The 57,671-nt window shown below is 65.2% G+C and carries 51 protein-coding genes and 1 tRNA gene (2 of these 52 only partly in view); 21 read left to right on the top strand and 31 right to left on the bottom strand.

What is annotated here, in order from left to right; all coding sequences use genetic code 11:
- Together ASE39_RS02245 and ASE39_RS02250 are read right to left on the bottom strand one after the other, a co-directional pair.
- Positions 1-984, bottom strand: partial view of a TRAP transporter substrate-binding protein gene (locus ASE39_RS02245; RefSeq protein WP_081474641.1) — the 5' portion only. Its footprint begins 126 nt before the window's first position; the window shows 984 of its 1,110 coding nt (coding positions 1-984); its start codon is at positions 982-984; its stop codon lies beyond the left edge, outside the window.
- Positions 985-1,258: 274 nt separating this feature from the next.
- Entirely contained in the window at positions 1,259-2,089 is an 831-nt protein-coding gene (locus ASE39_RS02250; protein WP_057226573.1) for an SDR family oxidoreductase, read from the bottom strand.
- 67 nt (positions 2,090-2,156) lie between these two features.
- Here ASE39_RS02250 and ASE39_RS02255 point away from each other — a divergent pair, with 67 nt between their 5' ends.
- Positions 2,157-2,771: an SH3 domain-containing protein gene (locus ASE39_RS02255; protein ID WP_057270045.1), complete on the top strand. Its 615-nt coding sequence runs from the start codon at positions 2,157-2,159 to the stop codon at positions 2,769-2,771.
- 10 nt (positions 2,772-2,781) lie between these two features.
- Positions 2,782-3,768, top strand: a complete 987-nt coding sequence (locus tag ASE39_RS02260) for a M48 family metallopeptidase (RefSeq protein WP_225584773.1) — start codon at positions 2,782-2,784, stop codon at positions 3,766-3,768.
- Positions 3,769-3,811: 43 nt separating this feature from the next.
- On the opposite strand, the gene ASE39_RS02265 is transcribed toward ASE39_RS02260, so the two are convergent.
- From ASE39_RS02265 to ASE39_RS02305, 9 genes are all read right to left on the bottom strand, one after another.
- Complete coding sequence (locus ASE39_RS02265) at positions 3,812-4,741, bottom strand: DMT family transporter (protein ID WP_035197823.1); 930 nt, start codon at positions 4,739-4,741, stop codon at positions 3,812-3,814.
- Positions 4,742-4,913: 172 nt separating this feature from the next.
- Positions 4,914-6,536 (bottom strand): gamma-glutamyltransferase family protein, encoded by a 1,623-nt coding sequence (locus ASE39_RS02270; RefSeq protein WP_010463417.1) that lies wholly within the window; start codon positions 6,534-6,536, stop codon positions 4,914-4,916.
- A 160-nt stretch (positions 6,537-6,696) separates the two neighbouring features.
- Complete coding sequence (locus tag ASE39_RS02275) at positions 6,697-7,995, bottom strand: DUF3422 domain-containing protein (RefSeq protein WP_057270046.1); 1,299 nt, start codon at positions 7,993-7,995, stop codon at positions 6,697-6,699.
- Between the two features lie 120 nt (positions 7,996-8,115).
- A complete protein-coding gene (locus ASE39_RS02280; RefSeq protein WP_010463412.1) occupies positions 8,116-9,627 on the bottom strand; it encodes a tripartite tricarboxylate transporter permease in 1,512 nt (503 codons plus the stop codon).
- A gap of 15 nt (positions 9,628-9,642) precedes the next feature.
- A complete protein-coding gene (locus ASE39_RS02285) occupies positions 9,643-10,131 on the bottom strand; it encodes a tripartite tricarboxylate transporter TctB family protein (RefSeq protein WP_010463410.1) in 489 nt (162 codons plus the stop codon).
- Between the two features lie 138 nt (positions 10,132-10,269).
- Complete coding sequence (locus tag ASE39_RS02290; protein WP_010463408.1) at positions 10,270-12,063, bottom strand: GspE/PulE family protein; 1,794 nt, start codon at positions 12,061-12,063, stop codon at positions 10,270-10,272.
- A gap of 46 nt (positions 12,064-12,109) precedes the next feature.
- A complete protein-coding gene (locus tag ASE39_RS02295; RefSeq protein WP_057226566.1) occupies positions 12,110-12,874 on the bottom strand; it encodes a hypothetical protein in 765 nt (254 codons plus the stop codon).
- A gap of 9 nt (positions 12,875-12,883) precedes the next feature.
- Positions 12,884-13,465, bottom strand: a complete 582-nt coding sequence (locus ASE39_RS02300; protein WP_010463404.1) for a DNA-deoxyinosine glycosylase — start codon at positions 13,463-13,465, stop codon at positions 12,884-12,886.
- A 158-nt stretch (positions 13,466-13,623) separates the two neighbouring features.
- A complete protein-coding gene (locus tag ASE39_RS02305) occupies positions 13,624-14,451 on the bottom strand; it encodes a TatD family hydrolase (RefSeq protein WP_057270047.1) in 828 nt (275 codons plus the stop codon).
- 122 nt (positions 14,452-14,573) lie between these two features.
- Here ASE39_RS02305 and ASE39_RS02310 point away from each other — a divergent pair, with 122 nt between their 5' ends.
- The 5 genes from ASE39_RS02310 to ASE39_RS02330 all read left to right on the top strand — a co-directional run bounded on the left by ASE39_RS02310 (position 14,574) and on the right by ASE39_RS02330 (position 19,098).
- Positions 14,574-15,515, top strand: a complete 942-nt coding sequence (locus tag ASE39_RS02310) for a trypsin-like peptidase domain-containing protein (protein WP_057270048.1) — start codon at positions 14,574-14,576, stop codon at positions 15,513-15,515.
- 184 nt (positions 15,516-15,699) lie between these two features.
- Positions 15,700-16,695, top strand: a complete 996-nt coding sequence (locus ASE39_RS02315) for a MoxR family ATPase (protein ID WP_010463399.1) — start codon at positions 15,700-15,702, stop codon at positions 16,693-16,695.
- 9 nt (positions 16,696-16,704) lie between these two features.
- Positions 16,705-17,727, top strand: coding sequence for a DUF58 domain-containing protein (locus ASE39_RS02320; protein ID WP_199864228.1), 1,023 nt, complete (start codon positions 16,705-16,707; stop codon positions 17,725-17,727).
- Between the two features lie 32 nt (positions 17,728-17,759).
- Complete coding sequence (locus ASE39_RS02325; protein WP_057226559.1) at positions 17,760-18,803, top strand: VWA domain-containing protein; 1,044 nt, start codon at positions 17,760-17,762, stop codon at positions 18,801-18,803.
- Positions 18,804-18,849: 46 nt separating this feature from the next.
- Positions 18,850-19,098, top strand: coding sequence for a hypothetical protein (locus ASE39_RS02330; RefSeq protein WP_057270049.1), 249 nt, complete (start codon positions 18,850-18,852; stop codon positions 19,096-19,098).
- A gap of 55 nt (positions 19,099-19,153) precedes the next feature.
- Here the strand turns inward: ASE39_RS02330 and lolD are convergent, their stop codons facing one another.
- The gene (gene lolD, locus ASE39_RS02335; RefSeq protein WP_057270050.1) at positions 19,154-19,843 is read right to left on the bottom strand and encodes a lipoprotein-releasing ABC transporter ATP-binding protein LolD; all 690 of its coding nucleotides are present in this window, start codon (positions 19,841-19,843) and stop codon (positions 19,154-19,156) included.
- Positions 19,836-21,089, bottom strand: coding sequence for a lipoprotein-releasing ABC transporter permease subunit (locus ASE39_RS02340; protein ID WP_057226554.1), 1,254 nt, complete (start codon positions 21,087-21,089; stop codon positions 19,836-19,838). The genes lolD and ASE39_RS02340 overlap by 8 nt, the downstream gene beginning before the upstream one ends.
- Positions 21,090-21,169: 80 nt before the next feature.
- Between ASE39_RS02340 and ASE39_RS02345 the strand changes: the two genes are divergently transcribed.
- Both ASE39_RS02345 and recJ read left to right on the top strand, forming a co-directional pair.
- A complete protein-coding gene (locus tag ASE39_RS02345) occupies positions 21,170-22,126 on the top strand; it encodes a hypothetical protein (RefSeq protein ID WP_057270051.1) in 957 nt (318 codons plus the stop codon).
- On the top strand, positions 22,123-23,847 hold the full coding sequence (gene recJ, locus ASE39_RS02350) for a single-stranded-DNA-specific exonuclease RecJ (RefSeq protein ID WP_057270052.1): 1,725 nt from the start codon (positions 22,123-22,125) through the stop codon (positions 23,845-23,847). Before ASE39_RS02345 ends, recJ begins: the two co-directional genes overlap by 4 nt.
- Positions 23,848-24,029: 182 nt before the next feature.
- Here the strand turns inward: recJ and ASE39_RS02355 are convergent, their stop codons facing one another.
- Both ASE39_RS02355 and ASE39_RS02360 read right to left on the bottom strand, forming a co-directional pair.
- Positions 24,030-24,254, bottom strand: coding sequence for a 4-oxalocrotonate tautomerase family protein (locus ASE39_RS02355; protein WP_057226547.1), 225 nt, complete (start codon positions 24,252-24,254; stop codon positions 24,030-24,032).
- Positions 24,255-24,418: 164 nt separating this feature from the next.
- Positions 24,419-26,248, bottom strand: coding sequence for a methyl-accepting chemotaxis protein (locus tag ASE39_RS02360; RefSeq protein WP_057270053.1), 1,830 nt, complete (start codon positions 26,246-26,248; stop codon positions 24,419-24,421).
- Between the two features lie 286 nt (positions 26,249-26,534).
- On the opposite strand from ASE39_RS02360, the gene ASE39_RS02365 reads away from it, so the two are divergent.
- Entirely contained in the window at positions 26,535-27,404 is an 870-nt protein-coding gene (locus ASE39_RS02365; RefSeq protein ID WP_010463379.1) for a 3',5'-nucleoside bisphosphate phosphatase, read from the top strand.
- Positions 27,405-27,417: 13 nt separating this feature from the next.
- The gene (locus ASE39_RS02370) at positions 27,418-28,053 is read left to right on the top strand and encodes an L-threonylcarbamoyladenylate synthase (RefSeq protein WP_057270054.1); all 636 of its coding nucleotides are present in this window, start codon (positions 27,418-27,420) and stop codon (positions 28,051-28,053) included.
- 181 nt (positions 28,054-28,234) lie between these two features.
- Here ASE39_RS02370 and ASE39_RS02375 read toward each other — a convergent pair whose 3' ends face one another.
- Positions 28,235-29,437, bottom strand: coding sequence for a methyl-accepting chemotaxis protein (locus ASE39_RS02375; protein WP_010463374.1), 1,203 nt, complete (start codon positions 29,435-29,437; stop codon positions 28,235-28,237).
- A 520-nt stretch (positions 29,438-29,957) separates the two neighbouring features.
- Between ASE39_RS02375 and ASE39_RS02380 the strand changes: the two genes are divergently transcribed.
- The 7 genes from ASE39_RS02380 to ASE39_RS02410 all read left to right on the top strand — a co-directional run bounded on the left by ASE39_RS02380 (position 29,958) and on the right by ASE39_RS02410 (position 38,635).
- The gene (locus tag ASE39_RS02380) at positions 29,958-30,626 is read left to right on the top strand and encodes a site-2 protease family protein (protein WP_010463370.1); all 669 of its coding nucleotides are present in this window, start codon (positions 29,958-29,960) and stop codon (positions 30,624-30,626) included.
- A gap of 46 nt (positions 30,627-30,672) precedes the next feature.
- On the top strand, positions 30,673-31,980 hold the full coding sequence (locus ASE39_RS02385; RefSeq protein WP_057270055.1) for a tryptophan--tRNA ligase: 1,308 nt from the start codon (positions 30,673-30,675) through the stop codon (positions 31,978-31,980).
- A 244-nt stretch (positions 31,981-32,224) separates the two neighbouring features.
- Entirely contained in the window at positions 32,225-32,491 is a 267-nt protein-coding gene (locus ASE39_RS02390; protein WP_010463366.1) for a hypothetical protein, read from the top strand.
- A gap of 47 nt (positions 32,492-32,538) precedes the next feature.
- Positions 32,539-33,564, top strand: coding sequence for a formylglycine-generating enzyme family protein (locus tag ASE39_RS02395; protein ID WP_057270056.1), 1,026 nt, complete (start codon positions 32,539-32,541; stop codon positions 33,562-33,564).
- Positions 33,565-33,659: 95 nt separating this feature from the next.
- The gene (locus tag ASE39_RS02400; protein ID WP_010463363.1) at positions 33,660-34,358 is read left to right on the top strand and encodes a response regulator transcription factor; all 699 of its coding nucleotides are present in this window, start codon (positions 33,660-33,662) and stop codon (positions 34,356-34,358) included.
- A gap of 80 nt (positions 34,359-34,438) precedes the next feature.
- Positions 34,439-36,241 (top strand): FecR domain-containing protein, encoded by a 1,803-nt coding sequence (locus ASE39_RS02405; RefSeq protein ID WP_082615298.1) that lies wholly within the window; start codon positions 34,439-34,441, stop codon positions 36,239-36,241.
- A 42-nt stretch (positions 36,242-36,283) separates the two neighbouring features.
- The gene (locus tag ASE39_RS02410) at positions 36,284-38,635 is read left to right on the top strand and encodes a CHASE2 domain-containing protein (RefSeq protein ID WP_057270057.1); all 2,352 of its coding nucleotides are present in this window, start codon (positions 36,284-36,286) and stop codon (positions 38,633-38,635) included.
- A gap of 186 nt (positions 38,636-38,821) precedes the next feature.
- On the opposite strand, the gene ASE39_RS02415 is transcribed toward ASE39_RS02410, so the two are convergent.
- From ASE39_RS02415 to ASE39_RS02425, 3 genes are all read right to left on the bottom strand, one after another.
- Positions 38,822-39,145 carry a hypothetical protein gene (locus ASE39_RS02415; protein ID WP_010463358.1) on the bottom strand — a complete coding sequence of 108 codons (324 nt, stop codon included), beginning with the start codon at positions 39,143-39,145 and terminating at the stop codon, positions 38,822-38,824.
- 89 nt (positions 39,146-39,234) lie between these two features.
- Positions 39,235-39,882 carry a GH25 family lysozyme gene (locus tag ASE39_RS02420; RefSeq protein WP_010463356.1) on the bottom strand — a complete coding sequence of 216 codons (648 nt, stop codon included), beginning with the start codon at positions 39,880-39,882 and terminating at the stop codon, positions 39,235-39,237.
- 4 nt (positions 39,883-39,886) lie between these two features.
- Positions 39,887-40,555: a hypothetical protein gene (locus tag ASE39_RS02425; protein WP_057227220.1), complete on the bottom strand. Its 669-nt coding sequence runs from the start codon at positions 40,553-40,555 to the stop codon at positions 39,887-39,889.
- 548 nt (positions 40,556-41,103) lie between these two features.
- Here ASE39_RS02425 and ASE39_RS02430 point away from each other — a divergent pair.
- Positions 41,104-42,099, top strand: a complete 996-nt coding sequence (locus ASE39_RS02430; RefSeq protein ID WP_057226536.1) for an FHA domain-containing protein — start codon at positions 41,104-41,106, stop codon at positions 42,097-42,099.
- Positions 42,100-42,116: 17 nt separating this feature from the next.
- Positions 42,117-43,628 carry a protein kinase gene (locus ASE39_RS02435; RefSeq protein ID WP_057226534.1) on the top strand — a complete coding sequence of 504 codons (1,512 nt, stop codon included), beginning with the start codon at positions 42,117-42,119 and terminating at the stop codon, positions 43,626-43,628.
- A gap of 21 nt (positions 43,629-43,649) precedes the next feature.
- Here the strand turns inward: ASE39_RS02435 and ASE39_RS02440 are convergent, their stop codons facing one another.
- The 7 genes from ASE39_RS02440 to ASE39_RS02470 all read right to left on the bottom strand — a co-directional run bounded on the left by ASE39_RS02440 (position 43,650) and on the right by ASE39_RS02470 (position 53,269).
- On the bottom strand, positions 43,650-45,947 hold the full coding sequence (locus ASE39_RS02440) for a glycosyltransferase family A protein (RefSeq protein WP_057270058.1): 2,298 nt from the start codon (positions 45,945-45,947) through the stop codon (positions 43,650-43,652).
- Entirely contained in the window at positions 45,948-46,805 is an 858-nt protein-coding gene (locus ASE39_RS02445) for an FkbM family methyltransferase (RefSeq protein ID WP_242421345.1), read from the bottom strand.
- Entirely contained in the window at positions 46,792-48,213 is a 1,422-nt protein-coding gene (locus ASE39_RS02450) for a hypothetical protein (protein ID WP_057270060.1), read from the bottom strand. The genes ASE39_RS02445 and ASE39_RS02450 overlap by 14 nt, the downstream gene beginning before the upstream one ends.
- A gap of 41 nt (positions 48,214-48,254) precedes the next feature.
- Positions 48,255-48,896 (bottom strand): tail fiber protein, encoded by a 642-nt coding sequence (locus ASE39_RS02455; RefSeq protein WP_057270061.1) that lies wholly within the window; start codon positions 48,894-48,896, stop codon positions 48,255-48,257.
- Positions 48,893-51,832, bottom strand: coding sequence for a hypothetical protein (locus ASE39_RS02460; RefSeq protein WP_242421358.1), 2,940 nt, complete (start codon positions 51,830-51,832; stop codon positions 48,893-48,895). Before ASE39_RS02460 ends, ASE39_RS02455 begins: the two co-directional genes overlap by 4 nt.
- Before the next feature lie 88 nt (positions 51,833-51,920).
- Entirely contained in the window at positions 51,921-52,538 is a 618-nt protein-coding gene (locus tag ASE39_RS02465) for a hypothetical protein (protein ID WP_010463337.1), read from the bottom strand.
- 110 nt (positions 52,539-52,648) lie between these two features.
- The gene (locus ASE39_RS02470; RefSeq protein ID WP_010463336.1) at positions 52,649-53,269 is read right to left on the bottom strand and encodes a hypothetical protein; all 621 of its coding nucleotides are present in this window, start codon (positions 53,267-53,269) and stop codon (positions 52,649-52,651) included.
- A 235-nt stretch (positions 53,270-53,504) separates the two neighbouring features.
- Here ASE39_RS02470 and ASE39_RS02475 point away from each other — a divergent pair.
- Positions 53,505-53,594: transfer RNA gene (locus ASE39_RS02475), tRNA-Ser, on the top strand.
- Positions 53,595-53,998: 404 nt separating this feature from the next.
- Here the strand turns inward: ASE39_RS02475 and ASE39_RS02480 are convergent.
- The 5 genes from ASE39_RS02480 to ASE39_RS02505 form a co-directional block, all read right to left on the bottom strand.
- Positions 53,999-55,117 carry a plasmid recombination protein gene (locus ASE39_RS02480; RefSeq protein ID WP_057270063.1) on the bottom strand — a complete coding sequence of 373 codons (1,119 nt, stop codon included), beginning with the start codon at positions 55,115-55,117 and terminating at the stop codon, positions 53,999-54,001.
- On the bottom strand, positions 55,114-55,401 hold the full coding sequence (locus ASE39_RS02485) for a hypothetical protein (protein ID WP_242421346.1): 288 nt from the start codon (positions 55,399-55,401) through the stop codon (positions 55,114-55,116). The genes ASE39_RS02480 and ASE39_RS02485 overlap by 4 nt, the downstream gene beginning before the upstream one ends.
- A 23-nt stretch (positions 55,402-55,424) precedes the next feature.
- Positions 55,425-55,892 carry a hypothetical protein gene (locus ASE39_RS02490; protein ID WP_057270065.1) on the bottom strand — a complete coding sequence of 156 codons (468 nt, stop codon included), beginning with the start codon at positions 55,890-55,892 and terminating at the stop codon, positions 55,425-55,427.
- Positions 55,893-56,319: 427 nt separating this feature from the next.
- On the bottom strand, positions 56,320-57,135 hold the full coding sequence (locus ASE39_RS26190) for a hypothetical protein (RefSeq protein WP_140426660.1): 816 nt from the start codon (positions 57,133-57,135) through the stop codon (positions 56,320-56,322).
- A 132-nt stretch (positions 57,136-57,267) separates the two neighbouring features.
- Positions 57,268-57,671, bottom strand: the 3' portion of a protein-coding gene (locus ASE39_RS02505) for a hypothetical protein (protein WP_057270068.1). 295 nt of this gene lie beyond the right edge of the window; the window shows 404 of its 699 coding nt (coding positions 296-699); its start codon lies beyond the right edge, outside the window — the gene reads right to left on this strand; it ends in the stop codon at positions 57,268-57,270.

A 57,671-nucleotide genomic window follows, 5' to 3' on the forward strand; every position in this document is an offset into this window, starting at 1 on the left:
GCTGCGCTCGTCCTGGGCCGACACCGGTACCACCACCATGCTGCCCTTGCGGCCACCCACACAGGCCGGGGCGCCACGGTTGCAAGCCATGCCATCGGAGGTCTCGCGCTCGGACTCCTCCCAGATGGCGGCCTCCAGCCGGGGCAACTCGCGCCGCAGCAGCGCCCGCAGATCGGGCGGCAGCGCTTCCCAGGCGGCCTGGTTGGCGCCAAACACCGCCAGCCCCCATGTCACGGGAAGTGCATGCACATGCGAAGTCATCGTCGGCAGGCCCAGCGTGTTGCCCGACATGGTGCCGGTGATGGCGCATTCGGTATTGCCCGCCGTGAGGCTGGGCACTATCTGTGCGAAGCCCGTCAGCACCGGGATGCCGCCAAGCGCCCCGACAAAATCGGCCTGGGTGGAGGACGACACCCGGGTGCGGCGCCCGGCCAGATCAGCCAGCCCGCGCAAGGGCTTCTTGCAAAACACCACCTGCGCCGGATACACATACACGGCCAGGGCCTCCACACCATGCTGGTCGCGCAGGCTCTTCTCCAGATAAGGGCGAAACGCCGCCAGCGTGGACTTGAGCGTGGCGATGTCGGGGTTGAGCCCTGCCAGATCGGGCGCCGTGTACTCGGGGTATTGGGCCGTGAATGAACTCATGAGCGTCGTGCCAAAAGGCACCACGCCCAGCTGCAGCAGGCGCAGCATTTCAGTGCCGGGCACACCGGCGCGGTCAAAGGGGACAATTTCAGCGTCGAACCGGCCGCCGCTCATGCGCGACAGCTCCTTGCTCCAGAACGGCTCTTCCTGGCGGATGTACTGGTTGATGCTGGCCAGGCCACCCACGATGCGCAGCTTGTAAGGCACCGGGGCCACCGCAGGAGTTGCTGCTGTTTGCCCCACCGCCTGTGGCAGGCAGCCCAGGAAGGCCAACGCAGCGCAAAGCGGCGCAACACGGTGGCGAAGGCGGGAAATCACAGCGGGTGTCTGCGGCATGGCAAATTCTGGCGCTCCAACCCGGGAGCCGCAGATGGCCCCCACAGCGCACCATCGGCACCCGGAATATGGCCAGACACCCAGCGGCACTCGTGGAGTTCACAAGGATCTGGAAGGCCGCCCGGGGGATGGATGCACAGTGTCATGTTCCGGTACTTTCGGGTTGGAGTGCTGGGGCACCATTCTTTACCAAGTTTTCCCCCTCGGCGGCGAAAGCTGTCGGCAAAACGCCACGCGGCGTGGCAACGCGCGTGGCTGGCAAGCCCAGCCCTGGTCAGAAGGTGCCAGGATACGCGCCGCCGTCCGCCAGCACGTTCTGCCCGGTCATGTAGCCCGCCTGCTGGCTGCACAAAAAGGCGCAGATGGCACCGAACTCCTGTGCCGTGCCGTACCGCCCGGCCGGGATCTGCGCCTGCTGGGCAGTGCGCACATCGTCCACGCTCTTGCCCGCCTTGCCTGCGGCGGCAGTCACGGTGGCGGCCAGCCGGTCGGTGTCGAACTTGCCGGGCAGCAGGTTGTTGATGGTGACGCCCCGCGCGGCGATCTTGCTGCGCGATACCCCCGCCACAAAGCCCGTGAGCCCGCTGCGCGCGCCATTGGACAGGCCCAGGATATCGATGGGTGCCTTCACTGCGCTGGAGGTAATGTTGACGATGCGGCCAAAGCCCCGAGCAGCCATGCCGTCCACCGTGGCCTTGATCAGTTCAATGGGGGTGAGCATGTTGGCATCCACGGCCTTGATCCATGCGTCGCGATCCCAGTCGCGGAAGTCGCCCGTGGGCGGGCCGCCGGCATTCGTCACCACAATGTCGAAGTCGCGGCCCGGACCACCGGCCACGGTGAACACGGCAGCGCGCCCCTCGGCCGTGGTGATGTCGGCGGCAACCGCCAGTACCTTTGGCTTTGAGCCATTCAGGCCACCAGCGCTTGATGGTATTGAATTTTCAGCTATCAATTTAATAGCTGCCTGATCGAGCGCCTCTGCATTGCGGGCGTTGATCACCACGTTGACGCCCTCGCGCACCAAGGCCAGCGCACAGCCGTAGCCCAATCCCTTGCTCGCGCCGCACACGAGCGCCCATTTGCCTGCGATACCCAAATCCATAACAATCTCCGGTTCTGGTGCTGCGACCCGCAGCATTCACAAATCATCATAAGTGGAGAGCTGCAACATGAACTGGCTGCACCGCGGAGCCCTGGCCACCTGGCTGGCATTGGCCGCATTAGCACCCCTGGCGGGTGGCGCACACGCGCAGGAGGCTGCCGTGGTCAAGCGCGCCACCCAGTTGCGCGACGCTCCCGCCGACAGCGGCGCCAGCGTGGCCCCACTGGAGGCCAATACGGTGGTCACACGCAGCAACGAGCGCAAGGGTCCCTGGACCAAGGTGAGCACACAGCAAGGCGCCACCGGCTGGGTCCACATGTTTGACCTGGGCCCACAATCGGGCTCGGCCACGCCCACCAACAATGCCACCACCAGCGGCCTGCGGGGCCTGGGCGGACTGTTTGGCGGCAACAGTGGCTCCACCACCACCGCCACTTCCACGGTGGGTATTCGTGGCCTGGGTGCCGAAGACATCGCCAACGCACAGCCCAACCCCGCCGCCGTCGGCCGGGCAGAGGGCCTGCGGGTCAATGCTGACCAGGCACGCCAGTTCGCCAGCTCGGCGTCGCTGAACGCCCGCGATGTGCCCGCACTGGCCCAGCCGTCCCTGCCGACCTCCAGCGGCAGCAAGTCGGGCAGCGGCTCCGGCAATCCGTCCGACCCCAACTACAGCCCCAATTGAGGAGATGCACATGACCCGAACTCCCCCATGGAAGCGCTGTGCCCGAACAGCCGCCCTGTGCGCGGCACTGGCAGCAGCCCCGCTGGCCGCCTACAGCCAGAACGTGATGAACCTGCTGAACTCGCTGGGCGGCGGCATCGGCTCTGCCGTCACAGGCGGCAAACCCGCTTCGGCAGGACAGGGTGACGATCTGATCAGCCTGCTGACCCAGTCGATGGAGAACATCGACGAAACCAAGGAAATCGAGATCGGCCGCCAGTTGGCCGCCCTGCTGCTGGGGGCCAAGCCCGCCCACCCGGACATGGCGCTGCAGCGCTACGTGAACCGCCTGGGCCGCTGGGTCAGCCTGCAGTCATCGCGCCCCGGCCTGCCCTGGACCTTCGTGGTGCTCGATGACAGCGGCTACAACGCCTTCGCAGCGCCGGGCGGCTATGTGTTCGTGACCAAGGGGCTCATCGACCGCTGCGCCGACGAGTCCGAGCTGGCGGGCATTCTGGCGCATGAGATCACGCACGTGACCTCCAAACACCACCTGCAGGCCATCCGGCAAAGCGCCATGGCGGGGGTCGGCACGCAGCTGCTGGCCTCGCAGATCCGCACCAGCAACGTGGCCGGCCAGCTCGTCAAGGACCAGCTTCTGTCGCTGTTCCGCACGGTCTACACCAAGGGGCTGAGCCAGTCCGACGAATTCGAGGCGGACCGCACCGGTGTGTCGCTGGCGGCCAAGGCGGGTTTTGACCCCTACGGCCTGGTCTCGGTGCTGCAGCAACTGCGCACCGTGACACCGGACAACCCGATGTTCACGCTGACGATGTCCACACACCCCGCCGCACAGGCCCGCCTGGACTACCTGGAGCAATCCATGGGCCGCCAGCTCGACGGGCTGGGCGGATCGCGCGCATCGATTGCGCAGCGCCTGGGTGGTGGCAACGCACCTGCCAATGCTCCTGCACCGGCCCCCTCTGCCCGGCCTGCGGCGGCGAAGAAGGCGGGATAAGGCACCCCAAGGGAGAGCGGCGCACCCGCTCTGCGCAGCAAGGTCAAGGCGCTTGGCGGCGGGCCAGCTGGGTGAACACAAAGATCCCCGTGATCACCAGGGCCGTGCCCGCAGCCACCCACACCGTGAACGGCTCGCCCAGAATCCAGACCCCCATGAGGATGGTGGACAGCGGCCCCACCATGCCGGTCTGCGCGGTCATGCCAGCGCCCACGCGCTCGATCGCCATCATCACCATGAGCACGGGCGCGGCCGTGCACAGCGTGGCGTTGAGGATGGACAGCCAGATCACCTCAGGCGCCACCAGGGCAGCACTGAAGGGCCGCAGCACCACAAACTGCAGCAGGCAAAGCAGGCACGCCACGGTGGTGGCCAAACCCACCAGCCGCAGCGAACCCAGGCGCCGCACCAGTTCACCGCTGTAGACCAGGTAGATGGCGTAGCTCACCGCACTCAGGAACACCAGCAGGGTGCCCCATGCAGCATCGGCGCCTTGCAGGTTGGCCTCATGGCCGAACACCAGGACCACGCCGCAGTAGCTGATCAGCATGCCCACCGCTTGCCCCCAGTGAATGCCGCGCCGGTACAGCACCCAGCCGAGCATCACCACCAGCGTGGGGTTGAGGTACAGGATCAGGCGCTCCAGGCTGGCGCTGATGTAGGCCAGCCCTGCAAAATCCAGAAAACTCGCCAGGTAGTAGCCCGTAAGCCCCAGGCCCAGCACGCCCAGCCAGTCCTTGCGGGTCAGGGGCGGCTTGCCCCGGCTGGCCCACCAGGCCATCAGCGCGAAGATGGGCAACGCAAACAGCATGCGGTACATGATCAACGTGACAGCGTCCACACCATGGCGGTACGCCAGCTTGACGATGATGGCCTTGCCGCTGAAGGCGATCGAGCCCAACAGGGCCAGGGCAAGACCGGTTGCTACATTTTTAGTAGCTTCTTGCGCTTTTACTGATTGGGCTAGAGGCACTTTTAATGTATTTTCCCGTTGTTCATTGCGGCGCGCACTAACCGCATCGATGGCAACTGGCGCAGCCCAAGCCAATGCCACCGTGGAGCTGGCTTCGCCAGGCCACCGGTGGCGTCCCCCTCCCGCGCAGCGAGAGAGGGGGAAGGCGCGAAGCGGCTCAGGGGGTGTTCCATCAATACCCCGCCACCTGGCCGTCGCGGCGCGGATCGCTGGCGGCCACATAGCCCTGCACCTTGGGGTCGCCCATGCGCCAGATGAACTGGCCGGCGCCGAAGTCCTGGTAGGAGTCCTGGATCACCTCCATGCGGTGCCCCAGGCCCAGCAGACCCTGCACCGTGGCCGCAGGCATGGCAGCTTCGACATTGATCGACAGCCCTTCATTGAAGCGCCAGCGCGGTGCGTCGCACGCCGCCTGCGGGTTCTGGCCGTAGTCCAGCATGCGCACCAGGGTCTGCATGTGGCCCTGCGGCTGCATGTTTGCGCCCATCACGCCGTAGCTCATCACGGGCTGGCCGTTCTGCGTGAGGAAAGCCGGGATGATGGTGTGAAACGGCCGTTTGCCGGGTGCCACCAGGTTCGCGGGGTTGGCGCCCTTGGGGTCGGTGCTGAATGCCTGGCCCCGGTTCTGCAGGCTGATGCCAAAGGTGGGCTCCACACACCCCGAGCCGAAGCCCATGTAGTTGCTCTGGATGAAGCTGACCATCATGCCGTTTTCGTCGGCCGCCGTCAGATAGATCGTGCCGCCCTTGACCGGATTGCCTGCCCCAAAATCCTGCGCCTGGTTCATGTCGATGAGTTTGGCACGGGACGCCAGGTACGCGTCATCGAGCATTTGCGCGGGTGTCACCTCCATGGACGATGGCTCGGCCACATAGCGGTACACATCGGCAAACGCGAGTTTCATGGCCTCGATCTGCAGATGCTGGGACGCTGCGCCATCCACCGCCAGCGCGGCCAGATCGAACTGGTCCAGGATGCCCAGCGCAATCAACGCCGCGATGCCCTGGCCGTTGGGCGGGATCTCGTGCAGGGTATAGCCCCGGTAGTTGCGGGCAATGGGGGTGACCCACTCAGGGCGGTGCGCTGCCAGATCCGCCAGCGTCAGGCTGCCGCCCTGGGCCTTGGAGAAGGCCACCAGCGCCTGGGCAATTTCGCCCGTGTAGAACGCCTGCCCTTGTGTAGCACCGATGGCGCGCAGTGCACGGGCTGCGGCTGCGAACTGGAACAGCTCGCCCACCTGCGGCGCACGCCCACGCGGCATGAAGCTCTGCGCAAACCCCGGCTGCGACTGCAGTTCCGGCACTGCAGCCGCCCATTTCTGCTGCACCACCACCGGCACCAGATAGCCACGCTCGGCAATCTCGGCGGCGGGCTCCATCAGATCGGCAAAAGGCAGCTTGCCAAAGCGCTCGGACAGGGCGACCCAGGCACTGACAGCCCCCGGCACCGTGACGGCATCCATGCCGCGCTTGGGGGGTGTGACCTGACCCTCACCGTAACGGCTGTGAAAGTATTCCGGCGTCCACGCAGCTGGCGCACGGCCGGAGGCATTGAGCCCCTGCAAGGCCTGCCCGTCCCACAGGATGCAGAACGCATCGCTGCCCAGCCCGTTGCTCACGGGCTCGCAGATCGTCATGGCCGCAGCGGCGGCTACGGCGGCATCGACGGCATTGCCGCCCTGCTGCAGCATGCGCAAGCCCGCCTGGGCCGCCAGCGGATGGGAGGTGGAAACGACATTGCGCGCAAACACCGGCAGGCGGGTGCTGGCATAGGAGGGGGTGTAGCTGAAGTGCATCGGGCCATTATGGGCCGCGCCCCATGTGCGTGCAGGAGGCACACGGCATGGGCATGCACGCCCGTCGGGCTTGGACCCAGCCCCTGCCAACCCGCCCTGGCGCGATGCCCTGCGAGGTGGTGGAAAGGGTCTTTAGCGGCCCTTTTTGTGGCCTTCTCTTCTAGCCGTGCTTCCGGAAGACCCGGTGGTGCAATCGCCTCAGCGACCACCACACGGCCACCGCCACCACCGGAATCGCGATGGCCGCAGTGGTCTCGGGCGATAGGGGCCAACCGAGTTTCTGCGCGCCTTTTGCCAGGTAGCTCACCAGGCCCACGATGTAGTACGTGATGGCCGCGACCGACAGCCCTTCCACCGTGGACTGCATCTGCAGCTGCAAATCCTGCCGGTGGTTCATGGTGGTCAGCAGTGCCTGACTGCTTTGCTGCTGCTCAATCTCGACCCGGGTGCGCAGCAGGTTGCTCATGCGCGAGACACGTTGCGAGAGCGCATCCTGGCGCCGCGCCGCCCATTCGCAGGTGCTGCGCGCGGGCGTGAGGCGCCGATCCATGAACTCCCGGATTGTCTGCATGCCGGCCAGCCGCGACTCGGCAATGTCCTGGATGCGGCGGTCCAGCAGCTCGAAGTAGGCACTGCTGGCCGAGAAGCGCGAATGGGTGGCCGCATACTGGCTCTCCACCTGCCCGGCCAGGCGGGTCAGGCGGTCCAGCAGTGCAGGCTCGGCATCGCGGTTGGCGGTGCGGATGGCGTCAGCCAGCTCTGCCAGTTCGCGTTCGGCAAAGGCCAGCACACTGGCCGCCTCGCGCGCGGCGGGCAAACCCAGCAGGGCTGCCATGCGGTAGGTCTCGATTTCGAGCAGACGCTGCACCAGGCGACCCAGGCGGCGCTGCGTCATGCCGCCCGCCAGCAGCACCATGCGCGAGAACCCATCGGCGTGGATCGCAAAGTCGGTGTAGACCTCGCCATGCCCATCGGCCACCGTGGAGGCCACCAGTGTGTCCTCATGCAGCACATGCTTGACCAGCGAACCCGAGCCAAAGGTGTGCGTGGGCAGCACCCAGAGGTTCAGGCTGCACAGGCAATGTCCGGGCAACGCCGCCAGCCACTCGCGGGGCACGGCGTCTGCGGCGCTGGCAGGCTCCCGCTCGCCAAAGGCGTCCGCCGCCATGGGCACCATGAAGGTCCAGGACACAAACTCGGTATGCAGCTCCCAGCGCATGCGGTAGGCCCCCAGGTCCATGCGCAGGTGGGTGGTGTTCGCATCGGGCAACGCCAGGTGGTGGTCGCGCAAAAGGTCCGCCACATGGGCCCGGCTCGCTTCGCGCCCCGCGGCATCGGCCAGCATCACGATGTGTGCAATGGCCAGGGGGGCCGTCATGGCCTCGGGCGGACGGGCGTGGATTTCGTTGTGCAACATCGCCCGGTGGGGATGCTGCGGCAAATGGAATGGAATGGACATGCGGGCCTCTTGCCCGCCATTGTGTACTGGCACCCAAGGTGTTCCGCCGATCAGGATCTCCAAAAAACAACGGCACCCGAAGGTGCCGATGTTCTGGAGTCGGATGGAAAAGAGGCGCCGTCAGTCTTCGACGAACGCTTCCTCGCGCTTGCTCTTCACCGAAGGCAACAGCACGATGACGAGCAGCAGTGCAGCGGCAGCCAGCAGGCCCGCCGACAGCGGACGCGTCACAAACACGCTCCAGTCACCACGCGACAGCAGCAGCGCGCGGCGCAGGTTCTCTTCCATCATCGGGCCCAGGATGAAACCGAGCAGCAAAGGTGCAGGTTCCGTACCCAGCTTGTAGAAGATGTAGCCGATCAGGCCGAACGCACCCACCATCCAGATGTCGAACGTATTGTTGTTGGTGGAATACACACCCACCGCACAAAAGAGCACGATGGAAGGGTACAGCCAGCGGTAAGGCACGGTGAGCAGCTTGATCCAGATGCCGATCAACGGCAGATTCAGGATGATCAGCATGGCGTTGCCGATCCACATCGAGGCGATCAGGCCCCAGAACAGCTCCGGGTTGCTCGTCATCACCTGGGGGCCAGGCTGGATGTTGTGGATGGTCATCGCACCCACCATCAGCGCCATCACGGCGTTGGGAGGAATGCCCAACGTCAGCAGCGGGATGAAGGACGTCTGCGAACCGGCATTGTTGGCCGACTCGGGAGCCGCCACACCACGGATGTTGCCTTGGCCGAAGGGCACTTCGCCGGGCTTGAGCTTGGTCTTCTTCTCGACCGTGTAGGCCGCAAACGCTGCCAGCAGCGCGCCGCCACCGGGCAGGATGCCCAGCGCCGCACCCAGTGCCGTGCCACGCAGCACCGCCGGGATCATGCGCTTGAAGTCTTCCTTGGTCGGGAACAGGCCCTCCACCTTGGCAGTGAACACTTCGCGCTCATCATCGGGACGCGAGAGGTTGGCTATGATTTCACCGTAACCGAACACGCCCATGGCGATGGTCACAAAGCCAATACCGTCGGTCAGTTCAGGGATGTCGAAGCTGAAGCGGGCTACACCCGAATTCACGTCGGTCCCCACCAGGCCCATCAGCAGGCCCAGCACGATCATGGCCACGGCCTTGAGCAGCGAACCCGAGGCCAGCACCACGGCACCGATCAGGCCCAACACCATCAGCGAGAAGTATTCGGCAGGGCCGAACTTGAAAGCCACTTCGGTCAGCGGAGGCGCGAAGGCCGCCAGGATCAGCGTACCCACACAACCGGCGAAGAACGAACCGAGGCCCGCCGCCGCCAGCGCCGGTCCCGCTCGGCCTTTTCGCGCCATCTGGTAGCCGTCGATCACGGTCACCACCGAGGAAGATTCGCCCGGCAGGTTGACCAGAATGGCGGTGGTGGAGCCGCCGTATTGCGCGCCGTAATAGATGCCGGCCAGCATGATCAGCGCAGCCACGGGAGGCAGCGCGTAGGTGGCAGGCAGCAGCATGGCGATGGTCGCCACGGGGCCAATGCCAGGAAGCACGCCAATCAGCGTCCCCAGCAGGCAGCCGACAAAACAGTAAATCAGGTTCTGGAAGGTGAACGCGACACCAAAACCCAGCGATAGGTTGTTAATAAGATCCATGGTCGGTGCTCCTGCTTAACCCGTGATGAAACTCGGCCACACAGGGAACTGCAGCTTGAGCGCCCAGACGAAGGCCACGTAGCTGCCAATGGCAAGCACCGTGGCCAGCACGAATACGGCCTTTGCATTGAACTCGTTGCCAGCCAGGCTGGAAATGAAGGTCAGTGCATAGATGCCGACGATGAGGCCCATCGCCGGAATGCCCAGGCTGGGCAGGCCGCCGAGCAGGATGCCGAACGCGAAGTTGGCAGCCAGGATGAAGAACAGCGGCTTCCAGGCCCACTTTCCAATCTTGTCGCCATCCTGGGTCTCGACCGTGGTGGCCTTGAAGGTGATCGCGCTGCCGATGATGGCCAGCAAGATACCCAGCAAGAGGGGAAAGTAGCCCGGGCCCATGCGGGCACCGTTGCCGACGTTGTACGTGGTGGCACCCCACGCAAACGCTACACCAACCCCCATGAACATGAGGCCGGCAAAGAAGTCTTTTTGACTTTTGATTTTCACGAATTGTCTCCTTGGCGGAATCTCGACTGCGCGATTGTGCGGGCAACCAGGGGCCGTGCGGATGTGGATTCCACCTACATCCGGTAACGCTTGCCCCGGTTCCCGGCTGGCGCAGATCCAAGGAGACGACCGCCGTCCCTATTCCAGGGGGGGTGTGGCGGAAATCACCTCATCCAGGGTGGTCAGCCCCTCTGCCACCCGCAGCGCGCCCGCCAGGCGCAAGGGCCGCATGCCATCCTGCACGGCCTGCCGGCGCAGCTGGTCGATCGAGGGCGCCTGGTTGATCTTCTCCTTGAGTGCCTCGGTGACGGTCAGCAGCTCATACAGGCCCATGCGCCCACGGTAGCCCCCCATGCGGCAATCCACGCAGCCTACGGGCTTGTACGGGTGGTAGCCGCCACTGAGTTTCCAGGGCTTGACCACGGCCATCAGCGTCTCGCGCTCCGCCGTGTCGTCCTTTTGTTTGCATTGCTTGCACAGTGTACGCACCAGCCGCTGGGCCAGCACCCCGAGCAGCGTGGCATTGAGCAGATAGGGCGGGACTCCCAGCTCCATCATGCGGGTGATGGCGGACGGTGCGTCGTTGGTGTGAAGCGTGGAGAACACCAGATGCCCGGTCAGTGCGGCCTGGATGGCCATCTCGGCCGTCTCCAGATCGCGGATTTCGCCCACCATGATGATGTCGGGGTCCTGGCGCATGAGGGCACGCAGGCCTTCGGCGAAATTGAAATCGAGCTGGGGCTGCACCTGGGTCTGGTTGAAGCTGGGCTCGATCATTTCGATCGGGTCTTCCACCGTGCTCACGTTGACCTCTTCGGTCGCCACCCGCTTCAAGGTGGAATACAGCGTGGTGGTCTTGCCCGAGCCGGTGGGCCCCGTCACCAAAATGATGCCGTGCGGGCGCTTGACCAAACCTTCCCAGCGCTCTGCATCGTGCTGGGCAAAGCCCAGGGCGTCGAGGTCCTTGACGGCGTTGTCCGGGTCGAAGATCCGCATGACCATCTTCTCGCCAAACGCCGTGGGCAAGGTGGAAAGGCGCATTTCCACTTCGTCCCCGCGCTGGTTGCGCGTCTTGATGCGGCCATCCTGCGGACGGCGCTTTTCCACCACGTCGATGCGACCCAGGAGCTTGATGCGCGAGACCATGGCGTTGTGCACACCCATGGGCATCTGGTAGACCGGATGCAACACCCCGTCAATGCGAAAGCGGATCACGCCCTGGTCGCGCCGGGGTTCCAGGTGGATGTCACTGGCGCGCTGGTCGAAGGCGTATTGCCAGAGCCAGTCCACCACCTTGACCACGCCCTGGTCGTTGGCGTCGAGCTGCTTGTTGCTCTTGCCCAGTTCCACCAATTGCTCGAAGCTGCTGCCCCCGGAATTGCCGCCCGCCTTCTGTGCGGCACGCACCGACTTGGCCAGGGCAAAGAACTCGGCGGTAAACCGGTGAATGTCCAGGGGACTTGCCACCACGCGGCGGACCGTGCGACGGGACTGTCGCTCCACCTCGGCCACCCAATCGTCGATGAACGGCTCGGCCGTCGCCACCACCACCTCCTTGGTGGTCACCTGCACGGGCAGCACCTTGTGGCGCTCTGCGTAGGTGGCGCTCATGGTTTCGGCCACGCGCCCCACGTCCACCTTGAGTGGATCAATGCGCAAATAAGGCAGGCCCGCCCGCTTGGCCAGGTATTCAGACAATGCCTCGATGTCCAGCGGTTTGCCATCGCTGGCACGCTCCATCGCCACGTTGGCCAGGCGCACCAGCGCGTGCTGGGAGCTCTCGGCCTGTGAACAGCGGGCGATGGTGCGTTGCGCTTCTTCGGGGGCGATGACCTCGTCATCGCTGAGCCACTGCACCATGCGCCGCCAGTCCACCGGGCCGACGTAGGGCCGGGTTGTCTTGTTGTCCGGGGAAACCAAGGATGTTTTCATCAAGAACCTTTCCAGATTGGGGCCATGCAGTGCGGTGGATAGCCTCTCAGGCCACCACGGGCTTGAACGCCCGCAGCCACTTGGTCGTGGGCAGATCCCAGCGCGCCTGGATGGCTTCGGCGCGTTCTGCCAGTTCCGCGCGCTTGGGGCGCGTGGGTGTTTTCTGGGCGAGCACCACCGTGTTGCCCTCCCGGGTGGGCTTGAAGGCCCAGAGTGCCTTGTCCCCAAAGGCCGCCGCCATGCTCTGCAGGCTGCGGTCAAAACTCGATGCACGGCCGAACAGGTTGACCGTCATGCAGCCCGTTTCGGTCAACAGGCCCCGGCAGTCGGCGTAAAAATCGGGGCTGTCCAGCACGGGGGCGGCCGCCTCGTGGTCGTACAGATCGACGGCCAGCGCGTCCACGGTGCCCTGCCACATGGGGTTTTGGATCTCTTTCGCCGCATCGGCCAGCACCACGCGCAGCTTGGGGCCGTCGGGCGGCAGTTTGAACCACTGCCGACACACTGCTAGCACCTGGGGGTTGAGTTCGATGGCTGTCGTGCAGATGCGCAGCTTCTTGTGGCAGAACTTGGTGATGGCCCCTGCCCCCAGCCCCAGCTGCATGGCGTGGCCCTTGGACACCAGCGCCGGGTCGGCAAACAGAAGCCACGCCATCATGCGCTGTACATACTCCAGCTCCAGCACAAAAGGCTCGGCTATGCGCATGGAGCCCTGGATCCAGGGTGTACCCAGGTGCAGATGGCGGACTTCGCTGTCATCCGAGACGCTGACTTCAGGCAGTTCTTGCAGTTTTTCTTTTTTGCGGGTCATTCACAACAGTCAAAGCAGGCGGTGGGCCGACATCAGCGCCGCCCAGGCGGCCAATTTGCGTTCAAAACTCCAGGAGGCGTTGGCCGGACTGGTCGAGGGCAGGCGGTGCGAAGCGATGGAGCGGGGGTGGAGAAAGCTGTTCAGCACCGCCGGGGCGTGCTTGAAGCTCTCGCCACCATTGTGGGCGACGGCGGCAAGCTGCGGACACGCCACCTGCAATCGCGCAAAGTCGTTGACCCGCGCATTGCGGATGCTGGTGTCCAGGCTGCCTTCCCGCTCGCAGCTTTCATACACATCCCACAGGCCGAGCCCCCGTGCCAGCAGCCAGTCGCAGCGTGCGGCATACCCGCCATCTCCCGCAGGCGGCAAGGGGTGCTGGGGCCACAGCGCTTGCAAGATCTTCCAGAAATGGTTCTGTGGGTGCGCGTAATACTGGCGCAGCCGCAAGGAGGCCGCCCCCGGAAAACTTCCGAGGACCAGCACCACCGTGCCCGCGGACACCACCGGCGGCAGCCCCTCCAGACGCACCGGTGGGGCTGGCGCCGGGGCATCAGGGATAGGTGGGGGCTGCGTCAGCGCGGCGTCGGGCATCCGCCGATTCTGAACCGAAACCCATCAGCAACCCCGCGAGGGCCTCAAAAAAAACGATAGCTGTAAACCCTTTACCACAAAGCGCTGGCCTCCTAAAAACCTACCAATTGATGGTTCAGAACCCGTTCACGATATCGCGGGAGATCGTGAACAGGTTCTCAAAACGAGACCAGCGCTTGCAACCGGGGCAGTGCCCCCAGCGCATTGGCGCAGGTGATGCCCGCCAAAACCTCCCGCGGCTGGCCACGCACCTCTGCCAATGCGTTGGCAATGCGCGGGAGCTCGCCGGGTGCATTGCGCCCTTGGGCCAGGCCTTCAGCGCGCTGGGCGGCGGTGGCATACAACCAATGGGGAGGAATGTCAGGGGCATCGGTCTCCACCACCAGGGCCTCTGCGGGCAGTTCCGCCGCCAGGCGGCGCAGCTGCAGCGCCCGGTCGTAGGTCATCGCACCGCCAAACCCCAGCTTGAAACCCAGGGCGATGAACGCCTGCGCCTGTTGCAGGCTGCCATTGAAGGCATGGGCGATGCCGCCTTGGACCGGCAGCTCCCGCAGGCCCTTGAGCAGCCGGTCGGATGAGCGGCGCACATGCAGGATCACCGGCAGATCGAACCGCCGTGCGAGCTGCAGTTGCACGCGATAGAACCGCTCTTGCCGGGCAGCGTCCAGGCCGGGCACAAAAAAATCCAGGCCAATCTCTCCGATAGCCACCAGGCGCGGGTCTGCCCGGTGCTGCTCCAGCTCCTGCGCCAGCAGCTCCAGATCCGCGTCGTGCGCGCGCCCTGTGTAGAGGGGGTGAATGCCCAGCGCATAGCTGTCGCCGTACCGGTGGGCCAACGCCCGCACCGTGGCCCAGTTGCTGCGCTCCACCGCCGGAATCACACAGTGGGCCACGCCCTGGGCCTGCGCCTCGGCGCGCACGGCATCACGGTCAGGGTCAAACTCCGGCGCATCCAGGTGGCAATGGGTATCGATCCAGACAGTCATAGGGCGATGATGCCCCATCAGGCCCTCAGTCCTGAAACCTTGCCAGTGCACTCTGCGGCGATCCGTGCTAACGTGAAAACCGTGCGCCGTCTCGCGGCGTCTTCCGTAGAAAAGGTGACAGGATGCCCCGGCCCGCCCTCTACAGCAGCTCCCGCCACACCCGCCGCTCCCCGCCGGAGCCGGTTGAACAGGCGCCTGCGCCCACCGCACAACCAGCGGCCGGCATGGACGCCACCCTGCCCAACCCGCCCACCACCCAAGCGGCCAGTGCAAACCTTTCGCGGCGCCATCTGCACGCCCTGTGGGCACTGATCGCGCTGCTGGCCACGCTGCTGCTCTACAGCCTGTGGCTGCACCAGCGCCCCGCTGCCCACCGGATCACCCAGGAAGACATTGACGCCGCCGTGCTGCGCACGCTGGAGACCACCACCCCGCCCTCCGCCGCCGCCCGTGCGGTGGAAGCGATTTCGCCCTCCATCGTGCGCGTGGTGGGCTACAGCCGCAGCAAGAACGGCAAGGAAGAGGTGGAACGTGGCATCGGCACGGGCGTGGTGATTGTGGATAAAGGCGTCATCCTGACCAACCTGCACGTGGTGGCGGGCGCGGACCGCATTGCCATCACCTTCCACGACGGCCTGGAAACCACCGCCAGCATCACGGGTGCCCAGCCCGAGAACGACCTGGCCGTGCTGCAGGCCCACAAGGTGCCCGACGATCTGTTCGCAGCCCCGCTGCGCTCCACCCAGGACCTGCGCCCCGGCGATCACGTGGTGGCCGTGGGCTTCCCGTTTGGCATCGGACCGTCGGCCTCAGCGGGCGTGATCTCGGGCCTCAAGCGCGAATTCACCTCGCCCGAAGGCAAGCGCCAGCTCAGCAATCTCATCCAGTTCGATGCTGCAGCCAACCCGGGCAACTCTGGTGGTCCGCTGGTCACGCTCGATGGCGAGGTGGTAGGCATCGTCACCGCCATCTTGAACCCCACTTCAGCCCGCACCTTCATCGGCATCGGCTTTGCGGTGCCCATCGAGAACGCGGCGTCGGCCGTGGGCATGCCGCCGTTTTAGTATGAAACACCCTCTGAGTCGCTTCGCGCCTTCCCCCTCAAGGGGGACGAAACCCTCACACGGAGCGGAGGCGACATCTGCACATCGCGGCGGCCCTTGCTCGGTGTCCCTCGCCTTGGCCGCGCCCGCCGCGTGAGCTTGGAACAGTTTGCACGTCGTTGATCACTGACAAGGAAGGAAACCCATGGAATCCACAACGAACACCGCGACACTGATGGAACAGGTGCTCTACGAAGTCAAACGCGTGGTGGTGGGCCAGGACCGTTTTCTGGAACGCGTCATGGTCGCCATGCTCGCCCAGGGCCACCTGCTGGTCGAAGGCGTGCCCGGCCTGGCCAAGACGCTCACGGTGAAGACGTTGGCCTGCACCATTCAGGGCAGCTTCAAGCGCATCCAGTTCACGCCCGACCTGGTGCCCGCCGATCTGGTGGGCACGCGCATGTACAACCAGAAGACCGGCGAGTTCAGCACCACGCTGGGCCCCGTCTTCACCCACCTGCTGCTGGCCGACGAAATCAACCGCGCGCCCGCCAAGGTGCAAAGCGCCCTGCTGGAGGTGATGCAGGAACGCCAGGTGACGATTGCGGGCGAGACCCACAAGGTGCCCGAGCCCTTCCTGGTGATGGCCACGCAAAACCCCATCGAGACCGAAGGCACCTACGCACTGCCCGAAGCCCAGGTGGACCGCTTCATGATGAAGGTGCTGCTGGGCTACCCCACCGAGGAAGAAGAATTCGTGATCGCCCAGCGTGCACTCGACCTGCCCGTGCAGGTGCTGCCCGTGGCCACCACGGCGCAGCTGGCGGCGCTGCAGGCCGAGTGCCGCACGGTGTATGTGGACCCTTCGATGCTGCAATATGCCGTGAAACTGGTGGCCGCCACCCGCGAGCCCACGCGGCATGGCCTCAAGGACCTGGCGGGCTACATCAGCTGCGGCGCCAGCCCGCGCGCCACCATTGCCCTGGCCGAGGGCGCCCAGGCCCTGGCCATGCTGCGCGGGCGCAACTATGTGCTGCCCGAGGACATGACCGATCTGGCGGCCGACGTGCTGCGCCACCGCATCGCCCTGTCGTACGAGGCGCTGTCCGAAGGGCTGGATGCCGATGCCCTCGTCAAGCGCATCATGGCCAAGATACCGGCGCCCGCGCGCCCTTTGCACCACGAGCAAAAAGCCGCTTGAGCCCCCGCCATGAACAGCAAGCCGCCTGAAACCTCCGCCACGGTCCACACCCTGCCCACACTGCCCGGGCAGGCGGACCGGCTGCTGCGCGAGCTGGAGTGGAAGGTGATCCGCCGCCTGGACGGCCTGCTGCAGGGCAACTACCGCACGCTGATGCGCGGCAGCGGCCTGGACCTGGCCGACCTGCGCGAATACCAGCCGCATGACGACGTGCGCCACATCGACTGGAACGTGACCGCGCGCCTGAACACGCCCCATGTGCGCGTGTTCACCGAAGACCGCGAGATGACCGCGTGGTTTCTGCTCGACCTGAGCCCGTCCATCAATTTCGGCCCGCAGGGCAACGCCAAGCGCGACATCCTGACCGGCTTTGTCGCCGTGTTGTCGCGGCTGCTGACACGCCACGGCAACCGCGTGGGCGCCATGCTCTACGGCGCAGGCAATGCACCCGCCCGCGCCGTGGATGCGGTGTTACCACCTCGCAACAGCCGCGCCCATGTGTTGCATCTGGTGCACCGGCTGTTGACGCCGCCCGCCCCTACCACCGGCACATCAAAACCCGGCGGAGGCGCCACAGAACTGCATCGTTTGTTGCAAACAGGCTTGGCCAACCTGCGCCGCCGCTCCACCGTCTTCGTGGTGTCCGACTTCATCAGTGCACCCGGCTGGGAAAAGCCCCTGGCCCAACTCGCGCAGCGGCACGACGTGGTCGCAGTGCGCCTGCTCGACCCGCTGGAGCTGGAACTTCCCGATGTGGGCCTCATCACGCTGCGCGATGCCGAAAGCGGCGAACAACTGCAGGTGGACACCCACGACGCGGGCTTTCGCCGCCGCTTTGCCCACCTGGCGGCCGAGCGCGAGGCGGCGCTGCGCGAAGGGCTGACCCGCGCGGGCGCCGACACGCTGGAGCTGTGCACCGACGACGACCTGGTCGACGCCCTGCTGCGTTTCATGGACCTGCGCCAGCGCCGGGTGCGCACGTCCCGTGCCTCTACTTCCCGTGCGGCAGACCCGGCACAGCGCGCCGCCTGAACGAACCGCGCCCCCGCCCGAAGGAACACACCATGGTTTTTCTCTGGCCCACCCTGCTCTGGCTGTTGCTGGTCGTGCCGCTGCTGGTGCTGCTGTACTGGTGGCTGCTGCACCGGCGCAAGAAAACAGCGCTGAGCTATTCGAGCCTGTCGCTGGTGCGCGAGGCCATGGGCCCAGGCCAGAACCTGCGCCGCCACCTCCCTCCCGCGCTGTTCCTGCTGGCCCTGGTGGCGCTGCTGCTGGCCGCCGCGCGCCCGCTCGCCGTCATCACGCTGCCCTCGCAGGACCAGACCATCATGCTGGCCATGGATGTCTCGGGCAGCATGCGCGCCGCCGACGTGGAGCCCGACCGCATCACCGCTGCGCAAAACGCCGCCAAAGCCTTTATCGCCGAGCTGCCGCGCCATGTGCGCGTGGGCATCGTGGCCTTTGCCGGCAGCGCCCAGCTGGCCCAGTTGCCCACCCAGAGTCGCGAAGACCTGGTGAAAGCCATCGACAGCTTCCAGTTGCAGCGCGGCACGGCCACGGGCAACGGCATCATGCTGTCGCTGGCCACGCTGTTCCCCGACGCGGGCATCGACATCTCGGCCCTGGGCGGGCGCCAGGCCATGCGCCCCAAGCCCATCGACGAAATCGGCAAGCAGGACCCGGCCAAGGCGTTCACGCCCGTGGCACCCGGCTCCTACACCTCGGCCGCCATCATCATGCTGACCGACGGCCAGCGCACCACCGGCGTGGACCCGCTGGAGGCCGCCAAGTGGGCAGCCGACCGGGGGGTGCGGGTGTACACCGTGGGCGTGGGTACGGTGGCGGGGGAGACCATCGGCTTTGAAGGCTGGTCCATGCGGGTGCGGCTGGACGAAGAAACCCTGAAGGCCGTGGCCACGCGCACCAACGCCGAATACTTCCACGCGGCCACCGCAGCGGATTTGAAGAAGGTGTACGAAACGCTCAGCTCACGGCTGACGGTGGAAAAGAAGGAGACCGAGATCTCCGCCCTGCTCGCCTTGGCGGGCGCAGCGCTGGCCCTGCTGGCTGCGGCGCTGTCGGTGTGGTGGTATGGGAGGGTGATGTAACCAGCAAGCATGTTCGTCAACACGACGTTCCAACCAGGAGACATCCATGCGTTCTTTGATCCGGGCTTGCGCCCTTGTGCTCGTCACCACGGCCGCCGGCACCGCCATGGCCCATAACTGCCCCAATGAAATGAAAGCCATCGACGCCAAGCTGGCCACCAACCCGAGCCTGACGGCGGACAACGCCGCCAAGGTCAAACAGCTGCGCGCCGACGGCGAAGCGCACCACAAGGCGGGCAAACACGACGATTCGATGAAATCCCTGGCCGAAGCCAAGAAGATTCTCGGCATCTGAGCCGCGCCCCGGCCCGCATCCCCGGGCGCAGCGGTGGCGCCAAGGGGGCGGTGCTCTAGCTCAACCGCCCCAGCACCAGCCGCACCACGCGGTCGCAGCGCGCGGCCAGCGACTCATCGTGCGTGACCATCACAAACGCCGTGCCCTGGTCACGCGCCAGTTGCAGCATCAGGTCAAACACCCCATCCGCCGTGCTGCGGTCGAGGTTGCCCGTGGGCTCGTCGGCCAGCACACAGGCGGGCCGCGTGACCAGCGCCCGCGCAATCGCCACGCGCTGGCGCTCGCCGCCCGACAGCTCGGCCGGCCGGTGCATCAGGCGGTCTTTCAAACCGACGGAGGTGAGCACCCGCTCGGCCTCGGCATGGCATTGCGCCAGCGGCAGGCGGCGAATGCGCAGCGGCATGGCCACGTTGTCCAGCGCGCTGAACTCGGGCAGCAAGTGGTGGAACTGGTAGATAAAACCCAGGTGCTGGTTGCGCAGCTGGCCCTGGCGCTCTGCCGACAGCGAGGACATCTCTTCGCCCTTGAGGCGCACGGTGCCTGCCGTGGGCGCATCCAGCCCGCCGAGCAGGTGCAGCAGCGTGCTTTTGCCCGAGCCCGACGCGCCGACGATGGCCAGCGTTTCCCCGGCATGGATTTGAAGGTCCACGCCTTTGAGCACCGTCACGTCGAGGCGGCCTTCGGTGAATCGCTTGGTGAGGCCCTTGGCCTCCAGTACCACCACTCCAACTTTCTGATCACTCATAACGCAGCGCCTCGGCAGGGTTCACACGGCTGGCGCGCCAGCTGGGGTACAGGGTGGCGACAAAGGCCAGCACGAGCGAGATGATGCCAATGGGCAGGATGTCGCTGCTTTGCGGCTCGCTGGGCATCTTGCTGATGAGGTAGATGTCCTTGGGCAGGAAGCTCGCGTTCAGCGCTTTCTCGATGGCGGGCACGATCACGTCGATGTTGAGCGCAATGCCAAGGCCCAGCAACAGGCCCACGGCTGTGCCGATCACGCCCACCATGGCGCCCTGCACCACAAAGATGCCCATGATGCTTTTGGGGCTCGCGCCCAGCGTGCGCAGGATGGCGATGTCGGCGCGTTTGTCGGTCACCGTCATCACCAGGGTAGAGACGAGGTTGAACGCGGCCACCGCCACGATGAGCGTGAGGATGATGAACATCATGCGTTTTTCGAGCTGCACAGCCGCAAACCAGGTGCGGTTTTGTTGGGTCCAGTCGCGGATCAGCAGTTGGCCGCTCAAGGACTGCGCCAATTGCTGGGCCACCTCGCGCGCCTGGTGCAGGTCCTTGAGCTTCAGGCGCACGCCGGTGGGGCCTTCGAGGCGGAAGATGCGCTGCGCGTCCTCGTGGTGCAGCAGCACCAGGGCCGAGTCGTATTCGTAGTGGCCCGAGTCGAAGGTGCCTGCCACCGTCATCTGCTTGAGCCGAGGCACTACCCCGGCGGGAGTGACCTGGCCTGCGGGCGCGATCAGGGTGACCACATCGCCAGCGCGCACGCCTAAAGCGCGGGCCAGCTCACCGCCCAGCACCACGCGAAACTCGCCGGGCACCAGCAGGTTGAGCGTTTTTTCGTTGGTGGCGGCCAGGTCCGTCACGGCGCCTTCCAGCGCCGGGTCGATGCCGCGCACCAGCGCGCCCTTCATGTCCTCGCCGCGCGCCAGCAGCGCCTGCGCCGCCACGAACGGCGCCGCGCCCACCACGTTGGGGTTCTGCTTGGCCTCGGCCAGCGTGCGCGCTGGGTCGGGCAGCGCCGCGCCCTGGGGCGCAAAAATCTCGATGTGCGAGACCACGCTGAGCATGCGGTCGCGCACTTCCTTCTGAAAGCCGTTCATCACCGACAACACGATGATGAGCGCCGCCACCCCGAGTGCGATGCCCAGCATGGACACGCCCGAGATGAACGAGATGAAGCCGTTGCGCCGCGTGGCGCGGCCCGCGCGCGTGTAGCGCCAGCCCAGGGCCAGTTCGTAAGGGATTTGCATGAATAAGGAAAGAAGGCACTGCAGGGTGCGGAATGCACGCCACAGGCCGGCCAGATTGTGGCATCCCGGACAATAGGCCCATGTCGGACACCACCCATTTGCTCATTCCCTACGCCGCCAGCGCCTCCCCGGGATGCCAGCAAGCCCTGCAGGAACTCGCCCTGCCCCACCTGGACCGGCTTTTGGCCCGGCTCCGCCCCTACCCCGGCCACAGTGAAAGCGGCGAGGAGACCAGCTTCTCTGCCCCCCACGAACGCGCCCTGGCCCGAGCGTTGAGCCTGCCCTTTGATGACGGCCGCATCCCCTGGGCTGCGTGGCACCGGCAACAGCAAGGCCTCTCCACCAACGGAGATGCCTGGGCGTTTGTCACCCCCTGCCAGTGGCAGGTCAGCACCGACCATGTCACGCTGCGCAACCCCGAGCACCTCTCGCTGGACGAGGCCGCATCGCGCGCGCTGCTGGCTATCGTGTCGCCCTGGTTTGCCGAAGACGGCATCACCCTGCACTATGACCAGCCCACGCGCTGGCTGGCCAGCGGCCCGCTGTTTGCCCAGCTTGCCACCGCCTCGCTGGAGCGCGTGCTGCAGCGCGACGTGCGCGCCTGGATGCCGGATGTGAAACAAGCCCGCACACTGCACCGCCTGCACAGCGAGATGCAGATGCTGCTGTACACCCACGCCTTCAATGACGAACGCTCGGCGCGCGGGCTGCCGGTGATCAATTCGTTCTGGGTGCATGGCACCGGCCCACTGCCTGCGCCCGCGCCCTCCGCCACCACTGCGCCGACGGTGCCGGCGACGTTGCGCGACGCGGCGTTGAACGAGGACTGGCGCACCTGGGCCGCCGCCTGGACTGCGCTGGACGCCGGCCCGGTGGCCGACCTGCTGCGCAAGGCCGAGGGCGGCGCGCCCGTGTTGCTGACACTGTGCGGCGAGCGCAATGCGCTGGCCTTCCACAGCGCGCCCCGCACGCTGGCCCAGCGTTTTCAAAGCATTTTCAGGCCCCAGCGCTTTACAGACATGCGCGAGAAGCTATGAAAATAGTAGCAAGAGACATTCCCCCCCGCGCCGCCTGGGCGCTGGAGCAGGCCGGTGTGCACCCGCTGCTGGCCCGCCTGTACGCCGCACGAGGCGTGCGCGCCAAGGACGAACTGGACGACGGCCTGGGCCGCCTGCTGCCCCCCAGCGGTGAAAAAGGTCTCAAAGGCATCGACACCGCCGCCCGCCTGCTGGCCGACGCGATGGCGCAGAACAAGCGCCTCGTCATCGTGGCCGACTACGACTGCGACGGCGCCACCGCCTGCGCCGTGGGCGTGCGCGGACTGCGGTTGCTGGGCGCGCAGCACGTGGACTACCTCGTGCCCGACCGCGTGACCGACGGCTACGGCCTCACCGCACCCATCGCCCGCCGCGTGGCCGAGCGCGGCGCCGATGTGCTCATCACCGTGGACAACGGCATCGCCAGCGTGGAGGGCGTGGCCGAGGCCAAGGCGCTGGGTTTGACCGTTGTGGTCACCGACCACCACCTGCCCGGCCCCGAGCTGCCTGTGGCCGATGCCATCGTCAACCCCAACCAGCCCGGCTGCACGTTCGAGAGCAAGTCCATAGCCGGGGTGGGCGTAATGTTTTATGTGCTGCTGGCGCTGCGGGCCGAACTGCGGGCGCGCGGAATCTTCGATGCGGCCACCCAACCCAAGCTCGACCCGCTGCTCACGCTCGTGGCGCTCGGCACCGTGGCCGACGTGGTCAAGCTCGACGCCAACAACCGCCGCCTGGTCGCCCAGGGCCTGAAACGCATCCGCGCAGGCCAGATGCCCGCCGGGGTGGCTGCGCTGTTCACCGCCGCCGGCCGCAAGGCGCCCGTGGCCACCACGTTCGACTTCGGCTTTGCGCTGGGCCCGCGCATCAACGCCGCAGGGCGCCTCGCCGACATGACGCTGGGCATCGAATGCCTGCTGACCGACGACGCGGGCCGCGCCGCCGAGCTGGCGGGCACGCTCGACGGCATCAACCGCGAGCGCCGCGAGATCGAGGGCGGCATGCGCGACCAGGCCATGCTGATGGCCGAAAGCCTGTTCCAGGAAGACGAAGAGCCGCCCCCGGCCATCAGCGTGTTCGACCCCGACTTTCACGAAGGCGTGGTGGGCATCGTGGCCAGCCGCATCAAGGACAAGCTGCACCGCCCCACCTTTGTCTTTGCGGCCAGCAGCGCACCAGGCAAGGAGCATGAGCTGAAAGGATCGGGCCGCTCCATCCCCGGCTTTCACCTGCGCGATGCGCTCGACCTGGTGGCCAAGCGCCACCCGGGCGTGTTGCTGAAGTTTGGTGGCCACGCCATGGCGGCGGGCTGCACGGTGGCCGAAGAAGCGTTCGAGGTGTTTGAGCGCGCTTTGGCCCAGGTGGCGCAGGAGTGGCTGGACGCCGCCACGCTCACCCGCCGCATCGAGACCGACGGCCCATTGGCCCCGGAATACTGCCGCGCCGACATGGTGGACACCCTGCACCACGAGGTCTGGGGCCAGGGCTTTGCGCCCCCCACCTTCAGCGAAGAAGTGCAGATCGTGAGCCAGCGCCTGGTGGGCGAATCCAAGAACCACCTGTCGATCAAGCTCATGCACCAGGGCAACCCGGTGGACGCCATCTGGTTCGGCCACACCGAGCAGCTACCCGCACGCGTGCTGCTGGCCTTCCGGCTCGATGTGAACGAGTGGAAGGGCGAGCGCAAGGTGCAGTTTCTGGTCGAGGGGGCTCAGATCTAGGAGTCTGTCGGACTTGGAGCGTCGAAGCGAAAATTGGCCCCAGCGAGGACAGTTTTTGCCGGATTTGCAGCCCCATAGCCGAGCTATGGGGCAAAAAGACGGTGGAAAATGGACCGCTGAGGTCAATTTGCAGCCGACGATTTCCAAGTCCGGCAGACTCCTAGGGCAAGGCCCCACCCCGCTCAGGCCTGCGCAGGGCCCTTGTTGCGCTGGCGGATCACCGTGACCGGCTCGCCGCCCTGGCCCCAGTTCTCCGGGTCCACTTCGTCGATGATGACAGTGACAGTTTCAGGGCGCTTGTCCAGCACCTGCTGCATGAGCTGGGTGACGCCCGCAATCAAGGCGGCTTTCTGGGCTGCCGTGGTGGGCAGGTCGCGGCGCGCAAGGCGGATGTTGACCAGGGGCATGGGCAGGTCCTTTCGTCATACACAAAAAACAAAACAAAAGGCAGCCGGGGCTGCCTTGGGGGCGTGGTGCAAAAAATTTTGAGGCTTTTTGGCCTCTAGCGCCGAATGGGAAAGCGCTATTAGCTATTATTTTTATAGCAAACCTTCACCACGCTCGGCGAACTTCAGAAGCTTTCCCAGTCGTCATCCCCGCCTTTGGCCACAGCCCGGGGTGCCGGTGCGGCGGGCGTGGCCGATGGTGCCGGCGCAGCGGCGGGCCGGCGGGCTGGGGAGGGGGCCGAAGACGCCAGCCGGGCCGTTACAGGGGCCTTGGGGGCCTGGGGAGCCTTGAGGGGCTGTGGCGCCTTGGCGGTTGCGGGTTTGTTGCCCAGGGCGGTCCTGGCCGCTGGCGCGGGCCGTGCTGCCGCCGCCGGTGCCGGGCGGGGCGCTGCCGGCGCGCGAACTGCCATCGCACCCACGTTGAACACCGCCACCACTTCGGCCAGCCGCTGGGCCTGGTCGCGCATCGAGGCTGCGGCGGCGGTGGACTCTTCCACCAGTGCCGCGTTCTGCTGCGTCATCTGGTCGAGGTGCGTCACGGCCTGGTTGACCTGGGCAATCCCGTCGCGCTGCTCGGAGGAGGATGCCGTGATTTCGCCGATGAGGTCGCTCACGCGCTGCACGCTGGCCACGATCTCGCCCATGGTCTGGCCCGCCTGCGCGACCTGGGCAGAGCCCGACTCGACGTTTTCGACCGAGGCACTGATCAGGTTCTTGATCTCCTTTGCGGCCTCGGCGCTGCGCCCGGCCAGGCTGCGCACCTCGCTGGCCACCACGGCAAAGCCCCGGCCCTGTTCGCCTGCTCGGGCGGCTTCCACGGCGGCGTTCAGCGCCAGGATGTTGGTCTGAAAGGCGATGCCATCGATCACGCCGATGATGTCGCTGATCTTGCGCGAGCTGTCGGTGATCTGCTGCATGCTGGTGACCACCTGGCCCACCACTTCGCCGCCGCGTGCCGCCGCCTGGGCCGCCGTGCCCGCGAGCTGGTTGGCCTGGCGTGCCGTGTCGGCCGACTGGCTCACCGTGGCCGTGAGTTCCTCCATGCTGGCGGCCGTTTCCTCCAGGTTCGAGGCGGTCTGCTCGGTGCGGGCCGACAGGTCATGGTTGCCGTTGGCGATCTGGATCGACGCCGACGAGACGGAATCCACACCCACCCGCACCTCGCTCACCACACCGCGCAAGCGGGTGGACATGGCCGACAGGGATCTCAGCATGTGGCCGAACTCGTCCTTGCGGGTGGATTGCAGCTCGCGCGTGAGGTCGCCAGCGGCGATGGCGTCGATGGTTTCCACCGCCTCGTCCAGTGGAACGGTGATGGAACGCACCAGCTTCCAGGCCAGCAGCAGCACCACCACAATCAGCACGGCCGACACCACCAGGCCCTGGATGGCATAGGCAACGCGCCGTTGCGTGGTCTCGGCCCGGATCTCGTCGCGGCGCTTTTGCAGCACGGCGACAAACTCGTCCTGTGCCTTGAGGTAGCGCCCGACCATGGGGGTGAGTTCGTTGTCCGCAAACTGCTGGGTGGCCACACCATCGCCCGCGCCCTTGAGCTCCCAGGTCTTGGCAGTGGCGGCCAGCACCAGCTTGCGTTCGGCCAGCACCTTGTCGAGCGCCGCTTTTTCATCGGGCGCCGTGGCACCGGCCACGATCCCCTCTTGAATCTTGTTGATGCCGCCAATGATCTCCTTGACCTTGGCATCGTACTGCTGGGCCAGCACCGCGTCGGTGGTGACGGCACCGCCCATCACCATGTTCACGGCGGTCTCGGTGGCACCCCGCCAGCGTATGGCGGCAGAAATGCGCTCTTCGATCTCGATGACCCGGTCCATCGCGCTCGACATGGAGCTGTTAGCCCGGTACTGCTGGAACCCGGAGATCAGGAGCATGGCCAGCATCAGCAGGATGAACGCACCCCACAGCTTGCGCGCTACGCGGATATTGTCGATTTGCATGGTTCGTCTTTCCTCGTAAACCTGGAAATGGGAGTTTGCGGCCATCACGCCGCCCGCAACACCCGATTGCATCAACAGCAGACCATAGCCTACGTCAGCCCGGACCCCGCCCCGGCCCATTGCCACCCTGTTCTCCCCGGGAAAAACCCGCACCCTGGGCGCCAAAGGTGACAGGTCAGCCCAACCCGGGGCAGCGGCACCATGCCAGGTCTGCGAGAACCCGCCCACGACAGCCCAGGGGTCGCGCAGTGGCGCGCATTTTCGGTACAAGCCCTAAAATGGCACGGTGACACCCATACTGAACGCCGACCTGCATTGCCATTCCGTGGTATCCGACGGAACCCTGACCCCGGAAGACCTGGCCGCCCGGGCGAGGGCCAACGGGGTCGAGTTGTGGGCGCTCACCGACCATGACGAAATCAGCGGCCAGCACCGTGCCGCTGCCGCTGCCCACGCACAGGGCATGGCCTATCTCACAGGCACCGAAATCTCGGTCACGTTTGCCGACACCACCGTCCACATCGTGGGCCTGGGGTTCGACCCCGACAACACCCAGCTGGCCCAGGGCCTGGCCGCCACGCGCGGCGGGCGCGGCGAACGCGCCAAAGACATGGCCGAACAGCTGGCCCAGGTGGGCATTCCCGGTGCCTACGAGGGCGCGCTGCAGTTCGTGGGCAACCCGGCACTGATCTCGCGCACCCATTTCGCGCGCTTCCTGGTGGAGACCGGAGTCTGCAGGGACACGTCCGAGGTGTTTCGCAAGTACCTCATCGAGGGAAAACCGGGCTACGTGCCACACCGCTGGGCGTCCCTGGGCGATGCCGTGCGCTGGATCACCGAGGCAGGTGGCATGGCCATCATTGCCCACCCGGCGCGCTACAAGTTCAGTGCCAACGAAGAATTTGCGCTGTTTTCCGAGTTCAAGGCGCACGGCGGGCGGGGGGTGGAGGTCGTCACCGGCAGCCACAGCGCGGCCGAATATGTCACCTATGCCGCAATGGCGCAGGAATTTGGCCTGGCTGCGTCGCGCGGCAGCGACTTCCACAGCCCGGACGAGTCCCACACCGACCTGGGGACCTTGCCGCTGCTGCCCGGCCAGCTTACCCCGGTCTGGGAGCTGCTCGCTGAACGCATTCGGCACCCCGCTGCCGTTTGAGACGCACTATTTCATGGCCCAGTATTTCGAAGTTCACCCCGACAACCCCCAGCCGCGCCTGCTCAAGCAGGGCGCCATGTTGCTGCAAAAGGGCGGCATCCTGGCCGTGCCCACCGATTCCAGCTATGCGCTGGTCTGCCACCTGGACGACAAGGATGCCGTTGATCGCATGCGCCGCATCCGCCAGGTGGATGACAAGCACCACCTCACCCTGTTGTGCCGTGACCTGTCGGAGCTGGCCAACTATGCCCGCGTGGACAACCGCCAGTACCGCCTGCTCAAGCTCGGTACGCCTGGCCCCTACACCTTCATCCTCGAAGCGACCAAGGAAGTTCCACGCCGCGTGAGCCACCCTTCGCGCAAGACCATCGGCCTGCGCGTGCCCGACCGCAAGGGCCTGCAACTGCTGCTGGAGCTGCACAGCGCCCCCCTGCTGGCCACCACGCTGATCCCGGCCGGCGAGACCGAGCCCCTGAACGACCCGCAGGAAATCCGCGAACGCTACGAAAAGCTGGTGGATGCCGTCGTGGATGCGGGCGCCTGCCCGCTGGAACCCACCACCGTGGTGGACCTGACCCCCATGGGCACCGGAGGCGACCCCGAAGTGGTGCGCGAAGGCCGGGGCAGCTTGAAGGCTTTGGGGTTGTAAAGCTGAAATCCCGTGACCCGCCCTGCACCCGCGCAGAGCGGTCTTGAGGGTCAGAAAAAGCGCCTTTCAGGCTACCGCACCCAAAACTGTCGCTGCCAAAGACCAGCGCCACCGTGAACTGGCTCCGCCAGGCCACCGGTGGCGTCCCCCTGAGGGGGAAGCGGCGCAGCCGCTCAGGGGGCTACAACTTGAACGCACCCACGGCCTGCTCCAGGTCGCGCGCCTGGGCCGTGAGCGACGTCGCGGTGGAAACCGCGTTCTGCACCAGCGCAGCCGTCTCCTGGGTGGTGCCATCCATGTGCGACACCGCCACGTTCACATGGCTGATGGCATCGCTCTGTTCGCGCAGGGCGATGGAGATTTCACCCAGCAGCGCACTGACCTGGCCCACGGCCGTCACGATCTCTTCCATGGTCTTGCCAGCCTTGCCCACCTGGCCAGCGCCGTTTTCCACCTGCTCGACCGACGCGCTGATCAGCGCCTTGATCTCGCGCGCTGCCACGGCGCTGCGCTGGGCCAGGTTGCGCACCTCACTGGCCACCACGGCAAAGCCCCGGCCCTGCTCGCCTGCCCGGGCGGCTTCCACGGCGGCGTTCAGCGCCAGGATGTTGGTCTGGAAGGCGATGCCTTCGATGACTTGAATGATGTCCACGATCTTGCGGGAGCTGCCACTGATGGCTTGCATGGTCTGCACCACCTCGCCCACCACCAGGCCACCGTGCTCGGCGATGGCGGAAGCCTTGACGGCCAGGCCGCTGGCGGAATGCGCACGCTCTGCGTTCTGGCGCACGGTGGCCGTCAGCTGCTCCATGCTGGCGGCAGTTTCGGTGAGTGAAGACACCTGGTCCTCGGCGCGGCGCGAAAGGTCGGTATTGCCATGGTCGATGTCCACGGCCGAGGCGCTGATCGCGTCCGCATCCTGCTTGATGCGGGAGACCAGGTCGGTCAACGTGTCTTCCATCGTGCCCAACGCCCCCAGCAGCCGGCCGAAATCGCCCTGCAGCTCGGTGCTGAACTCCTGGCTCAGGTCGCCCGAGGCCACGGTCTCCGCAATCAGGATGGCCTGGTTGAGCGGGCTCACGATGCTGCCGCGCAGGCCCATGAACCCCAGCAGCGAGAGCGCGATCACGGCCACACCGCCACCCACGATCCACCAGCGGGCGCTTTGCAGGTGCTCCTGTGCTGCCTGCGAAGCACGCTGCTGGCCTTCGCCCGCCGTGGCAGCGGCGCCTGTGCCTGCAGTGGACGACAGGGCACCCCGGTAGACATCCTCCGCCCGCGATATCCGAGAAAGCCCCATGCCCATGAGCACCGCCACGATGAGCGCAATGCCGCCAAACACCAGCAACAGGCGGGTTCCGATTTTGAATTGTTCAAATGGCACGGGATGGGTCTCCAGAAGCGTGACGTGACAAGAAGAGGCGCGGGTGGGGCAACGGGAGCGCAGCCGCAGTGCTGCAATTCGTAACCGTATGCGACATGCTATCAATGATTGGAAATGGGGACTAGCGGTTCGGACCCGGGGGCACGCGCCATGGCACCCGTGCGAGACGCATCCCCTTCGCCCCTTCAATGCCCATGAGGTGCCAGCGCATCAACCATACCGCTTTCAGCTATCTTTATGAGAGCATTTCGGATGCCGCATCCCGCGTTCGGTGCAGGCTGTGTTTGCCGTTGTGCTTGCCGGTGTACAGGGCCTCATCGGCCTGTTGGAGCAGTTGCTGCGCATCACATGCACCAGGCGGCCACCAATGGCTTCAGGATCGCTGCGCGTGTGTGCCAAGAAATCCATCGGGATGACGAAATGTCTTCTGCTTGCCGAGGGGGGGGGGTAGCGACATTCCGTGAAGGCGAGGGCAGCGCCGTGGAAGGCCGCCATGCGCTCCGTCTGAGACAATCGACCGGTGGACATCTCCAATCTCATCCAAACCGTTCTGATCTACGCCCTGCCGGTGTTGTTTGCCATTACCGTGCACGAGGCAGCCCATGGCTACGCCGCGCGCCACTTTGGTGACAACACCGCGTACATGATGGGCCGGATCACCCTCAACCCGATCAAGCACATCGACCCGGTCGGCACCATCCTGATGCCGCTGCTGCTGTACTTTGCGACCTCGGGCGCCTTCCTGTTTGGCTATGCCAAGCCCGTGCCGGTCAACTTCGGCAACCTGCGCAACCCCAAGAAACACATGGTGTGGGTGGCGCTGGCAGGGCCGGCGTCCAATTTCATCCAGGCCATTTTGTGGGCTGTGGTGCTGGTCTCGCTGGTGGGCTTTGGGGTGGACGAGCGCTTTTTCATCGAGATGGCGCGCGCAGGCGTGCTGGTCAACCTCGTGATGTGGGCGTTCAACCTGTTTCCGCTGCCTCCGCTCGACGGCGGGCGCATCCTGGTGGGACTGCTGCCCTGGAAGCAGGCGCACATGGTGTCCCGCATCGAGCCCTGGGGCTTCTTCATCGTGATGGGGTTGGTGATCGCCGGGGTGGTGGGCACACTGTGGCTGCGTCCCCTCATGGCCCTGGGCTACGGCGCCATCAATTTGCTGCTCACCCCGCTGACTGCCCTCCTGCGCTGACTCTCCTTCTCTCTCTTTCTCTCATTTCCCTGCAGACACCGTTCCCATGAGCACCACGCGCTTTCTCACCGGCATCACCACCACGGGCACGCCCCACCTGGGCAACTTCGTGGGCTCCATCCGCCCCTCGGTGGCGGCCAGCCTCACGCCCGATGTGCAGAGCTTCTACTTCCTGGCCGACTACCACGCGCTGATCAAGTGCGAGGACCCGGCACGCATTCAGCGCTCCACGCTGGAGATCGCGGCGAGCTGGCTGGCCGCAGGGCTGAACCCCGAGAAGGTCACGTTCTACCGCCAGTCCGACATCCCCGAAATCCCCGAGCTGACCTGGCTGCTGACCTGCGTGACCGGCAAGGGCGTGCTCAACCGCGCCCACGCCTACAAGGCCAGCGTGGACAAGAACACCGCCGCCGGGCGCGAGCAGGACGACGGCGTGACGGCCGGCCTGTTCATGTACCCGGTGCTGATGGGCGCAGACATTTTGATGTTCAAGGCCCACAAGGTGCCCGTGGGCCGCGACCAGATCCAGCACATCGAGATGGCACGCGACATGGCTGCGAGCTTCAACCACCTGTATGGCGAGCACTTCGTGCTGCCCGAAGCCGCCATCGACGACCACGTGGCCACCCTGCCGGGGCTGGACGGCCGCAAGATGAGCAAGAGCTACGACAACACAATCCCGCTGTTCAGCTCGCGCGATCAGCTCAAGAAGCTGATCGGCGGCATCCTGACCGACTCGCGCGCGCCCGGCGAGCCCAAGGACACCGAGGGATCGGCGCTGTTCCAGATCTACCAGGCATTTGCCACGCCTGAAGAGACCGAGGCGCTGCGCAAGGCCTATGCCGACGGCATTGCCTGGGGTGATGCGAAGAACACGCTGTTCGAACGTGTGGACCAGGTGATCGCCCCCATGCGCGCGCAGTACGAAGAACTCATCCACAACCCCGCCCGCATCGAGCAGACGCTGCTGGCCGGCGCCGAACGCGCCCGTGCGCTGGCCACGCCGTTCATCCGCGAGCTGCGCGCCGCCGTGGGCCTGCGCAGCCTGGCCCAGACCACTGCGGCAGCCAAGCCCGCCAAGGCCGCGAAGGCCGCACTGCCCTCGTTCAAGCAGTACCGCGAAGCCGACGGCAAGTTCTACTTCAAGCTCGTGGATGCCGATGGCCGCCTGCTGCTGCAGAGCACTGGCTTCGACGCCCCCAAGGAAGCGGGCCAGGCGATTGCGCGGCTGCAAAAGGAGCCCGGCGCGCAGCAGGCACTGGCGCCGCACCTGTCCCCGGTGGATGGCGTGGCCGACGCCGACGTGGCGGCCGCGTTGCAGGCACTGGCCGAAGCAGCGGCCGCCGCTGCGTAGACCACCGCCGCGCGCGCGGCACGAGATCACGGTCCGCAAACGGCGGGATACTCATTTTTTAATAGCATTCAGCGCTTGATAGACAAGCGCAAGACGCCAAAAGAACTCGCAATCTGACGCCCGTGCATCCGTGCGGGGCCCTCCCAGGGTGCGCCAGAACAAAGAGTGTGGCGTCCGCGCACTGCGCCTACGCGGCAAAGCCGGCCATGTGCGTAAACTGGCCGCTCTGTTCTTGGAGATCCCCATGAAACTGCCAGTTGCCATCCTCTCCGTGCTTGCCGTGTTGGCGGGCTGCAACGCCACCGCCCCTCACCACCACCCCTCGGGGCCCATGGCATCGGGCCGCGACCGCACTTTCAGCGTACCCGTCTACGGGAACGACACGTCTCCCGCCTATGCGGCAGCCACACGCGAATGCCAGCCGCTGGCGCTGTTTCCCAAACTACTGCGCAACGATGGCTCGCGCCTGATTTTTGAATGCGTGAGCGAAGCCCCCGACCGCCAACCCTGACCCACGGCGTGGCCTGGTCTCAGCGGCGCCCCCCCGGGGCGCATGGCATGGCCCTGGCGGCGGTGCTTGCCTGCGCCTGCGCCCATGCCGGGTCTGAAAAAAACGCCGCGCCCGCCAGCTGGACCAACAGCCTGGGCATGGTCTTCCAGCAAGTTCCGGCCGGCAGCTTCACGATGGGTGGCGTGGAGCCGCCAGACGTCCTGGCACGCGACTATCCCGCGCTGGAGCCCAGGCGCTTCACCGATCTGGCCGATGAAGGCCCGGCGCACACGGTGCGCATCCGCCAGGCGTTCTACCTGGGCCGGCACGAGGTCACCGTGGGGCAGTTCCAGCGCTTTATCAAGGCCTCGGGCTACCAGCCCGAATCGGAAGCCGATGGCACAGGCGGCTATGGCTACAACGCCCAGTACGACCCCGCCACCACGCGGCGCGGCGATGCTTTTGAGGGCCGAGACCCCCGCTATTCGTGGCGCAACCCGGGTTTTGCACAAGGGCCAGACCATCCGGTGGTCAACATCACCTGGAACGACGCCCAGGCCCTGGCCCGATGGCTGAGCCGTACCGAAGGCCACCACTACCGCCTGCCCACCGAGGCTGAATGGGAATACGCCTGCCGCGCAGGCACCCGCACCCGCTACCCCCATGGCGATGACCCGCAGGGCCTGCTGCAAAGCGCCAACACCTTCGACCAGGAGGCCGCACCCCTGTGGCCCCGCTGGCAGCAGCACGCCTTGGCCGGCAGCGACGGCCATGCGTTCACCGCACCCGTGGGCAGCTATGCACCCAATGCCTTTGGCCTGCACGACATGCTGGGCAATGCCTGGGAATGGGTGTCGGACTGGCACGGGGACACCTACTATGCGCACTCCCCGCGCAGCGACCCGAAGGGCCCTGCAGACGGCACCGTGCGCGTGCGCCGTGGAGGCTCCTGGCACACCTGGTCGTTCTATGCGCGTTGCGGCTACCGCAACTGGAACAGCCCGGAGACACGCTACACCCTGGTTGGCATGCGGCTGGTGCGGGAAATCGCGCCCACGCCCCGCCCCCCGTCCCGGGGCGCCCCCAAGCGTTAACAAATGTCAATCAGCTGCGGGGGCGTCGGAGCGTTCCAGCGCGGTCGACGGTTATCGCAAATAATCCGCGATTGCATTTTCGACAGGGAAACACCATGCGCATAGCCGCTTTGGACGACGATGCGCTCCAGCTGGATCTGATCAAACAGGCCACGGAGGCAATGGGCCACGTCTGCCACACACACCTCAATGGAGCCGACTTGCTGCGCGAGATGCGCCGCGAGACCTTTGACCTGCTGATCGTGGACTGGCACCTGCCAGACACCACAGGGCCCGAAGTGGTGCGCTGGGTGCGCAAGAACGTGGGCACCCAATTGCCCATCCTGTTCGTCACACACCGCCAGGAGGAGCGCGACATCGTCGAAGGCCTGGGCAGTGGCGCGGACGACTTCATGGTCAAGCCGGTGCGCATTGGCGAGCTCAATGCCCGCGTCTCGGCCCTGCTGCGCCGTGCCTACCCGGCCAACGTGGGCGGCGTGGTGGAGTTCGGGCGCTACCGCTTCCTGTCCGAAACCCGGTCCATCGAAATTGACGGCGTGCCCGTGGAGCTGAAGAACCGCGAGTACGATCTCGCCCTGTTTCTGTTTCAGAACATGGGCCGGCTGCTGTCGCGCGACCACCTCAAGGACATTGTCTGGGGCCAGGTGGCGGATGTCATGTCGCGCTCGCTGGACACCCACATCTCGCGCTTGCGCACCCTGCTGGACCTGCGGCCCGCCAACGGTTTCATTGTCTCGGCGGTCTACGGTGTGGGTTACCGTTTTGAAGCTGTCGAGGCCCAGCGAAGGGCCTGACCCCCCACTACCAGCTGCGGCATCCTCAGGGGATTCCGTGGCCAGCCCGCCTGCACTGATCGGCACGAAGGAGATTTCACTTGGCAACCAAAACCGGCCGCCCCCGCTGGGCCCTGCGCGCCAGCGCGGCACTCACCCTGGGTTTTCTCGGTAGCCTGGCGAGCACCTGCGCCCAGGCCCGCCCCGCCGCTGCCACCACGCCACAAGGCGATGAAATTGCCCACACCGTGCAGGAGGGGGACACCCTCGAAGGCCTGGCCAAGGCCTATCTGGCAGCACCCCGGCAATGGCCGCTGCTGCAGGCCCGCAACAAGGTGGCCGACCCCCGGCGCCTGGTGCCGGGCTCGGTGGTGTGGATTCCGGTGCGCCTGCAGCCCGCCGAATCGGCCACGGTGGAGTTCGTGCACGGCACGGTCACCGCACAAACCCGCGCTGGCGACACCCCGGCGCCCGTCGCCCAGGGCGGCAAGCTTGAAGAGGGTACCGCGCTGCAGGTGGGGCCAGACGCCTTCGTCGCCGTCAAGCTGGCCGATGGCACCGTGGTGCGGGTGCAGGCGCAGTCCGAGCTGCTGCTGCGGCAACTGCGTCGCAGGGGGCGCGCGGGCAGCCTGCAATCGGTGCTGGAGATGCGCAGCGGTGCGGTGGAATCCAGCGTTCCACCCAATGCCGAGGCTTTTCGCCGCTTCGAGCTGCGCACCCCCCTCGCCGTGACCAGTGTGCGCGGCACCCGCTTCGGCGTGGCGATGGGAGAATCGGGCCAGACCACCGCGTCGGTGCTCAGTGGTTCGGTGGCCGTTCAGTCCCGCCAGCCGGAAACTACGGGCCAATCCTCCCATTCCTCCGCAGCGGCCGCCGCGATGCTGGCCCCGGGACAAGGGCTGGCCGTGGCGGCCGATGGCAGCGTGGGCGCGCCGCGCCCGCTGCTGGCGGCACCCGACACATCAGGCGTCCCTGCCATGCTCAGCGATGCGGGCATCCTGGCCATTAACGTACCACCGCTGCCGGGCGCTGCGCGCTACCAGGCCCAGGTGGCGCAGGATGCGGACTTCACCCAGGTGCTGCGCCACGGCAGTTTTGCCGATGGCCAGCTGCGCTGGAAAGCCGTGGAAGATGGACGCTACTACCTGTCGGTACGCGCCCTCGATGACGCAGGCATCCCCGGCGTACCCGCCCTGCTGCCTTTTGTGGTCAAGACGCGCCCCGTGGCCCCGCTGTACCAGCAACCCGCGCCCGGCGCGGTGGTGGCCAGCGGCGCGGGCGAACTGCGGTGCACCCAGGTGCCTGGTGTGGCCTGGTACCGCCTGCAGGTGGCCCGCGATGCGCAGTTCACCCAGCCTGTGCTGGACGAACAACGCCTCACCGAATGCCGCCTGCCTCTGAGCACCCTGCCCGTGGGCAACTATTTCTGGCGTGCGGCCAGCCTGCTGCAACTGCCTCATGGCCCAGCGAATCCAGGGAGGCCGGCCGACCCGGGTGGCACGGCAGGCCAGGTCGACCAAGGGCCGTTTGCCCCGCCCCAGCCCTTCACGGTGGCAGACCGCCCCGCCACACTGTCTCCCCAGTCGTTGCAGGCGCAGGATGGCGACACCACGGTGCGGGTGCACTGGCCCGCGCAGCCCGGCCAGCGGTTCCGCCTGCAACTGGCCCCAGCCAACGATCTGGCATTTGACAAGGTGGTGCTCGACACCCAGCTCGACGCCCCTGCATGGACCGCCGGCAACCTGCCTGCGGGCGACTACCTGGTGCGCATCCAGGTGCTGGACCCCACGGGCCTGCAAAGCGACTTCTCGCCACCGCGCCAGATCCGGGTCGGCTCGGGCATCAGCACGGGTTCGGGACTGCCGGTCTCCACCTCGAGCGGCCAGCCCGTGGGACGCCCTTGAGGCGCGCACACAGCGTTGCCTGGGCACGGAGGTTCTAAGCCCATGATCACCGCCGGACGCACCCGGGGCCAGCAGCGGCGCCTGGAATGGAGCCTGCTGGCCGCCGCCCTGCTGGGGCTGGTGGCCTGGCTCAGCACCGCCGACAGCCTGAGCCGGGTCAACCACCTCGTGCAGGACGCAGGCCTGCGCTTGCTCTCACGCCCCGCGCACCCCGACATCGTCATCGTTGCCATCGACGACCCCAGCATCGCAGCCATTGGCCGCTGGCCCTGGCGCCGCGCGCTGCACGCGGAGCTGATCACGCGCGTGTCGGCGCAGCAGCCCCGCGCCATCGGCATGGACGTGCTGTTCAACGAAGAAGACCTGGACTACCCCGAGGACGACGTGCTGCTGGCCGACGCCATGCGACGCAGCGGGCGGGTGGTGCTGCCAGTGCTGCGGCGCGGCCATGGCCCGGCTGCCCACCTGGCCGACCTGCCCTGGACCGCATTTGCAGATGCCGCAGCCGGCCTGGGCCATGTCCACGTGGTTCCCGACAACGACGGCGTGGTGCGCAGCCTGTACCTGCAGGAAGGGCCCGCCGCTGCACCCTGGCAGCACTTCAGCATGGCACTGCAGTGCGTGGCCACGTCCGCACCGCTCACCCCCGCCACGTTGCCGCAGTGCAACGCCGCGCGCGCTGCGGCGGTTGCCGACGGCGCAGCCACACAGCCTCCAGGCAGTGGCCCCTGGGAACGCGCTGACCGCACGCTGATTGCGTATGCCGGTGGTCCCGGCCACTTCACCACCTATTCCTACATCGACGTGCTTCGCGGCCAGGTGCCTGCACAGGCGTTTCGCGGCAAATACGTGCTCGTGGGTGCTGCGGCCTCGGGCCTGGGCGACATGTTTGCCACGCCCATGAGCCAGCAATCGCGACTGATGCCTGGCGTGGAGGTGGTGGCCCAGGTGCTGGACGGCCGCCTGTCGGGTGTGCGGATCCAGCCTGCCGCCACGGCTCTCAACACCCTGTTCAACCTGGCCCCCGTGGTGTGTGCACTGCTGGCCCTGCTGTTGCTGGGGCCCTTCGTGGCCCTGCTCACCAGCGCGGCGCTGGGCGTGGCCACCCTGCTGCTCAGCGTGGTCCTTCCTTCGTGGATAGGCCTGCAGTTCGCGCCCGCTGCAGCGCTGACCGGGCTGGTGCTGGCCTATCCGCTGTGGAGCTGGCGACGCCTGAGCGCCGCCGCGCACTTTCTGCGGCTGGAGATGGAGCGTCTGCAGCGCGACGGCCTGTCGATGCGGCTGCAGCACCGCCCCGGCGATTCCGGCGACTTCCTGGAAAAGCGCATCAATGCCGTGGAACGCGCATCGCGCCAGCTGCGCGACCTGCACCACTTCGTGAGCGAAAGCCTGCAGCAGCTGCCCTCCCCCACCATCGTCTGCGACCCGCAGGGGCACATCCTGCTCACCAACATGGCGGCACGCCGCCACGTGGGCGGAGACCCCCAGGTGCCGCTGCAGGGGCAGTCGGTGGTCGAACTTCTGCATGACCTGGTGCACACCGGCACCGGCCAACCCCTCATCACCCTGGACAAGCTGCGCGGCCACCACATGCCCGAACAAAGCGAGGGGCGCGATGCCCAAGGCCGCAGCCTGCTGGTGCAGTGCAAGCCCTTCACCGACCTGGCCAAGGCTGGCTGGCTGCTGACCCTGGTAGACCTGACGGACATGCGGCGCGCCCAGCAGCAGCGTGACCAGGCGATGAACTTCATCTCACACGACATCCGGGCGCCCAACGCCTCCATCCTCACGCTGCTGGAGATGCAGCGCGCCTACCCCGGCCGCATGCCGGACGATGAGCTGATGCTGCGCATAGAGCGTTATGCGCGCACGTCCCTGGGCATGGCCGAGAACTTCGTCAAGCTCGCCAGCGCCGAGTCGCAGGAATACCGCATGGCGCCCCTGGACCTGGTGGCCGTGCTGGCCGAAACCGTGGACGACATCTGGGCCCTGGCCCGCGACCGGGGTGTGGAGGTGACCATTGCCACGGCGCCGGAAACCGCCCCCACCGTGGGCGACCGCGCCCTGTTGTGCCGCGCGCTGGCCAACGTGCTGAACAACGCCGTCAAGTTCAGCCCCGAAGAAGGCATCGTGCAGTGCTCCATCGTGCAGCGAGGGGAGCACTGGATCGTGTCGGTGCGCGATGAAGGCCCCGGCATCGCACCGGAACTGCAGGGCCAGCTGTTCGCACCGTTCCAGCGGCTGCATGACCGCAGCCACCCCGCCATCGGCGGCGTGGGCCTGGGGCTGGCCCTGGTGCACACCGTGATCCACCGGCACGGCGGAACGCTGGAGGTGGACAGCGATGTGGGACGGGGGGCGGAGTTCAGGCTGGTATTGCCGCTGGGCACTTGACTGCCGCAGGCAAGACTATCGCAGGGCTGGCAGATTGCTATAAATTCAATAGCCATCAATCCAACACTAAAAAGCGCTAGCGGCTATTTTTAATTCAGTTTTCATCCGTCCATCGGCCACACACTGCGGGGGCACGAAAGGACCACGGCCCCTCCATGCTCCACGCCGGCCCCCCGGTGCACGGGCCTAGTGTTCGCTCTCGTAGGCCTTGATGACAGCGACCGATGTCTCTCCCAGCTGGAACCATAATCTGTCGCTTTTCCCAACACCGTGCGTGCCGCTGGGGTAGATCTCGATGACATCCTTACTGCCCTTCCACTTCTGCGCGGTCACGCCGTTTTCACTGAGCAAGCGCAGCCACAGCGTCATCGGGTCCTCAGAGAGCTCGGTCGTCAAGCAAAGCGTGGCAATCAATTGCAGGACTTCGATGGCCTTGTCTTCAACCTGCAGATTTCTCTCGATCTCCCTCGTGATCTTTTTGGTGTCGGTGGCGTCGGTATAGCATGTCATGGCGAATCTCCTCAAGGTGTGGTGGTGGGAAAGTGAAACGATGGGAAGCGTTCCGTCCGTCCAGACGGTGGTGGGGGGTGGCCTGGGCACTAGCCCAGAGCGGCGAGCTGCGCCACGGAGCCGGCGAACCAGTTCTGGTCCACGGCACCCGCCACGCCAGCCACCGGGCTGCCGCCATTGACGGAGCCATCGCTGTACTGCCAGAACGTCCAGGACGACAAGGGTGCCCAAGGTGGTGGCACATGGGGGTCGGCGGAATATGCGGCCAGCCACAGCGGGCGGGAGGCCAGCACCTGGCAGCCGGGGAGCGCCTGAAGCGCCTGCCAGAAGCCCGTGTCGGTATAGACCATGGTCTGGCGCCCGAACAGCGCATCGGCCTCGGACAGGAATGCCAGGGTCCATTGCAGGACTGCGGCGGGGCTTTGCCCATCCAGGGTTTCCAGATCCAGCACCGGTGGCAGATCCGCGGGCCCGAGCGTGCCATCGGCGCTGACCGTGTTGTAGAAAAACTGTGCCTGGGCGACGGCATCGCTGCCGGCATGGCCGAAGTGGTAGGCGCCCCGGCGCAATCCTGCGGCCGCGCTGCCCGTCCAGTTGGCGCGGAAAAGCGGGTCCACATAGGCAATGCCTTCGGTGGCCTTGATGAAGCAGAAGGCCACGTCGCTGCCAGCCACACTCGGCCAGTTGACATTGCCCTGGTAGTGGCTGACGTCGATACCACGGGTTTGCGCAGCCATGGCGTCACACCACGTTGTTGAGCATGGTGACCTGTGTCTGCAACAGGCCGTCGATGCGGATCGTCGTGGTCAGCGGCTGGCCTTCATCCCACATCACGCCGCAGTTGTATTGCAGGGTGTTGGGGTTCAGGACGCTGCCATTGACTTTTTGCTGGTAGGTCGTGTCCCCACCGCCCGTTCCCTGGATGCCGATGCCCCAATGGCACCAGCCGTACCAGCTCGGTGACTTCATGACCATGGTGTAGACCGCAGAGCCGGTGTCGGGCAACACCGTGTGCCCATTGAGTTCTGCCGTGAGCTTCATCAGTGCAAAACGGCAGGCGTCCTGCGCCGCCACATTGCCACCCAGTGCATTGGCGAAATTGGCGGTCAGTGTGGTGTGGTACGGCACCGTTTGCGGAAAGATCACGTCGGTGACCGCAAAGAACGCTGCGTTCAGGCCGGTGGGCACACGCTCGGCATTGAACACGAAAGCGCCGTTGTCCGAGGTATAGATGGTGGTGGCTGCGTACGGGTCATCGGCATTCACGTATTCGCCATTCAACGCCCAACCCCAGCACGCGGCGTTCACAAATGGCGCCTGCTGCGAGGTCGGCACCGTGGCGCCGTTGCGAGGATGCAGCCCGCCAGCGGGCGCCAGCAGATTGCGTTGAGTGTCAGACAGGTAAGGCATGGTTTTCTCCGTCAATGGATCGGTGCGAATGGCAAACGCCATCTCGCCGGACAAATTGTGGGAGCCACCTTCTGGCTTGGCGATTACAGGCCATTACAGGCCGCAGGCACCGATGCCCGCCGGTCTGCACGCCGCTCTGCGCACCGTTGCGGCGGCAGGCTTTCAGCGCCATCGTGCCACCGCGGTCAACAAGAAAAGTGCCCAGCCCTGCATGCAGCGCGGTCGAAAGGCAGGTGCGTGGCAGGGCTGCTTGTGATGCCTTGCCAAGGGGCCTCGTGCATTTCGATCCCATGCAATTGCAAACAGAACGTTAACTACCAGATTTGGTAGTTGCGCGGGGAGGACTGCGCCAACACACTCTTTGGGCTGCATCGGGAATTCTTGGCGAACGCCCGGATAGGAAACCGGCGTCAGCTGCACAGCGGCATCCCGCAAGGCAATCGCAGCAGCGGCATGCCACGGCCTGCGTGGCATCACATTCAGCCATGCGCGGGGCCAAAGGAAACCGCGCCGCAAGGTGTGACGAAGAAGAAATGAGGGACTGACTGATGGCAATCCTGAAAAACCGCGCAACACAGCGCAAGATCCATTTGCGGACACTCCACGTGTTTGGGCGAGGCCGTTCTTCGGACACCTTGCTGGAAAACCCGGACGCCTCGCAGCTGCATGCCTCCATCCGCTGGACGGGCACCGCATGGGAACTGCACGACCACAGCCGCAACGGAACCCTGCTCGATGGCGCGCTGCTGTCCCACAACGGAGCCTTTGCACTCCGCATGGGAAGCACCATCGGTTTCGGGCGTGACGCTGGCTCTGCCTGGGTCGTGGAAGACCTTGCAGCCCCCTCCAATCTGCTCTGGCCCCTGGGCCACGACAGCACCCCCGTGCCGCTGGAGCGGTCCAACCTGCTGCCCCAGGGCGAGCACGCCGAGGTGTCCATCCACTGCGCCGAGCAAGGCCGGTGGATATGCACCACCCCCCAGGGCAGCTGGGTGCTGGAAGACGGCGACGAGATCCGATTTTCCAACCAGACCTGGTGCTTCATCGCGGCGCAGGAGGTCACCTCGACCATGGAGGCCATGGTCGGTTCGGTTCCGTGTATCCGGCCGCGCACGAGCCTGCATTTCAACGTCAGCCTGGATGAAGAGCATGTTCGCCTGCAGGTGCAGGAGGCAGACCGTCAGTTCGACCTGGGCGAGCGCACCCACCACTACGCCCTGCTGACCCTGGCGCGCTTGCGATGGGCCGATGCGCAGCGCCATCGGGACAGCCAGGCCCATGGCTGGGTCGAGCTGGAGCGTCTGGCGAAGATGCTGGGAGTGGAGCCCGGGCACCTCAACATTCAGATATTCCGCATGCGCAAACAACTTGCACTGGCCATGCCCGGCGACTCCCATGTCCCCGAGCTGATCGAGCGGCGCCGGGGCTCCTTGCGCTTTGGCTGCCTGTGCTTTCGCATCACGCGGGGCACGCAGCTGGAAGCCGATTTCGACCCCTTGGCACTGCTCAGCCAGATCCACGCTGAAGAGTCGCTTGTGGCCTGAGCCTGCGCCCCATTGCAATGACACGAGTGCCCACGCACGGTTTTCCCGTGGGTGTGCCGGGCTATCAATCGCTGGGTTTGCTGGGCCAGGGCGCATCGGGCCAGGTCTTCAAGGCCAGGCAGCGCAGCACCGGCCAGTTCGTGGCCATCAAGATTCCGAGCACCCCGGCCGCGCGCGACCCCGCCAACCGGCGGCGTGTGCACCAACGGCTGCACCAGGAAACCCGGGTGCTGGCCCTGCTGCAACACATCCACGTGGTCCGGCTCATCGACAAAGGCCTGGCCCAGGAGGGCGTGCCGTTTGCCGTGCTGGAATACGTGGCTGGCGAAACGCTGCGCGAGTTTCTGCAGCGCCAGGGCAAGCTGTCATTGCCGGACACGGCGGGGCTGATGGCGCAGTTGCTCGATGCCCTGGCTTTCCTCCATGCCCACCACATCGTGCACCGGGACCTGAAGCCAGAGAACGTGATGGTGGTTTCCAGCGGCACCAACTTGCACGCCAAGGTGCTGGACTTCGGGCTTGCCAGCCACCACGGGGAACCCCAGTTCACGGCTGGGGCCGAAGGCACGCCCGCCTACTGCGCGCCAGAACAGCTGCGCGGCGAAGCGTGCGGGCCCGCCACCGACATCTATGCCTGGGCCTTGATGTTCGTGGAGTGCCTGAGCGCCCGGCCGAGCATCCAGGGTGCCAGCCTGACGGAGGTGCTGCAACGCCAGATGAGCATGGAAACCGTCCCGTTGCCCGAGGAACTGCAAGGCAGTCCGCTGGGCACGCTGCTACAGCAGGCTTTGCAAAAAGATGTGCGCCGGCGCACCGCCGATGCCGTGCAACTGCACGGTGACCTCGCCCGGTGCCTGGCACAGGCAGGCCAGCCCCGCAGTCCCAGCCACCCGGCGGGGCCCATCCCCGCAGCCCACGCTGCATCCGGCCGGGCGCAACACGCCACCATGGATTCGCTGGAACATCCCAGGCTACAACCCCCCGGTGCTCCCTCGCGCGCCATCCTGTGCCTGACCTTGCGCCTGTACCCCGCCCGCGACGCATCCCTGGCACTGTCCGACCTGCAGGAGATCCGCGAGCAGCAATTGCGCTGGTGCGCCAATGCCGTGCAGTCGGGCCAGGGCCATGGCGCGGGGACGCTGGGAGACTGCATGCTGTTCCACTTCGAGCAGGGCCCCAGCAGCGCACAGAACCTGCAGCAGGCCGCAGCCCTGGCACAGGACCTGTGCATCCGTGTGCAACGAAGAAGCCGCATTCTGGAGGTACGGCATGGGGTGCGCCTGGAAATATCGGGCGGCATGCACACGGCCACCCTGCAGCCCCACGGGGAGCCCCTGGACAGCCACCACGCGGCCAACGTGACGCTGCACCTGAACAGCCTGGCGGGCCCCGGGACGGTTCTGCTGAGCCACCGCGCGCACCACGAGCTGGCCGGCAGCGTGAAAATGGAAGCCTACGCCAGCACCGGCAAGGCCCATCCACCAGAACCCGAGCCGGTATACCGGCTGGCACCTGCTACCCACCCGTAAGCCTCCCGCAGAGTCAGCGGGTCAGCGAATGAGCCTCTCAACGTGCTCCACCGGGTAGCTGTGCCAGCGCCGGTTCCAGGTGTCTTTGGGACTGGTGTTGCGGTCGTGGACACGGGCCACGTACAGATGCTGATCCGGGTTGGTGGCAATCCGCTTGTCCCGCACCGACCAGACAAAAGCGTTGTCTTCCCCCACATCGATATCCGCGAACGGGACACTGCGCCAGAACTCCCTCAGGTAGCACAGCGTGCCGCCACACACCCAGGGCGTGCGCCCATCGTACACATACTGCCAAGCCCGGCGCGCGTCCGGCGCATAGAAGAACACCTTGTCCAGGCCACAGATGTCGGCCCCCTGGCCCCGCAAGGCCTTGACCTGCGAACTGAGCCAGGTGGGCGCCATCCAGTCGTCGTCGTCCCAGTGCGCTATCACCTCGCCACGCGCCAGTTCGCAGGCAATGTTGCGCTTGGCGCCGATGGTGGACTTGCGGTCCAGGCGCAGGTAGCGGATTCCGCCGTGCGATGGGATCAGATCGGCCACGCTGTCGCGCCCGTCGTCCAGCACGATCAGTTCACGGGGTTCATAGTCCTGCGCCAGAAAGTTCCGGATGGCTTGTGGCACAAACTCACGCCGGTCCGCGGTGGGCATGATGCACGACACCATCGGCATCGCGGGCGCCTGCGGGCCACCTGTCTCAGCCGTGCCACCAGGGGTGGCAGGAAAGTAAAAGCTGCGGTCGTCGTCCAGCAGGCAGTCCGGTACAGGCACCAGGGCCCAGGCGGCCTGCTGCAAGTAGTGGCCTTCCTTGAACTTCCAGGTGTTGCCATCGTGGCGTACATAGATGCACAGTGAACGCCCCGAAATGCGGCACAGCCGCGCTCCGCCCCGCAGGGTCTTCAGCAGGAAATCCGCATCCTCCCGCAGCGATGTATCGGGGTACCGCCCCTGGCGCTCCCACAGGCTGCGCCGAAAGACCAGGGTGCCACCGCTCACGTTTTCGACAAACATCCGACGAAACAGCGCCCGGCTGCTCGCCCAGAACTCGGCCAGCGGCCGGGCCATGAACAACATGTCGTTGAGCCCGGTGACATCCGCCAGGTTGTGCAGAATGGGCGCGGCCTGGCGGCTCAGGCGCTGCGCGCCATACCAGTCGTCATCGTCCCAATGCGCGATCAGCTCGCCCCGCGCCACACGCACCGCTTCATTGCGCTTGGCACCAATGCTGGTACGGGCCGGCATGCGGATGCAGCGGACGCGTGGGTCGTCGATGCCGGCGGGGAGATCAGACTCTTGCTCGTAGACAATGATGAGTTCCAGCGCGGGATAGTCCTGCCGCTGGAAGTAGCGGATCGACTGCGCAACAAAGGCTGCACGCCCCCGCGTGGGCATGACGCAGCTCAGCAAGGGCGGCGCCGAGGGCGCGGTGCCTTCGGGCACCTGCAGCGCAGGTGCCACATTGCCGGGCAGTGGCACAAAGATGCGCATCTGCTCCGGCACGGCAAAGTAGCGGCAACCATCCCCTGCGCAGTGGCCGTGATAGGGCGGTGCCTGCGGATGGCTCTCGCTGCGCCAGGCACAGAACCGGTCCTGGTACAGCCGCTTGTTGGCCTCCAGCAGTCCATCGTGGACAGGTGCCAGCACCGCGCAGCGGGGCGCTCGGTGGACGAAGGCGCCCTGCACCCAGACCCCCAGGAAGCCGGCGCGGGCGGCGCGCACGTTGTAGTCCATCTCCCAGCAGGGGCCCTGGGTGTATGCCGCGTCCGCCGCGCCAATGGCGGCCACCACCTCGTTCTTCACCACGTAGCAGAAGTCTGCCAGGCTGTGCAGGGGCGCCAGGGGCACGCAGGCATTGCCGTAGCGAGCCAGCAAGGCGTCCGCCTGGTCCCACAGCGCTTCCTGGGTAGCGCCGCAGCCTGGTGCCACGGCCTGCTCGTTCCATCCCCGGTTGGTGGAGGGGCCCGCCAACCCATGGCTGGCATCGCTGTCCAGCGCGGCCAAGATCAGCTCCAGCCAGCCAGGGCAGACCCGCGCGCCGTTTTCCAGAAACACATAGATGTCGGCAGGCTCGCTCACCAGCTGGTTGAAACAGGCGGCAGCCCCCGGCTGCGCCGGGCTGGACCGCTGAACAAGGGACTCGGGGGCAAGCCGCACCTGCTGCACGGCCGGGGCCTGGGATGCAAGGACACTGTCCGGCAGTATCCGCAGCCCGAAGGGCAGCGGCGTGTTCTCGAAAACACTGCACAGCGTGGCGGCCAGACCTTCGCCAGCCCCCGTCACATGCACCCCAATCAGGATCTGGCGATTTTGTGCAGCAGTCATTCACCACTCCTCACGGGTTGCCACCAAACCTGCTCCCAGCAGCGCCTCCAGCTTGCGCCAGGGGCTGCCAGGGGCGTCGTCGCCCCAGTCATGCACTGCGTCCGCCAGTTTTTCGAGCGCAACGGCCTTGGTGTCGGCAGCCGCATAAAAGCGCGGGTAACACAGCAGCAGCTCTTCGATGCAGGCCCGCACCAAGGACTCGCGCCGGGCGATTTCCGGAGCATGGAAGGACACACAAAGGGTGGGTGGCCCCCACCGCCACAAACGGCGCCAGAGGCCGGGAATCACAGCGTATTCGCCACCCTCTATGTCCATCTTGATGAAGTTGCAGTCCTTCCTGGCATACATGTGCAGAAAGTGCTCCATGTCCACACCCCGCGCCTTGTGGCAAGGCTGGCCAGGCACATCCGGCGCGGCCAACATGCCCGACATGCTGTCCCCGAACTCACTGTGTCCTGCATAGTAAAGACCACCGGCGTAGAGATGCAGCGGGCCAGATTCGGGGCCAATGCCGAAGGGGTGCAGGTGGATTTTTTCGCACAGCCCAGGGTTGGCTCGCACGTTGCGGTCCAGCTCTGCGAAGGCCACCGGGTCGGGCTCCACGGCATGCACGCAGCGTGACAGTGCCGCGCCATAAAGCACCGTAGGGCCGATCCAGGCACCCAGGTCAATGTAGGAGCGGTCGGGCTGCAGGAAGCGCCGGAAGACCTCGAAGGTTTGCGGCTCCCACGCGCCAGCCTCCACACGGCGCCAAAAGGCACACCGGGTCGCACTGGCAAGCACCTGGAAGGCCCGCGGGCCCACCGACACGCTCAGTGCATGCAGTGCGCTTTCGGCGCCAGGGTCACAGGTTGTCATCGCCCAGCCCATCCGTGTCCGTGTCCGTGGACTGCCAGATGGTGAACGGCGCGGGGCCACCATACGTGGCACTGAACTCAAAGGCATTGCCTTCAAAGATGAAACCCGGCACGTTGATCTTGCACCACACGGCACCAGCGTAGGGGCTGCTGCCCGCCGCCAAGGTCATCTGGATGCGCACATCCTGCTTCCACGAGTCCTGCGTCTGCAGCGAAAGCGGCAGGAAATAGTTGTTCCCGTAGAAGTTGGCCTTCTTGCTGCGTATTTCGCACACCAACGTCACGAAGTTGCCACTGCTGTTGTAGACCAGCTGGAAGATGAAGCGGTAGTCGGGGCTGGCGGGCCAATCAAGGCATACGGTATTACCCGCCACCACCTGCTGTGCGGGCAAGGCCTGTGCCGGATAGATATTGACCACGCCCGGCCCCCTGGCGTAGAGGGCGCTGACAGCCACATCCTCCATGGGCGAAGTGCTTTGCAGTGCGACAGCGGCGTCGCCGACCGGTGCGCTGCTCAGCAAGGGCACGTTGGCCACCGGTGGCACCTGCTGCACCAGGGTGGAGTGGCTTGCCGCGCCCGAGCCATCGCAATTGAAGACATAGCCGCCTGCCTGCGTGATGACGCTGGGGGCCTGTATGCCCATGCCACACGATGGCACCACCTGCAGCTGAATCAGCTTCTGGCCCGGCAATTGTGGCGACCTCTGTAGCCGGCGCACCGTGCCGCCGTGGTCCAGGCAGACCTCCAGCCCCCAGGTGATGCCTGCCAGCTCGAACACGCCGGCACCGTCATAGTTGACCTCTTGCTGCTCACGCCCCAGTCCACCCCCGGTCGATGCAGGCCAATGTTCCACGTCGCCGAGCAACAGGCCGCCCGGATTCGCGGCAGTGGCGATGAAATCAACCCCCGACATCAACTCCTTCATCACCATCCGCGCCCCCGCATCGCCCTGTGCCGCCATGCCCCCCTGCTGCACCAGCGCAAAGTTGTAGATCTCGGTGCTGGCGAGCGGATCGATGTCGTAGGGAGGCGTCTGCTGGGTGGCGGACGACGCGCCCAAAATGGTGCCGAACACAAACACCCAGTCAACCCACTGGTCATCGGCCGCCAGGCGCTGCAACGAGGTGATGGCGCGTTGGACATCGTCCATCTGGTAGGCACCCGAGGCACCTCGAAAAAAGAACTCGGGGGCCAGGAAGACCTTCAGTGTTTCCCCCTCGGGTACCGGTGGAGACGTCTGCGGCAGTGCATCCCGGGCCGTCTGCATGGCGCGCAACATCACATCGCAGCGCGCCTCAATGTCGAGCCTTGGATCGCTCAGCCCCAGATAGGTCTTGGATCCATCAGGGTTCACTTGGGGCGCCGTGTCGAGCACGTAGCCGATGAATTGGACGTTGGTGTATGCCATGCAATTTCTCCTTGGAAAGGGTTCTGGGGACACGTGCGCGGTCATCTCAAAAGCGGGACCAGTCCATAGGTGAACTTGATGAGGTAGTTGACGTACACATTGAGGGGCCGCGTTTCGTTCAAGCTCACTTGCACCGGCGGAGCTTGGCCCGCGCCAGTGACCGGCCCGCCCTTGGTCGGCGTGCTGGTGACGCTGGGCGCGCCCGCCGCCGTTCCACTGGGTGATGGTGCCGAGGGTGCCGGTGCACTGTTGTAGGTGTGCTCATGCGTCTGCACGGCAAACGGCTGAACGGAACCCACCCCATCGCTCGCCCCCTGGCCACCCGGCGGCTTGCTGCGCTGGCCAATGTCCGGGTCGTTGCGGGTGCCCGTGCCAATGCCGCGAAGAAAGTAGCCACGGTAGTCGGGGATGTTGAAGTTGTCGTCGGCACCGCCATACACGTAGCCCAGCACGGCAAACAGTTCGGGGTAGTCCACACAGGCCAATGACCGGCCATCGCAAACCATCCATCCCCACGCCTCCAGGGGGTTGGTGGTGTAAGCAGTCGGACTCACCGTAGCGGGAGGGCTCGCGCTGTCGGGCAGCCCCAGGGTGCCCGCAAACGCCGTCACAGAACCCACGGGCAGTTCGCCAAAGCCGGTTCGACCAAAGAAGGGGCCGGCAGCCCCTGGTATCACCATCATGGCGCAGCCTCCCTGACAGCGGGCAGGTCAGCGCCCTGTTCGACGCCCGACGCATCGAGCACCTGCATGGCTGTAGGTACCACCACCTGCCAGCACGGCCCCGGGCGGAGCGCAGGGTTCTGTTGCCTGGGCCCTGCATGCTTGAGGTCGTTGGCCAACGCTATGTCGCTCGCATTGACGGGGGCAAGGCGATCCGGGGCGACCCACAGCATGCCGGCCGAGTAAAAATAGAGAAAGGCCATGACATGCGCCGGCTGCACGGGCAACAGGACACGTGCCTGGCCAGCCTGTAAGAAGTTGGCGAACAAGGCATCGTCGTCGGCCGCAAGACTCCCCAGCTCAGGCACCCGGCCCGCAGCAGTCATGCCGGGGCTGGCATAAAAGCTGTAGGCCATCTCGTTCCACTCCAGCACTTCATCGAAGAACTGCAGATAGCGGGGTTCGTTGACCTCAAACTGCGACGGCGGAGACCCCCACGCGGCATCTGCGGACATGCCGGTCAGGGTTTGCAGACGCCCCAGCAACAGGCGCCGACAGGCGTTCTTCAGCTCGCGCTGCTCAATCTGCCGGTGGGCCAGTGGTGAAAAGGCGGGCGCGGGAGACGCCCCCCCGCCCTGGGCCCGGCCCTGGTAGGCTGCCATCCGCTCCTGATAGCCACGCACGATGCTGGCGTAGATGCGGATGCGCCACTGGTCCATGCACCGACTGGAAGGCGTGCAACTGATCTCTACATTGACCTGCAACGGGTGATCGCCAGGCGGCGAGAAACCGGGTTGATAGTCTGTCACGGACACCGGCACGGTCTCGTCCTCTCCGCGCATCACCACGGCGCTGGACACAGTGCCAGGGGTCACGGTTTGCTGCCCCACCAGCACAACAGGTGCTGGCAACTCAGGGGACGAGCCTATGCAGCTGACAAAGGCTCTGGTGGCGCAATACCCTGCGGGGACGGCAATCTGCTTTTCTTCGCCATTGCGCAAGGTGGCCGAGGCGAAGCGCTCCGCCAAGGGCGGCGGCTCCAGATCCAGCACACCATAGTAGGCACCGAGCTGCGCATAGTTACGCGGGCCGTCCACCTTGATGTCCTCAAAGGTGGCAACCCCCAGTTGCAGCGGTGGCAATGGCTTGGCGAAGTCCTGTCCCGCCAGCGCCTGCTCCTGAGCGACAAAACCCGCAGCGGGCTGGCACACCATGAACTCCATCATCAGGCGCTGGCCATAGTTCACCACACACGCTTCGTACACCTTGTTCACCCAGCGGAACACGGCGCGCATGTTCTGGGTGCCCGCGGTGTTGTCGATCAGGCTGACCACGGCATCTTCGGTCTGGCTCATGCTGCTACTGGAGCGCGTGTGGCTGACACTGCGACTGACGCGGTTGACTGTCTTGTTCAGGATGTCGCGGGCAAAGCGGATGGTGTCGTCGAGCCCAGGATTGGCGCCTTGCTGCACGGCCTTGGTCCAAGAGCCATCCAGGGTGGCCTGGGTGGGAGGGCCATAGCTACTGGTGAACTTGTTGTACTGGTGGGTCTCGGTCGCTTCGGCCACGGTCTTGCGCGATTCCTCCTGCAGATTGCTGCGTTCGTCCGCTGCATCGTTTTGCAGAACCTGCATCTCGGCCAGGGTCTGCTTTTGCTCATCCTTTTGCCGGTGGGTGCGTTTGTGCGTGACCTCCCGGCGTTCACCGCGCATCACGTTTTCTATGCGCGCGATCTCTCCGCTTTGGTAGCGCAGCAAACGCTGGCGCACCATCTGCAAGTCGCCAATGGCATAGGGCTCAATCCAGCCGTCTCGCGCCACGGGCGGCGAGTGGTCTGCAGCGCCGACCGACGGTAAAGGAAACACCTGCCCCGGCAGCACCACCGTGGCCTCACGCAGCGACGCAATCTGGGCGGAACTGATGGGATCCGGCTGCAGGAGCACAGGCGTTGCCGAAGCAGCACCCACTGTGGCTATGCCCTGGGTGCCGGGCTGCAAAGCCACCGCGATCAGATTCGCCAGCTGCAAGGTGCGGGTCAACCCATCGAGCAAGCCCGTGTCATACCCCAGGGTGATGATCAAGGCAAAGTAACTCTGCCAAACCCTGTCCAGCGCCTGTGCATAGGTTCCAGACTCCAAGTAGGTCCAGGTCAGGGCGTACCGCTGCAGCAACTGCGCGACCTCCGCATGGGCAGCTGCCAGCCACTCCCGTGGCTTGTCATCCGAGGCGGGGAGTTGCGCTAGCAAAGATGCAAACTGGCTCATGGGTCCCGGGAGGCAATCCATGTTGCCGATGAACAGCCCCTGATAGGGAGAGTCTCCGTCAATAAATTGCAGCGCCAGGGACTGCACGGCTTCGCGGCCTTGGCTGCGTGCCGCTACCAGGTCCTCGAAAAAGCTGCTGCAAGGAGGGCTTGCACCGGTGTACTGGACAAAGCCATACAAAAGATCCGCGGCCGAGATCTTGGGCCAGCGGCGTACGTACACGTAAGGAAACAGCTCCTCCGGATGGCTGTGGAGGACAGGCAGCGGCTCGACGGGATCGACTGGTGGGGCTGGTGGCGCAGGCACCACCGGCGTGGGAGCAGGTGGCCGTGGGCCAGGTGGCGGAATGGGGCCCCGCATCGGGCACGCCGCCATGATGCCTTCGAAGTGGTGGTCATCCGCCTGCCCCCGCATGCCGTAGTGGATGTCGGCAAAGATGGCCGTATTGGGGGCGCCGTCGATGTGCACCGGCGTTTTTTGCTGCAGGTAGCCTGACACATAGCACCCCGAGGAGAATTTGAACTCGAAGGGCTGGGCGGGCCATTGTCTGGTGACGGTGACCCGCTGGCTCTCCGACTCGCCTGAACTACAGGACACGCTGACACACGAAGGAACATCGTCGTGGGGTGCACGGTTGATGGTGATGTCGAAGACCAGGCAGCCATCCATGGCGCTCCATCTTCTTTGGACCATTTCGTTCACGGCATGCTTCCTGTGTGGACTGCGCGCGCTGCAGAGCATCGGCGCTGGGCACTACACGGCCCCACGCCGACGCGTTGCTTCAGCACATCACAATGTTTTCGAGGTTGAACGCGAACGGCGTGGAGTTGGCGCCTGGGCCGCCACCGGTCATCACGATGTCTGCGCTGGCAATGCCCAGGAGCGACAGCTCGGTGTTGATGTTGGAAATGATGGCCGAGTTCATCACCTGGCCCTGCACGATCTGGGAAGCCACACCAATCCAGATGGTGGGCTTGAACTCGAACACCGCCTTTTGCTGGGGTGCAATCGAGGTCTTGATGGCCAGGAGTTTGCCATCCTTGTAGCAGCTGGCATTGATGGCCCCTTTGGGCAAGGCGTTGAGCACTTGCACTTCCTTGGAACTGGTGCCACTGCCTGCAGACACGAGCCTGTCGCCAGAGGTCGTCAAAGCCATTTGGAACAGCTGGCCATTTTGGGCATCCAGCTGCGGCGTGTAGTTGCCGTAGCTGTCACTGGCCCCCACCTGCATGCCCATGGGAAACGTGAACGGATGGTTGTCGCCCTGGCCACAGTACTTGATGACCTGCCAGGCCACCGACAGTTCGTCGAAATTGGTGGCGACATTCTTCTGGAATATCACGACCTCCGAGTTGTTCGTGTCGTTGGAGTTATTGATGAAATTGAGTTGAACGCCCATGAGTTTCTCCTGTTGGTGAAAGTGGTGGCAACACGCCATGCGTTGCCCGTTTGCCCCCGGACCCTGCGGCCCTGAAGGCGAACTCTGTGTGTCCTGTTCTGCCTGTTTGGTCAGATCTGGACGATGTTCTCGAGATTGAATTCGTAGGGCGTGGAGCCCTCGCCAGGCCCACCGCCCGACATCACGATGTCCGCACTGGCGATGCCCAACAGCGACAGCTCGGAGTTGGCATTGCTCATGACGGCAGAGCTGATCGCCACGCCCTGCGCAACCTGGGAGGCCACGCCAATCCACAGCACCGGCTGGTACTGGAAAACCGCCTTCTGGCCCGGCGTGACGGAAGTCTTCATGCCCACCATCCGGCCATCCCTGAATACGCAGACATTGACCGCGCCCTGGCCCAGGTCGTTGAGCACATCGAGTTCATTGGAGGCACTGGCCGGCCCCGCACGCCGCAGGCGCCGGGTACCCGATGCGGTGGATTCCAGCCTGAGCATCTGGCCGTTTTCTGCGGCCATGCGGGGTGAAAAATTGCCGTACTCATCGGCAACGCCCACTTCGAAACCCGCTGGGAAAACAAAGGGGTGGTAACAGTCACGTCCGCAGAACCGGATCACCTTCCAGGCCATTGCAAGCGAAGCCATGCTGGTGAGCTGGTTCTTCTGATACATCACCACCTCCGACTTATTGCCGTCGCGGGATTGGTTCACAAATCGCAGCTTGATATCCATGGGGACTCCTACCTGATGTCCTGTCGCCGGGTTGCTTGGTACTGCGTTTTTTGAAGCAGTGATGCGACTGTAGGCAGGCCCCAAAAGCAAAGCGATTACAGGCAATTACAGGCAGGAGCCCCGCCAGACGGAGCGCACGCCAGCCACACGACAGGTGACCGCGTTTGGAGTGGGAGACGGGAAGAGGCGCTGGTGCCCCGGAAAACCTTGCTATAATCGCAGGCTTCGACACACAGGAGAGGTGGCAGAGTGGTCGAATGTACCTGACTCGAAATCAGGCGTAGTGGCAACACTACCGTGGGTTCGAATCCCACCCTCTCCGCCAGTACAAAGGAAACCCCGCTATCAATAAAGTAGCGGGGTTTTTCTTTTTCCACTTCATGTAGCCATCATGTAGCCACCGGTGCAAGGTTTTGCCCCCTGTCAGCCTGTGATGCTGGCACAGCAACCTTTCGCAACGCCGTCGTCGGCACTGCGTTTGCCGACATCGTGCGGCTCCGGCGCTGCGTGCCGCTGGCGTACTACGTTGCCAAATACCAAGTTTCGCCGGGTTGGAATGTCAAGTTTTGACAGGTTCCGCAGCGCTGCAATTTCAGGTTTTTTCAGGTTTTCTAAGACGCTGAGTCAGCATGCTTTCACTGCAACCGTCTTGGAAACTCATGGCAAGTTAGCGCGCGTGCCTCGCGCATCATTTGCTCCGAAAACCCAGTCTTGCAGAGCAGTGCACGGTCAGTTCCATGCGCTCAGGTCGTCTGCGTATTCGTCGCGTTCGCGGGTGATGCCGTCGTCGTCAATGCGCACGGTGGGAGGTGGCGGTGCTGCGGGTCGTCGGCTCGTTTGGCGCTTGATGGCCTGCTGCACAGCGATTTTGGCGATGCGCAGGCGGTTAGGGCGTGATGTTGTCCACTTCGATTTGTAGCCCACGACAGTCCACAGCTCTGGCAGTGACTCCATGACCTGGGGGTGAATAGCAGCGCTCTGGTTTGGAGCGAACCCTACAGAGCATAGGCTTTGCTCTTTTTTCGGGGCTGAAACCCTATAGGCTTCTGCGCTTGCACCACCAGCAAACCCTATAGAGTTCTGCGGCTCACAGCGTGGCCCCTTGCCCTTGCTGGTGAAAATCTGCGCCATCGTCTTGGTCGGCTTTTGCGGTGTGGCTAGATTCAGCCCCAGCGCCTCCATGAACGGTGCAGGGTCGCGTTCGATGGCTTCGCGGATGGTCGGCCATGTAGTGCTGCGCAAAGCCCCGTCGTTGACCTTGCGCAGGTGTTGCAGTACCAGATGGGCGGCAGCCTCCTTTGACTGGCCCGCAAGGCGTTTGGGGACTTTGCGCAGTCCGTGCTGGGATGCCACAACCGAATGGAATCCCGCCTGCATTTCGGCCAGCGTGCGGCGGTTGCCCACCAATTCAGACCCGGTCATCTTGTTGCCCACGAGCGGCAGCAGCAACACATGCATATGCGGCGCGGCCTCGTCGTGGTGGGTCACCGCGCTGAGGATGTTCTCAGTCCCGAAGCGCGTGGCGGCCCAGGCCAGGCAGTCGGCAAAGTAGCGGCGGGTGTCAGCCACATGTCCGGACGGCAGGCTGAGCACCAGCTCTATGGCCTGTACCGCGTCTTTGCGCAGCTTGCCCACACCAGCGGCGTGCACGCGGGCCTTGGCAAGTGCGGCCACGTCGGCAGCGTCTCCCGGCCCGTGCACCAACACATTCAGGTGCATGCGAGCCGGGTCGATGTTGCCACCAGCCCCCAGCTCGGCCTGAATCTCGCGCAGGTTGTGGCGTGCAGCGGCCAGCACGATGCCGCTACCCTTGAGCTTCTTCACCCGCAGGAAAGCGGCGGCGCTCATTGCTTTGCTCCCCGGCGCTTCGCTTCATGGTTGCCAAACATCAAGTCGCTTTTGATGATGGCCACCAGGTCGTGACGTTGGCGCGGTGCCATGGTCGGCAGTTCGGACAAGGACTCGCGCTGCTCATCTTGCGACAGGGCCTTTGCCTGCATCTCGCTGTGCTTCAGTGGCAGCAGGCCACCATGGACGGCTTTGACGTGCTCGTGGCAGTCGTAGCGACGAACGCCGGCAGATTGCAAAAACGTGCGGCGTGGTACGCGCACGCTGTCTGCCAACTGCTGCATGGTGGGGTTGACTGGTGCACTCATTACACATCTCCGTCAAACAATCCCCGCTGCCCCGGATTGTGTTTGCGGCGCTTGTGGGCCTTGTTAATCGCGGCTGCGCTGCGGTAGGCCTGGGCAGCTTTTGCGCGCAATGTGGCGCGGGCGGCTTTGACCTCGGCAATCCAGCGGCGAGCACCAGCAGCATGCGCAGCGTGGATGCAATCTGCGGGCAACTTGTAGGCGGACACAGTAGCTACGCGGCCGTCAGTGCACCCCACGGCGCGCTCATCGGCTTCGATGGGCCAGTTATAGCGTTTTGCCAAGTAGTGGACGTGCGCAGCAGCGCGCATCGTGGCCGCCTTGCTCAGGGTATCGGCGGCGGTCAGCTCTTTACCGGACAGCATGTCAGCCAGCATTTCCGCACACGCGCTCGCCCGGCGCTTTGGGTATGTGAAAATGCGCATGTTCGGGGCGCTCGGGTTTTCTTTGGAAGGCTCGGGCGTTTTCATTACCGAGCCCCCTTCTTAAACCAGCGGGACGGGGTGGCGCACCAGAGCGCCAGCAGCAGGCGATTGATAGCGGAGCTCATTACGCAACCCCCAGCACGCGGCGCAGTTCCGACACGGGCCATGCCAAACGGCCATTAATGCGGATGCAGGAAACGGGGCCAGTCCCGGAATTCATGGCCCATGTGCGCAGGGTCTGCGGGCGGCGGTTCAGGTAGTGCGCGGCCTGCTCGGTCGGCACCGTGGGGCGGTTCACCAGTTCCAGAGGGGGGAACTGTTGGGGCTCAGGTACAGCGCGGCGGGGCAATGCGCTGTGATTGGTTGCACTCTGCATTTTTCACCTTTCCGACACGTTGATTTGTGTCGTGGGGTGAACTTTTTCTTCCCGGCATTCCCGGCGTTCCTTCCGGGAACTGCGGGAATCAGGGCATCAATTTTTCGCCAGCTTGCGCAGCGCTGGCCAACGGTTTTGGACCGTTTTCAAGCTCAAAGGCTGTGCAATTTCACGCACAAAAAGGCTTCCACGGCTGGGCCCGGTTCCTTTGTCGAATGGGCCATTCGGTCCGGCTTTTGCTTCCAAAGCGCGGTATAGCTCTTTCGCTGTCGCATATTGCCCGGCCTGCATTACTTCCACGATATAGGCGCTTGAAACGTCCCACCATGTGCGGGGCTTTGACTTGGCATTCGTCACCGGCGCGGCTGGCGTGGAATCGGACTCCATTCGCCTTGCTACATGCTCCATGAACGATACAGTTTCAGGGGCCAGCTTGATTTGCATCTCCTGCGCAGCGCTGTACCAGCCCAACAATGAGCGACACGGGCGGGGGTTCAGCGCCGCATAGTTAGAAAGCCTGCGGTCTAGGTGCTCAAGGTGCCAATCAGGCAAGTCGGGGCGCATGGTGGTTTTGGCGTCCTCGAAGCTAATCTTTCGGGGGTTGTGTAGACACAGCAACATTGCAGCTTCGCGGGCTAACACATCAGGAAGAGCAACCCAATGTTCAAGGTCCAGAAAAACGTCATAGAACCCGAACTGCTCGGCCTGTCGTTCATGCTCGTTCTTCATGCCCGAGAAGTCGCCTACGTTGGGTTGGGTTGGCCCCAGCTCTTTGCACATCGGTTTGAAATCATCACAGTCGCCGCGCATGACACGCATCTCATGCTCGGCCTCGGCAAGCTCGCGCTTGGCTTTTTCAATGTCGGCCTCTAAAACCTCAATGGGAACGCAAAAAGGTGGGCCGGAGTCCAAAATCGCTTGTCTGCGCTCTAGTTTTAACTGCGCTGTCTCCAGCCATAAAACTCTTGACCACTTTGAGCTTGAACTCTGTCTGATACTTCTTCATGAAACCCCTTGAAGTTTGTCCAACTTCTGGGGGTCAGTTCAGATACAGCTGCGGCGGCTGTCTGCCCACAATAGCTGGCGCACCATGGCTTTGCGCCACGCCTTCCACTTGTCGGCTACTGCGGCCTGCGCCCGCTCTGTTTGGGCTTTCAGGTCGGCCACTGACGCCACAGCACGTGCGCGGCGCGCACTCGCTTCATTGCTGGTGATTCCCTGCTCAGACACGACCTCACGTTCATTGGCTTGTCCGTTTGCATCGTCGTATTGTTGAGCCATCGCAGAAGCGCGTGCGTCTTCGTCATGGTCAAACTCACCAACAGTCGTTTGCGCAGAAGCGGCCACTGCGTAGGCTTCGGCCAGGGCGTCGCGCACCCACCTCATGCGGTCTGTAAACCGGTTCAGGGCGTCATCAGCGAGCGGATAGCCAAGCTGATACTCCATTG

The organism is Acidovorax sp. Root267, from assembly GCF_001429215.1.
Classification (GTDB): domain Bacteria; phylum Pseudomonadota; class Gammaproteobacteria; order Burkholderiales; family Burkholderiaceae_C; genus Acidovorax; species Acidovorax radicis.

Coding starts and splice junctions, on each gene's coding strand:
- ASE39_RS02250 (WP_057226573.1), bottom strand. CDS start 2,089: ATGGATTTGGGTATCGCAGGCAAATGGGCGCTCGTGTGCGGCGCGAGC.
- ASE39_RS02255 (WP_057270045.1), top strand. CDS start 2,157: ATGAACTGGCTGCACCGCGGAGCCCTGGCCACCTGGCTGGCATTGGCC.
- ASE39_RS02260 (WP_225584773.1), top strand. CDS start 2,782: ATGACCCGAACTCCCCCATGGAAGCGCTGTGCCCGAACAGCCGCCCTG.
- ASE39_RS02270 (WP_010463417.1), bottom strand. CDS start 6,536: ATGCACTTCAGCTACACCCCCTCCTATGCCAGCACCCGCCTGCCGGTG.
- ASE39_RS02275 (WP_057270046.1), bottom strand. CDS start 7,995: ATGTCCATTCCATTCCATTTGCCGCAGCATCCCCACCGGGCGATGTTG.
- ASE39_RS02280 (WP_010463412.1), bottom strand. CDS start 9,627: ATGGATCTTATTAACAACCTATCGCTGGGTTTTGGTGTCGCGTTCACC.
- ASE39_RS02290 (WP_010463408.1), bottom strand. CDS start 12,063: ATGAAAACATCCTTGGTTTCCCCGGACAACAAGACAACCCGGCCCTAC.
- ASE39_RS02295 (WP_057226566.1), bottom strand. CDS start 12,874: ATGACCCGCAAAAAAGAAAAACTGCAAGAACTGCCTGAAGTCAGCGTC.
- ASE39_RS02300 (WP_010463404.1), bottom strand. CDS start 13,465: ATGCCCGACGCCGCGCTGACGCAGCCCCCACCTATCCCTGATGCCCCG.
- ASE39_RS02305 (WP_057270047.1), bottom strand. CDS start 14,451: ATGACTGTCTGGATCGATACCCATTGCCACCTGGATGCGCCGGAGTTT.
- ASE39_RS02310 (WP_057270048.1), top strand. CDS start 14,574: ATGCCCCGGCCCGCCCTCTACAGCAGCTCCCGCCACACCCGCCGCTCC.
- ASE39_RS02315 (WP_010463399.1), top strand. CDS start 15,700: ATGGAATCCACAACGAACACCGCGACACTGATGGAACAGGTGCTCTAC.
- ASE39_RS02320 (WP_199864228.1), top strand. CDS start 16,705: ATGAACAGCAAGCCGCCTGAAACCTCCGCCACGGTCCACACCCTGCCC.
- ASE39_RS02325 (WP_057226559.1), top strand. CDS start 17,760: ATGGTTTTTCTCTGGCCCACCCTGCTCTGGCTGTTGCTGGTCGTGCCG.
- ASE39_RS02330 (WP_057270049.1), top strand. CDS start 18,850: ATGCGTTCTTTGATCCGGGCTTGCGCCCTTGTGCTCGTCACCACGGCC.
- lolD (WP_057270050.1), bottom strand. CDS start 19,843: ATGAGTGATCAGAAAGTTGGAGTGGTGGTACTGGAGGCCAAGGGCCTC.
- ASE39_RS02340 (WP_057226554.1), bottom strand. CDS start 21,089: ATGCAAATCCCTTACGAACTGGCCCTGGGCTGGCGCTACACGCGCGCG.
- ASE39_RS02345 (WP_057270051.1), top strand. CDS start 21,170: ATGTCGGACACCACCCATTTGCTCATTCCCTACGCCGCCAGCGCCTCC.
- recJ (WP_057270052.1), top strand. CDS start 22,123: ATGAAAATAGTAGCAAGAGACATTCCCCCCCGCGCCGCCTGGGCGCTG.
- ASE39_RS02355 (WP_057226547.1), bottom strand. CDS start 24,254: ATGCCCCTGGTCAACATCCGCCTTGCGCGCCGCGACCTGCCCACCACG.
- ASE39_RS02360 (WP_057270053.1), bottom strand. CDS start 26,248: ATGCAAATCGACAATATCCGCGTAGCGCGCAAGCTGTGGGGTGCGTTC.
- ASE39_RS02370 (WP_057270054.1), top strand. CDS start 27,418: ATGGCCCAGTATTTCGAAGTTCACCCCGACAACCCCCAGCCGCGCCTG.
- ASE39_RS02385 (WP_057270055.1), top strand. CDS start 30,673: ATGAGCACCACGCGCTTTCTCACCGGCATCACCACCACGGGCACGCCC.
- ASE39_RS02390 (WP_010463366.1), top strand. CDS start 32,225: ATGAAACTGCCAGTTGCCATCCTCTCCGTGCTTGCCGTGTTGGCGGGC.
- ASE39_RS02395 (WP_057270056.1), top strand. CDS start 32,539: ATGGCCCTGGCGGCGGTGCTTGCCTGCGCCTGCGCCCATGCCGGGTCT.
- ASE39_RS02400 (WP_010463363.1), top strand. CDS start 33,660: ATGCGCATAGCCGCTTTGGACGACGATGCGCTCCAGCTGGATCTGATC.
- ASE39_RS02410 (WP_057270057.1), top strand. CDS start 36,284: ATGATCACCGCCGGACGCACCCGGGGCCAGCAGCGGCGCCTGGAATGG.
- ASE39_RS02415 (WP_010463358.1), bottom strand. CDS start 39,145: ATGACATGCTATACCGACGCCACCGACACCAAAAAGATCACGAGGGAG.
- ASE39_RS02420 (WP_010463356.1), bottom strand. CDS start 39,882: ATGGCTGCGCAAACCCGTGGTATCGACGTCAGCCACTACCAGGGCAAT.
- ASE39_RS02425 (WP_057227220.1), bottom strand. CDS start 40,555: ATGCCTTACCTGTCTGACACTCAACGCAATCTGCTGGCGCCCGCTGGC.
- ASE39_RS02430 (WP_057226536.1), top strand. CDS start 41,104: ATGGCAATCCTGAAAAACCGCGCAACACAGCGCAAGATCCATTTGCGG.
- ASE39_RS02435 (WP_057226534.1), top strand. CDS start 42,117: ATGACACGAGTGCCCACGCACGGTTTTCCCGTGGGTGTGCCGGGCTAT.
- ASE39_RS02440 (WP_057270058.1), bottom strand. CDS start 45,947: ATGACTGCTGCACAAAATCGCCAGATCCTGATTGGGGTGCATGTGACG.
- ASE39_RS02445 (WP_242421345.1), bottom strand. CDS start 46,805: ATGACAACCTGTGACCCTGGCGCCGAAAGCGCACTGCATGCACTGAGC.
- ASE39_RS02450 (WP_057270060.1), bottom strand. CDS start 48,213: ATGGCATACACCAACGTCCAATTCATCGGCTACGTGCTCGACACGGCG.
- ASE39_RS02455 (WP_057270061.1), bottom strand. CDS start 48,896: ATGATGGTGATACCAGGGGCTGCCGGCCCCTTCTTTGGTCGAACCGGC.
- ASE39_RS02460 (WP_242421358.1), bottom strand. CDS start 51,832: ATGGTCCAAAGAAGATGGAGCGCCATGGATGGCTGCCTGGTCTTCGAC.
- ASE39_RS02465 (WP_010463337.1), bottom strand. CDS start 52,538: ATGGGCGTTCAACTCAATTTCATCAATAACTCCAACGACACGAACAAC.
- ASE39_RS02470 (WP_010463336.1), bottom strand. CDS start 53,269: ATGGATATCAAGCTGCGATTTGTGAACCAATCCCGCGACGGCAATAAG.
- ASE39_RS02480 (WP_057270063.1), bottom strand. CDS start 55,117: ATGAGCGCCGCCGCTTTCCTGCGGGTGAAGAAGCTCAAGGGTAGCGGC.
- ASE39_RS02485 (WP_242421346.1), bottom strand. CDS start 55,401: ATGCAGCAGTTGGCAGACAGCGTGCGCGTACCACGCCGCACGTTTTTG.
- ASE39_RS02490 (WP_057270065.1), bottom strand. CDS start 55,892: ATGAAAACGCCCGAGCCTTCCAAAGAAAACCCGAGCGCCCCGAACATG.